Below are 55,462 nucleotides of genomic sequence, written 5' to 3'. Positions count from 1 at the left end.
TTTTCTCCGCTCTGCAAGCCGGAGCCCTCGGCTATATCCTGAAAGACCAGCCTCGAACCCGCTTACTGGCTCAACTGCAAGGTATCGCCCGTGGGGAACCGCCCCTTTCTCCCAGCGTGGCCCGCCGAATTCTCCGCCACTTCCGGCGCACCTCCCTGCCCGAGGAGGTCCCCGATCTGACCCAGAGAGAAACGGATGTACTGCGTTTACTCGCCAGAGGCTTTACTCGCGGAGAAATCTCAGAAGCGTTGGATATCACCGCCAATACCGTGGCCAGCTATACCAAGACTATTTATCGGAAGCTGGGCGTTTCCGGCCGTGCCGAAGCCGCGCTGCAGGCGGTACGACTGGGGGTCATCAACAATGACCTCTGACACGTCACGATGGAGGCTTGCCCCCCTTCAGACGCTTTTAATAGCCAGTTTCCTTCTCCTCGCAACCATAGCACTTGCCGCCTGGCTGACCACACGCGGGCCTTGGCTTGGCGTGAAGCTGATACCCGCTGACACTGAAGGACTACAGGTAACGAAGGTCGATCAACGGGGCCCCTTGGCTGGACGGCTGCATCCCGGCGACCACATACGCGCTCTGATCATTCACGGCCGCCCGTTTTCGCTAAAAGGTTATGATCACCATCTCCAACCCCACGCCGAGCCCACCTTCCAGCACTACAACATCTATCTCGACGTGGAAAACCAGATAGCACAAGCCCTCCGCGCACCCACCGTGACATTGATAGTCAACAACGACCAGCCTCTGACGTTCGAGCCCGCGCTTCATCGCCCACTGTCGTCCCTTCCGTGGACGTTCTGGTTGCTACATACCTATGGCTTGATTGCTTTTCTGGTCGGCCTTTCAGTATGGGTTTTTTTACCCGCCAACTGGCCCCCTCGCCTGCTCGCCATTTCCGGCTCAGGCATGTTCCTGGCCACTTGGCAACATAGCTTGTGGGAAGTCCGCGAACTCGCCTTGCCCGCATGGCAATTCGATGCCTTGATGAGACTGAACCATATTGGCGTTCACCTTCTTCTTGTTGCCTTTCTTGTGCTGTTGATCATCTACCCAAAGCCCTTGAAACATGCTTCGAAGCTCATTTTCCTTATCACCACCGCGGTCGTGCTCCAGCAAATCAACGAAAATACCCAGATGCTGGATCTTCCTCTACACAGCTTCTATTTGCCTCTGGTGCTCTACTATCCCCTTGGCATAACTCTCGTTGTATCCCAGTGGCGACGCGCCAGGAACAATCCGCTGGACCGTGCCGCGCTGCGCTGGGTTTTCCTTTCGATCCTTATCGCCATGGGGGCAGGGTTGGTGGTGTATTTCCTGCCCGTGGCCTTCAAGGTAAGCCCCATCGCCAACCCCGCCACTATGGTAGGACTGGTGGTCACCTTATACCTGGGTTTCGCACTGGGCATTCTCCGTTACCGGTTATTCCAGTTGGAGCGATGGTGGTTTACCGCCTGGGCCTGGTTTCTCGGTGGTCTCACCGTGGTTCTGGTGGATGTCCTGGTGATTTCCGCCTTCGGCCTGAATCATGCCCATGCACTTGCCTTCTCCGTCATCGCGGTGGGCTGGGTTTATTTCCCCGTTCGGCAGTGGCTGTGGCGGCGGCTGGCCGCTTCCTCGGAAGTAAACATGGAGCGTCATCTTCCGGACTTCGTCGAAGCCCTATACAGCAATCCCGATGATCGCGCCTTCCCGCTTTGGCAGGAGCTACTCCGGAAAGTATTCCAGCCCCTTTCTCTCGACCGGATCGACGAAACCATTGAAAAGGCACGCCTTGCCAGAAATGGTTCCCGGCTTCTCCTTCCCTCGCCAGGTACGCCTTCAGGTGGGCTCTGTCTGCTCTATGGGCAAGGAGGCCGCCGACTCTTCGGCAAGCGGGATACCGAGATCGCTCAAGCGCTGGTTTCAACCGCGAAGCGGATCAACAATGTAAGGCAAGCACGCGAAGCCGGCGCCATCCAGGAGCGCCAAAGGATCATGAGGGATTTACATGATGATGTTGGTGGCCGTCTTCTTACCCTGATACACACCGCCCCCAACGAACATAACGAAGAGTTGGCGCGCAACGCCCTAACCGCCTTGAGAGAGGCGATTCACGCTCTGGATCACAGGCACTGCTATGATCTTCAGGCGCTACTCGAGGACTGGTACGGAGACCTTCGGGAGCGACTGGGGCCGCGCTTCGACCTCAACTGGTCAATATCAGGCGATATGGATAAAACCTCCCTGCCCCCGCGTCACTACATAAACCTGCGGCGTATCCTGGACGAATCGGTCACCAACGCGCTCAAACATGGCGTGCCAAACACGCTGACCTTTAATGCTCAGTTGGACCAGCAGGGAGAGCTCTGTTTACTGCTGCGCAATGAAGTGAACCGCTTTCCTTGCTCTGAATGGAGCGACGGCCTACCCGGCCGTGGACTCAGCAACATGCGCACACGTATTGAAGAGATCAGTGGAGAACTGTCACTTTATTGTGTACCTGGGAGTCCACGGCAGTTTTGCATGGAAGCACGCATTCCCCTACCAAAGGCCGACGCGGGGTACTTCATTACCGCCAAGTGAACCAGCCTTTCTATCCCTTGCCGGCTTTTCGAGGCGCCTGAATCCCCAGCGTCCCCCTATTTCGGGCGCCGATCAAACACATGCTTGGCCTTGCCTTCGGAACGCGCCAGCGAGCCGGTATCGGCCACCTCCACCTTGGTGCTGATACCGATGTGGGTTTTCACCCGCTGCTGCAGCGCCCTGGCCACATCCGCCGATGCGGCGGAGGACTCTGGCTTGCGCTCGACCCGCACCGTCACGCAGTCCAGATTGCCATCCTTCTCCACATGGATTTCATAGTGCGGAGCCAGATCCTCGATCTTGAGAATCTGTTCCTCCACCTGGGTGGGGAAAACATTCACGCCACGGATAATCAGCATGTCGTCGCTGCGGCCGGTGATCTTGTCGATGCGACGCATGGGACGAGCCTGACCGGGCAGAAGCCGGGTCAGGTCGCGGGTCCGGTAACGAACGATCGGCAGCGCTTCCTTGGTCAAGGAGGTGAAAACCAACTCGCCGTACTCGCCATCGGGCACCACTTCACCGGTTTCCGGGTTGATGATTTCCGGATAGAAGTGGTCTTCCCAGATGGTCGGGCCGTCCTTGGTTTCGATGCACTCCATACCCACGCCCGGCCCCATCACTTCGGACAGGCCGTAGATATCCAGTGCACTGATACCGAGACGGCTTTCCAGCTCCTCGCGCATGGTCTGGGTCCACGGCTCGGCGCCGAAGATACCCAGTCGCAGGCTGGACTCGCGCGGGTCCATGCCCTGCCGCTCCATTTCGTCGGCGATGTTGAGCATGTAGGACGGTGTCACCATGATGATGTCCGGCTCGAAGTCGCGGATCAGCTGAACCTGCTTCTCGGTCTGGCCACCGGACATGGGAATCACCGTGCAACCGAGTCGCTCGGCGCCGTAATGGGCGCCCAACCCACCGGTGAAGAGACCGTAACCGTAGGCCACGTGGACCTTGTCGCCGGCATGGCCACCGGCGGCACGGATGGAGCGCGCCATGACGTCGGCCCAGTTATTGATGTCGTTCCGGGTGTAGGCCACCACCGTGGGTTTCCCGGTGGTGCCACTGGAAGCGTGCACCCGCACCACTTCCCGCATGGGCGTGGCGAGCATGCCGAACGGATAGTTGTCGCGCAGATCCGCTTTGGTGGTGAAGGGAAAATGGCGCAGATCGTCCAGCGATTTCAGATCATAAGGATGAACACCGGCGTCATCGAACGCTTTGCGGTAGAACGCCACATTGTTGTAGGCGTGCGTGAGACTCCAACGAAGACGCTCCACTTGCAACTGCTTGAGCTCATCCACGCTGACCCGCTCCACCGGATCGAAACGATTCTCCAGGTTGAATGGCATGTTCATGCTCCGCCTCTCGTTATTCTGTCTTTAGGTCTGTCTGCGTTGCTTTTTGTTCGCTTAAAGCCGCTCGATCACCACGGCAATGCCTTGTCCCACGCCGATACACATGGTGCACAGCGCATAGCGGCCCTGACGCCGCTCCAGCTCGCACAAAGCGGTGGTGATAAGACGGGCACCGCTCATGCCCAGCGGGTGTCCCAGCGCGATGGCGCCGCCGTTAGGGTTCAGGTGTTCGGCGTCATCCGGCAAACCCAGCTCCCGCAGCACCGCCAGGGACTGGGATGCAAAGGCTTCGTTCAGTTCGATGACGTCCATATCCACCAGATTCAGACCGGTCCGCGCCAACACCTTGCGAGTGGCCGGTGCCGGACCGATACCCATGATGCGCGGCTCAACACCGGCGGTGGCCATTCCCACCACCCGGGCGCGGGGCTTCAGATTCCAGCGACTCGCCGCCGCTTCGCTGCCCAGCAGCACCGCGCAAGCGCCGTCATTGACGCCGGAGGCATTACCGGCGGTGACCGTGCCGCCCTCCTTGCGGAAGGGTGTGCCCAGTTTCGCCAGCGCTTCCGCCGTGGTATCCGGTCGCGGGTGCTCATCTTCGCCGACGATCAGAGGATCGGCTTTTCGGCGCGGCACACTCACCGGCACGATCTCAACGTCGAACACACCAGCGGTCATGGCACGGCCTGCTCTCTGCTGACTGCGCAATGCAAAAGCGTCCTGGTCCTCACGGCCGATTTTGAATTGCTCCGCCACGTTCTCCGCGGTTTCCGGCATCGAATCGATACCGTATTGCTGTTTCATCAGTGAATTGACAAAGCGCCAGCCGATGGTGGTGTCGAATATTTCCGCCTTGCGGGAGAACGGCTGCTCGGCCTTGCCCATCACGAACGGCGCCCGGGACATGGATTCCACTCCGCCCGCCAGCATCAGACTGCCCTCGCCACAACGCAGAGCACGAGCGGCAGTGCCCACCGCGTCCATGCCGGAACCGCAAAGACGGTTCAGCGTCACACCGGGCACACTCACCGGCAAGCCGGCCAACAGCGCGCTCATCCTCGCCACGTTACGGTTGTCCTCGCCGGCCTGGTTGGCGCAGCCATAGAACACATCATCCAGCTGTGACCAATCCAGATGCGGATGGCGCGCCATCAACGCCTTCATGGGCACCGCGCCAAGGTCATCGGCGCGCACCGTCGCCAAAGCGCCGCCGAAGCGTCCCACCGGGGTGCGCACGGCATCAAAAATCAGCGCTTCATTCATGCCTGGCTCTCCTCATCGTGAATCACCGGCCCGCGAACGCGATAGGATTTGCCGCGAAACAGGGCCACCAACTGGCCATCACCGCCGGTGACACGTACATCGTAAACACCGGTTCGCCCTTTACGGGTCAGTTCCCGCGCTTCCGCGGTGAGCACATCACCGGGTAATCCCGGCGACACATACTCGATGGAACAGCCGGCAGCGACGGTGGCTTCGTTATAGGTGTTACAAGCAAAGGCGAAAGCGGAATCCGCCAGCGCAAAAATAAAACCGCCGTGACAGGAGCCGTGCCCCTGAATCATGTCGTCACGTATTGGCATGCACAGGATCGCGCATCCCGGCGCAACGGTTTCCAGCGTCATGCCCAGTTCGCGGGTCGCGGTGTCCCTCGCGTACATGGATTCAGCACAACGTCTGGCCAAAGCAACACCGTCCAGCGCCGTCGTGGCGGTATTCGGGTCAGCCATGCAAATCTCCAAATCGGATGGGCAGCCTTAACGACCCTGGAACTCGGGTGCGCGCTTTTCCATGAACGCGGCGACGCCTTCCCGATAGTCTCCGGTGCGGCCCGCATCACGCTGCAAGTCCCGCTCCACGTCGAGCTGTGTATCGAGATCGTTGTCAAAGCTTTGATTCAAAGCCTGCTTGATCAGGGCAAGACCACGGGTCGGCTGAGTGGCCAGATGGCGAGCGAGGTCGGTGGCGGTGGCGCGCAACGCATCATCGTCCACGCATCGCCAGATCAGACCCCAGGCGGCCGCTTGCTCGGCGGTCAATTTGTCACCCAGCATGGACAGCCCCTTGGCGCGGGCCATCCCCACAAGGCGCGGCAGTTGCCAAGTGCCACCGGAGTCCGGCACCAGACCGATTTTGCAGAACGCTTGAGTGAAACTGGCGGAGCGGGCGGCGATGACCAGATCGCAGGCCAGGGCGATATTGGCGCCGGCACCGGCGGCGACACCGTTGACCGCCGCGATCACCGGCATCGGCAAACGCTGCAGGGTACGAATCAGCGGGTTGTACCAGGTTTCGATGGAAGAGCCCAGATCGGGCGCTTCGGCGCCGGGCGCCACGCTCCGGTCGGAAAGATCCTGGCCGGCGCAAAAACCACGGCCGTTCCCGGTGATCAGCAGGGCCCGCACGGTTTGATCCTGCTCCACCATGGACAGGGCTTCCCGTACTTCCCGGTGCATCTGCTCATTGAAACTGTTCAGACGTTCCGGACGATTCAGCGCCAGGGTAGCGACGCTGTCCTCCAGACGAAACTCAATGGTGGCGAACTCCATAATCCGGTCCTGCCCTTTTCTTGGTATCGATGATCAGACCTGCCAGGCAGTGGCCCGCCGCGCAGTTCCGACGCCAAACTATGGTCGGAAAGCATAGCCCAGACATGACACAAGTCAACACAGAGATTCTATATTTATGTATCGAATTAGAAGAATAGAACAAGAAGAAAATCCGGAATAAGGAACTTTTTTCCTTTAATTTCATCAGGATAAGCCTGATAAACAGGCCATTCCCTTTATGTTACCAAAGCTCCCAAAAGGCAATTAAATAAGGAATCACCGGGCAAACTACGAAGCCGCTGCAGGAAGAGACCCGAGCGGTGCTCCGCTTGGCCGCGATGCCCCTGGGCCGTTGGCTATTCGCTTGCCAGCAAGCTTCCCACAGCGGCTTCGTAGCATGATCCGTGGGAGCCAGCCTGCTGGCGAATGGCGCGCCAGAGCTTGCAAGGCACCATAGAAGCTCCCACAGCAGCTTTGTCAATCCAGTCCGCCAAAGCGCAGATAGAAACCATCCCCCGGCTCCGGCAAGGGGCCTTCCGCGGTTTCCGTGCGCTCGCTCATCCAGGCTTCCGCGCCACGATAGGTCAGTCGATACAGGTTGCGGCAAAGCTGGCGCGCGGCGCGGCCTTCCCAGTCCGACGGCAACAGTTCCTCCGGCAACAACGGATCGCGCAACAGCAGTTTGCGATATTCGTGAATCAACAACGTACGCGCCAGAAAACACTCCATCGGCGGCGGCGTCTCCAGCTTGCTCATTTCCTGCCAGAGCGGACGGAACTGGTCGAGAAACTCCCGATACCCCTCCGAGAGCTGCTCCAGATTCCAGGCGTCCCTCACCTGCAAACGCAACGGCCGTGATGCAAAGCTGTCCTGGGCCCGGGTCTCGAATATGATCGTGTCTTCCAGCGCGTTCTGCTCCTGCAGCGTCGCGTTCAACTCGGCCCGGTCCACCATCGGATGAGCCACCATACCCGGCGTCAGCCCGCCGAACCCCATCCATTCCAGTTCCTGGCGCACATCACGGCGGGCCTCCGGATCCAGTTGATTGAGAATGACCAGGGTCCAGGCACCGTCCCAGGTGGGCCGCACGCCGGAATAGACGCGCTTGAAAGCCTTCTCGAAACGGCGACGGCCAGCGGCGGTGAGTCCGTAGTAGCTGCGGCGCCCTACTTTCTCCGCGATAAGCCAGCCTTCCCGGGTCAGCCGGAACACCGAGGTGCGCACCAGACGCTGATTGATGCCCATGGGTTCCAGCAGATCGATCAGGCTGCCCAACCACACCGCGCCGCCTCTGGGCACGATGGCGTCACCGAACAGGGTGATGATCAGGGAACCGGTACGCAGCGGCCGGCGCTGCTGAAAACGTTCGATCAAGCGTTCCAATTGCTCGCATTGCAAATCCACTGGGTGATCTTCCTATCTCCGGGCCCTTTCCGGGGGCATTCAAATCAGCGTGATACCGGCCTTTTCGGCGGCGCGACATGCTACCAAAGCCTCCTGTCCGGAGACATAAAAGGCCAATGAATAGCACCATAAAACAGCGGCTTGGACCAATATAGCAACTTTTATGACACATTAAATTTGATCTTGACTTAAAATTCGTATCGCTTTATACCTGAAAAAACATGGACGCTAATGGGACGTCCCGCGCCACCGGAGCCCGGTCAGGCGCATAAAAACAAAGCCCCTCCGGGGCATACGCAGATAGGTGTGATAATGAAAACAAAGCTGAAAACCCTGGCGGTGGGCGCCGTGGCGGCGCTGGGTCTGACCTCCCTGTCCCCGGTCGTGAAGGCGGAAGACCCGATTCGCATCGGTTCATTCCTCTCCGTTACCGGCCCGGCCGCGTTTCTCGGCGACCCGGAACTGAAAACCCTGGAACTGTATGTAGACCAACTGAACGAAAACGGCGGCCTGCTGGGCCGCGAGGTTCAATTGGTTCACTACGACGATTCCGGAGACGCGTCCAAAGCCCGGACCTTCGTTACCCGCCTGCTGCGGCAGGACAAGGTCGATCTCATCATCGGCGGCAGTACCACCGGTGCCACCATGGCGGCGGTGCCAGTGATTGAACAGGCCCGTGTGCCTTTCATTTCCCTGGCCGGCGCGGAAACCATCTCCACCCCGGTGAAGAAATGGGTGTTCAAGATGCCGCAATCCGATCGCCAGGCCGCCCGGCGCGTACTCACCGACATGAAGGAACGAGGTCTCACCCATATCGGCCTGATTTCCGGTACCGGCGGCTTCGGCGCTTCCGGCCGTAACGTGACCCTGGAAGAAGCCAAGGCCATGGGGATCGAAGTGGTCGCCGACGAGACCTATAACCCAAAAGACACCGACGTCACCGCCCAGCTCACCCGTATCCGCAATACCGAGGGCGTCCAGGCGGTGCTCAACTTCGACTTCGGCCAGGGCCCGGCCATCGTCACCAAGAACTACAAGCAACTGGGCATCGAACTGCCGTTTTACCAATCCCATGGCGTCGCTTCCGACAGCTTCCTGAAACTGGCCGGCGACGCCGCCAATGGCCTGCGCCTGCCCGCCACCGCCTTGTTGGTGGCCGACACCATCCCTGATAACGATCCCCAACACGGCGTTGTCACCGGCTACAAACAGGCTTACGAGGACCGCTACAACAGTTCGGTGTCAACCTTTGGCGGCTACGCTTACGACGGCTTCCAGTTGGCGGTGCAAGCCATCAAACAGGCAGGCTCCACTGATCCGGCGAAAGTGCGTGACGCTCTGGAAAACATTCAGGGTTACGCAGGCGTCACCGGCACCTACCACCTGAGTCCCGAGGATCACATGGGGCTTTCCTACGATTCCTTCCGCATTCTCGAGGTGAAGGACGGCCACTGGGCTCTGGTGGAATGATCCGCCATCCGGGCGCCCCGGACGGCGCCCGGGCACTTGCTCACCGCTATCTTTCCGGGCAGGACCGAACATGTTCAGCGAGTTTTTCCAATTCACGTTCTCGGGGATCACCCTGGGCGCCATCTATGCCTTGGTGGCACTGGGTTTCACCCTGATCTACAACGCCAGCCATGTAATCAATTTCGCCCAGGGCGAGTTTCTAATGATCGGAGGCATGGGCACGGTGGTGCTGGTGGGAGCCGACCTGCCTTTGCCGGCGGCCATGGTCGGCGCCCTGGTACTGGCTACCGTGGCCGGTATTCTACTGCATCGTCTGGCCATCGCGCCGGCGCGGGACGCCGACGTGGTGACGCTCATCATCATCACCATCGGCGCGTCCATCTTTCTGCGGGGCCTGGCCCAGTTTTTCTGGGGCAAGGAGTATCATGCGCTGCCCCGCTTCAGTGCCACCGAATCGCTTTCCATCGGCGGCGCCACCCTGTTGACGCAAAGCCTGTGGATCCTGGGTATCGCCGTGGTCCTGGTGGTGGCGCTGGCCCTGTTCTTCGGCCGCAGCCGGCTCGGCAAGGCGATTCTCGCCACTTCCATGAACAAGGACGCCGCCCGGCTCGCCGGCATCAAGACCCAGGTTATCCTCGGCGTTGCCTTTGGTATTTCCGCGTTGCTCGGCGCCGCCGCCGGCCTGATCGTTACACCGATCACCTTCACCGCCTATGACGTCGGCATCATGCTGGGCCTGAAAGGCTTCGTCGCCGCCGCCATCGGCGGCCTGGGCAGCAGCACCGGAGCCGTGGTCGGTGGTTTGTTATTGGGTTTGAGCGAAGCCTACACCGCCGGCTATATCTCCTCCGATTACAAGGACGCGGTGCCGTTCGTGATCATCCTCGCCATTTTGTTTTTCCTGCCCAACGGTTTGTTCGGCAGCCGGGCCGCGGAGCGGGTGTGATGAAGGAAGCGCGCGCGATGAAGAAGAATATTCTGATCTCCCCTTATGGGGGCTTGCTGCTGTTGGCGCTGATGCTGGCACTGATGCCATTGGCGGTGAGTAACGATTTTCACTATGACCTGCTGACCAAGATCTGCCTCACCGCCACCGTGGCGGTGGGATTGAATCTGCTGGTGGGCTACGCCGGCCAGGTCAGCCTCGGCCACGCCGCCTTCTATGGTGCCGGCGCCTACGCCAGCGCCATTCTCACCAGCCAATACAATCTGAGCCCTATGGTGGCCCTGCTCAGCGCCGCCGCCGGCGTTGGCGTAATGGCCTGGCTGGTGGGGCGGCCGATTCTGCACCTGAAAGGTCACTATCTTTCCATGGCCACCCTGGGCCTGGGCGTGATCGCCGCCATCGTACTCAACAACGAAGAGCAACTTACCGGTGGCCCGGACGGCGTCGGTCTGCCGCCGCTGTCCCTGTTCGGTCACGAGCTGAGCGTATTCGGCGAGTATCAGTTCGCCGGCCTGACATTCACCGGCGTGGAACTGTGGTATCTGCTTGCCGCCGCGGTCCTGGTGATCGCGGTCCTGCTGGCGCTGAACATCATCGACTCCCCGTTGGGCCGGGCCTTGCGTGCCCTGCACGGTTCCGAGATCGCCGCCCAGGTGGCAGGCGTGGACACCGCCAAATACAAGCTGCGTGTGTTTGTCATATCCGCTGTCTACGCCAGCGTCGCCGGCAGCCTTTACGGCCACTACAGCGGCTTCATCACCCCCACCGTGGCGTCCTTCGAACATTCCATCGAACTGATTACCATCGTCGTACTTGGCGGAATGGCATCCACTTTCGGTGTCATCATCGGCGCCGCGATCCTGGTGCTCATTCCCCAGTTCCTTACCGATTTTCAGGAGCTGGAGATGGTGGTGTTCGGCGCTATTCTGATGGCGGTGATGATCTTTCTGCCGCGGGGCCTGCTGCCCAGCGTGCTCCAGCGACTGCAGCGAGGTGCCCAATGAGCGCTCTGCTTTCCGTCACCAATCTGAGCAAGGAGTTCGGCGGCGTGCATGCCATCGAGGATCTGTCTTTCGAGGTACAACGTGGCCATGTGCACTCGATCATCGGCCCCAACGGCGCCGGTAAAACCACATTGTTTAATCTGGTGACCGGTCTGTACCAGCCCAGCGACGGCACGGTTACCCTGGGGGGCCGCGACATCACCGGCCGGGCACCCCACAAGCTCTGCGAAATGGGCATGGCGCGGACGTTTCAAAATCTGCAGATCTGCATGAACATGAGCGCGCTGGAAAACGTCATGCTGGGCCGTCACCGCCATCTCGGCAGCGGCGCGCTCGCCGCCATGCTCAAACTGCCGGGCTTGAGAAAAGCGGATCGAGCCTGCCGCGAACAATGCCGGGAGTTGATGCACTTCGTCGGCTGCGGCGATTATCAGGATCACGCCGCCTCCGCCATGCCCTACGGCGCACTCAAACGACTGGAGATCGCCCGGGCCCTGGCGGCGGAACCGGACATTCTGCTGCTGGACGAACCCGCCGCCGGTCTCAACGCCACCGAAACCGACGCCTTGAGATCGGTGATTCAGAAGATCGCCGGTAAAGGCATCACCGTGGTGCTGGTGGAGCACGACATGAAACTGGTGATGAACGTATCCGATCATCTTTTGGTGATCAGCTACGGCCGCAAACTGGCGGAAGGCACTCCGGAGCAGATTCGCGAGCACCCCGAAGTCATCGCCGCCTATCTCGGCGGCGGCGCTCGCGAACGTCAGGCACGGGAGGTCCCGGCATGACCAGCGCCGCCCCCTTCACTCCTCGCCCCGAACCGACGCCGTTGTTGTCACTCAACAACATCACCAGCGCCTACGGTCGCATCGAGGTGCTTCACGAGCTGGCATTGACCATCGCCCCGGGAGAAACCGTGGCCTTGGTGGGCGCCAACGGCGCCGGCAAGAGCACCCTGCTGCGGGTGATCTCCGGCCTGCAACCCGCCAGTGGGGAGATCCGCTTCAACGGCGGCGATTTGTCGCGCGGTGACGCCGCCGATCGCGTTCGTCGCGGCATCGTTCAAGTACCGGAGGGGCGCCAGGTGTTCTCCGGGCTGTCGGTGGAAGACAACTTAATGCTCGGTGCCTATACCCGGAACGACAAAGCCGCTATCGCCGAGGACCTGGAAAAACAATATCAACGCTTCCCCATCCTCAAGGACAAGCGGCGCCAAACCGCCGGCACGCTGTCCGGAGGCCAACAGCAAATGTTGGCCATGGGTCGCGCCCTGATGGGACGGCCACGGCTGCTATTGCTGGACGAACCGAGCATGGGACTGGCGCCGCTGATCATCGAGCAGATCTTCGACATCGTGCGCGAATTGAAAGCAGAGGGCATTACCCAGTTCGTGGTCGAACAGAACGCCGCCGAAGCACTGGCGGTGGCCGATCGCGGTTATGTACTGGAAACCGGGCGCATCGTCGCCAGCGGAGAAGGCACCGCGCTGCTGGATAACGACAGCGTCAAGGCCGCCTATTTAGGCGGGTAAGTGATTTGAGTGAATGGCTTTTCGAGCAGGCGCCGTGCTGGCAGGCGCGGCGCTTTTTTTTAGGTTCATCGCGGTTTCGCGGGCCACTGCGCTTCAATCACGGGCACGGGCCTGGCTACCAACCGCTGTATTCGCCAGCAAGCTGGTCTCCCACGGATCATGCCACGAAGCCGCTGTGGGAAGCTTGCTGGCAAGCGAATCGCCAACAGTCCAGGGCCTTCGCGGCCAAACGGAGCGCCGCCGGGCCGCTTCCCACAGCGGCTTCGTGGCATGACAGGCCGTCGCGGAGCAACGCTAAAAATTGCTCCCGGCATTTTTTTATGGCTCATCGCGAAATAGCGGAGGTGCGTTATGCCTTTGCTGGCCTTGGAGACCTGAACTCGGAGGTCACCACAGCGCCACTGTGGGGGCTTGTCCGGGCGGCGGGCCGCTGCAAGCAAATGTTAAGGCCCGCAAGCCCATTCGCCAGCAGGCTGGCTCCCACAGCGACTTCGAAGTCCGTCCATGCCAGCGATTGGAAAAGCACAGGCGTTAGCCCCTCACCTCGAAGCGGAGCCGTGTTACGCCTTTGCGGGAACCTGCTTCACCACGTTCCCGCAAAAGCGTAACACGGCTCCGCTGTCCCTGATGGAGGATAATTCTAAATCCCTCCAAACCGCGATGAACCTTTTCTTTGCTCGCCCTTGATCACCAGCTCAACACGATTTTGCCAACCATGTTCGCGGCGGGGATCATGCCGAGGTAACGGCTGTCATAACTGTTGTCGCGATTATCGCCCATAACAAAGAAGTGCCCATCCGGAACAACGTGATCGAATCGACGTCCCGGCCCGTCCGTCATCGAATACTGCACCGAATAGCTCTGGCCGCCGAGTGTTTCGGCGGCGAATCCCCCTACGTCCCGAAATACCGTGAGTACCGGCCCACCATTTATGACCAACTGTTTGTTCGCGTACTGAACATGGTCCCCCGGCAAACCGACCACCCGCATGACGAACAGCTGCCCGGCCATTTCCGGCGGACGGAACACGAACAACTCTCCCCGGCGTGGCGGTGTGCGTTCAGCCACTTCGGTTTCGTGCAGAGTCAGACCAAAAGCGCCATGGACGCCGTACCCCCAGCGCTGCATCACCGCGTAACCGCCCGGTTGCAGCGTCGGCGCCATGGAGGAGGACGGAATCCGGAACAGGTCAAACAGGAACGCTCTCGCGGTGAAGATAACCACAACGAAGGCCAGTGGCAGGCTGAGCGCGCCCCACCAGGTGTTGAACCAGCGTCGCCGGCCATCGAAACGAACGCGCCCGGCAAGCACAAAGGCGTGCACCGCGGCGGCGATGGACACCAGCAGCCCGATACCGGATGGAACCCCCTGGCCGGCCAAGGCCAGATCCGCCCCACCGGCCGCCAGCATTGCCAGCAAATACACCAGCACCCACCACCAGCGTGACAGATAAACAAAGGCCAGCGGCGGCACCAACACGCCCATCACGGCGGCAAACCAGCGGTTCGGCATGTGTACTCCTTGATCAAAAAAAGAGAACGCGCGATTACAGGGATGGCAAGCGCCAGTGCAACACCGACGACCCGGTGAGAGCATAAAGGCCACCGCCATCCGGGGCGAAGGACAATGCCGTCACGGAGACCGAAGTGGGCACGTTCAACGTGATCGGTGTACGCCCCGTACGCGCCTCCCACAACTGCACGTGATTACCCGCCGCCATTGCCAGCCACCGCCCTTCCGCCGACGCCGCCACCGCCGATACCCGGCTCTGGCCATCAAGCACCGCGGAATACAGGTACTCGGCTCTGGCGGTGTCGAAGACATGCAGTCCCACTAACGGGGCTTCGTTTTCTCCTTGCCCCCGATGCAATCGGAAACCTCCGGTAACCCACTACCCCGACGGTGACCCGACCGCCGGCCAGGGCGGGATGACGTCCCCGGATACGCTGCCCTCCGGCGTTCCTTCGTCGAAAACACGGCCAGAACGTTGTGGCGCCCGGATCACGCGCGCCACCCGCCCCGACGCCGGATCCAGCTCCGCCATGCCATACTGATCCTGCACCCATACAGCGTCTCCCTGCCAGAGCGCAGGCCGCGGGGGTTGACTGAAAAACGCCGCGCGGGGCACCTCCGCCACGGCATAGTGTCCCTTTCCACCCTTCTGTTCCCGGTAACGATAAATCCGGTCCACACGATCAGAGCAGAGTCGGGGGTACCCGTGGGAATCCAGTTGCCAGGACATCCGCGCATCGGGGTCGGCGGCGGGCAACGACAGTGACACCGGCCGCGCCCCCTGCTGATCGGATCGAAAACGAAACCAGTGTTTATCGCCACGGAACCACAAGGCCCCGGTGGCCGGGTCCAGGAACAGCGAGTCCACCCCCTGCCATCCCTGCCATAACACTTCCAGACGTTGCTCCCTGGGCATCAAATGCCAAAGCTCGGCGATCCAGCCTTGTTCACCATCGAGCAACGCCGCCCGCTCCACACCAATAGCCAGGCTACCGTTGGCCAGAGCCTGCAGAGTTTTCGGTGTAAAGGGATCCGCGCTGGTGAGAGTATGGATCTCCGGCGTGATCGCCAGATCCGCTTGAGTGGCATACCGCAAACTCGGCTCTACTGGCCCCGGCGGTGGCGCCACGGGCCCATGCCAACGGGATGGGGTGTCGCTTAAACGGCGGGCCGCGTCAGGCAGTTCCACATCCAGTGCGCGCATGACCTCACCGAACAGATCCGCGGGAACCAACGTTTGGGAAAAAAGGGTCGGCACCCCATCCGCCGCCCATAGCCTCGGGTAGTCCGGATTGGGAAACCGCTGATCACGGTAAATATCGATCACCGTCGCCGTGGTGCCAAACACCGCCCCGGCATCAAACACGGTGACCGTCAATGTCACTTGCTGTTTGCCACGCCGCCCCTGAGTCCACTCACGGACAGATTCGGCCCGTGCATATTCCGCCTGGGCCACCGGCAAGCGGGACAGCCTCTCTCGGGACACCTCGGTCCGCGCCCGGGCCTGATGGCGACGCCAGGTCCGTTCCTCGGCCGTTAGCGCGCCATCGGCTACCGCCGCATCCAGATCTCGCCCCTCCGGTGTCGACGACAGCAGTGCCCGCCATTCGCCGTTTCTGGATAACAGCACCTCGAGCCAGGGCTCCTCAAGACTGTACAGCGGCGGCGTGCCTTGCTCGAACACCACCCCGTGATCCGCCAGCGCCTCCGCCACTACCGGCCAGACTCGACCATAGGGCGCCTGAACCAGAATATAGGCACGCTCCGAACCAATCAGGCGCCCCGGGTCCAGGGTCACCACGGGGATGCGCAAGGCATCCGGTGTGCGGCTACGCACACCGTCGTCCAGCACCCGCCAGGAGACGGCGGTCTCATCAGGAAAGGCCGGCATGGTCTCCTCCCCATGGCTCAAGGACACCACCAGAACCGCCAGCCCCATCCCTGCCTGTTTTGTCCGCCGACCCAACATGGCGCGCTCCAATCAGTTCAAGCGGACAGGCAGTGGCACCTTGCCCGGACGCCGCCATGTCCCGGCCAGACCACCCTGGTCGGTCCATTTCAAGGTAAAGGCTTCGGTGCTATCCCCATCATCACGGCGCGTCAGCACCCGTTCTCCCTCCTTACTCGCTTCCCGATGCAAACGTATCGGCACCTTGTACTTATCGTAGGCATACCAGGCCGGGCCGGACCAGGCGCCCAGAACCAGCGTCACGGGGAAACGATCGTCGATTTCCCCAAAGAACACCCCCTCCGGGCCGCGCTCCGGCAACGGACAATCGGTTCGTTTCTCCAGCAACAGGCAGCGGCCATATTCGTTCAGCCAGGGCGCCAGCGTCTCATAGTCAAACCGGCTTTCCTTATCGCCGAGGTCATCCAGCGCCCGCGCCACATGGGGAAAACCGCACCCTCGCATCATCACCAGGGCATCGGCACGCAGCTGCCACTCGCGCTCATCGTACAATCCCTTGCGGATGTTCTCGCCGCACTCCCGATACAGATCCGCCTGGGTCTCCGCTTCCTCCTGATCCAGACCACTCGAAGGAGCCGCTTTCAGGAAGGCATCGATATCATCAAGCTGCAGCTCATCCACCCGGTACCGCAGTTTTTGCACGCCATCATCAGTAAACAAAGTAGTCAGAAACAGGGGTTGTCCGGTCCGCGTTTCAAACCGGTAACTCTGGGAAAAAGCCGACGGGTAGGCACCGGTGTATTCACCGTTGAAAACGATGGAGAGAAATCCCTCGCTGTTGGTCACTACCTGATAATCCAGATAGGTCACCCCGGTCCAGCTGCCTTCCTTTGGCCAAACGGCATCGAACGGCGTCTCGCCGGGGCCGCCGGGGAAGCGCTCCAGCAAGCTCACCTGCAACCAGGTGTTGATCCGTCGCGCGGCTTTCGTCTTATCTTGCACCAGAGGAAAATGAAACTCGGCATAATCGCCCAAAGTCGCGTGCTTGGCGGACATTCCCTCGATCGTGACTTGAGACCAGGCGGTTGACGCCATGCCCAGAAAAACGGCCGATGTGACATACAACAGGCCCCTGTTCACTGTTCCAAATCCGCGTAGGTGAACGGAGGATCGCCCACCGCTCCCTCAGCCCACCGTTCCCGCAATTGGGAGCAACGAAGCCGCGGAGGGAACGGCTCACGAGTCTCGATGGGCGTGTTGGCGTGCCAGCGTGTTGCGTGCAAGCGGGCTATGTCAAAATTTCGGGACAGCCCTGTATCCAATTTCATGACCACATCCTGTGCTTGCGTTAATGGAGATCCAGCCCCAACCTTAGCATGTCCTTATGCTGGACCCCCATTTCCATCACCGGCTCATCATAATGATCAAGGAAGAAATCCCGGACCACGCCCTCCACACGAAACCCCTGGCGCTGATAGAACGCCAGCTGATAGCCAAAGGTACCGGTACCCAGCTCGATACGGCGCACGCCCTCGGACCGGCACTGGTCAATCACTTGGCGCAGCAGGGCCGAGCCTGCACCCTGGCCTTGCACATCAGGGGATACGGCGATATTGAATAGCTCCAGGACGCCGTCGCCGATGGTGTTGAGTACGCAGACGCCGACTATGTCGTTGCTCTTTTTCACTGAGAAGCACCGAGCACCCGTCAAATACTTACGCACATTCCGTTCGGAAGGATCGGCTTCCAGCAACAAAGCCCAAGGCAATGATTCGGCATCAACCTCAGAAACCGAGAACCCCAACATTTCTTCCACCCTTACGTCCTATAAACCCACAGAAACGCCCCAGGCGACACATGATGGCAACCCACCCCATCCCGCCTCCTCTTACGTTGAATACCCTTTCAATTCAGAGTCATGGCGAATGGTCTGTTTATAAGTGAGCTGACGTCGCAGTGCCAATAGGGCCAGCCCAAAAAACGACACAGGTCCGGTAGAACCGCCCCCACCACCACTACCCTGTCCGACATCCGAACGCTTCGGAGGGGAACCAATACGAGCCTTCAAAACAGGGCCACTGTTACCATCAGCCTGCTCATACCAAGCGGCCACCGCCAGGTCGGCGTTCAACGCCACTCTGGTGTTGGCGGATGCATCGAACAAACCCGGGGCGCCCTTGGACACAATGACTGCCGGGGTATCTATTACCCCTTCCTCGTCGAAAGCCGTGACTTTTCGGTAACGAGGCTCTCCATTCTCCAAAACGGTCCAGCCGATGAGAAATGTTCCGTTTCGGTCCCCGGCCATATCCGGTTTACCTGACAAGACATCGAGTGAATCCTCTCCAATAGTGGCCGATGCACCCGCACTACCATCGGCGTTTATATATTGAATTCGCTGACTAAATACCTTTTGCGTGTTAACTGTGGCACTTTGAAACCAAGCGCTGGCATATCCACCATCCGAGCCAGCCGCCAAGACCGGGAAAGTTTGATATAACCTTTCGCCCTCGCCTATCCCAGCATCCAGCGCCCAGGGCTCTCTAGGCGGTTCCGAACCAAAATAGCTGTGACGCATCACCATCAGAACCGTGTCACCATCTTTAATTACCGGCCAGATAATCTGGCCACTACCCTCTTGTATGGCTACTGCTACAGGTATGTCCAGATTAGTGTCCGAGCCAAGGAGAAAATGCCCCCCTCCCCCGCCCTCGGGAACGGACAATTGATAGACATAACCGTGCCCAATATCGTAGGACATAGCTACCAGGGACCACCCATCTTGATTTACCGATAAATCCGGATTACAGCTATACCCGTATCCAGGCGAGGCCAGCCATGGACTTGATACGCTATCGTCAATCCCCACTCGACCTAACATCACGTTTGTTCGGCAATCCGAGGAGTCCATTTTCGAGCCACCACCCCAAACCACCACCAGGCCACCACTACCACTGGCATCGACCATGGGTTCTGACAAGCCGAAATCCGGGTAAGCGCTATTTTCAGATACTGTCAGAATGTCTCCCACGATGTGACCGTTCTGGTCGAAGCGTGCCAGCCTGACCCGATCCAAGTCGGTTTCAATATTATGTTCCACCCAAGTCGCCGCAAACCGGTCATCCGGTAGCGACGTGATATCGAACCCCTGAAACCGCACCTGAGCTCCAGCCTGGTAAAGATCCACCACCTCATCGGCATCGAAGATAGAGGCCGCTCCGAGGGCGCCAGATATAAGGGTACCGATCACTACCGCTAGTGCTTGCTTATAAAAAGCGTTCTTTTTCATGGCATATCCCTGCTCGTATTATTTCAAAAATATAGCCACCCCAAGGCAGCCCCCAATGGCGCAATTTAGCATAACTAACCGGCAAGGGGTGCGGGCCTGTCTCCCTGACATTGAGCTGCGCCCTGCTGTTTCGCGGATAAGTCACTGCCACACATAGCCATATTCCGTCCACAAAACGGCCACCAGACTGTCATCAACAGCTTCTAGGATGCGCATCGACTTGCCTTCCATTTATTCGAATCGGAGTTGAATCGTGGCTATTTACAGAACTCTTCCGGCCCTGGCCTTGGCTGGCTTCACACTATTTCTGGCCGGCTGCGGGGGCGACAGTGACAATGACAATCCGGCTCCGGAGGCGAAACCGCTGCGGTTGCAGGTGCTCCACACCAACGACCACCACTCCTATTTCGAGGGACAAAGCCAGGACCTGAGCCTGGACTACGATCCGGCCCTGGTCGGCGCTGAAACCGTGCGTGTCGACCTTGGCGGATTCCCGCGTATCGCAACGGCCATCGACGAATATCGCGACGACCACACTCTGGTCCTCAATAGCGGCGAATTGAACGGCACCCTCTACTTCAGCCTTTTCAAGGGAGAGGTGGATTTCAAGGTGTTCAACGCTATCGGTCTGGACGCCTATGAGCTGGGCAACCACGAATTCGACGAGGGTGAAGCGCATCTCGCCGAACTGCTGAAAACGGTCAATTTCCCGGTGATCGCCGGCAACGTTCACCCGACCACGGACAGCCCGCTGTTTGGTTCTGATATCGCCCCCTATGTGGTCAAGGAAATCGACGGAGAGAAAGTAGCCATCATCGGCGTTCTCAAGGTGGAGAAGACTCAGGAATCTTCCCTGGTCACCGACGCCGTGGAATTTGATGACGAGATCACCTCGGTACGTGAACACATCTACACCCTGAAGAATGAAGGCATCAACAAGTTCATCGTCCTCAGCCACCTGGGCTACGACTTCGACCAGGAGCTGGCCGCCAACGTCCGCGACATCGATCTGATCGTTGGCGGTGATACCCACGATCTTCTCGACACCACCGGCGAGTTCGAGACCCTGGGGCTGGACGTGGATGGTGACTACCCGACAGTGGTGAACAACCCGGACGGGCAGCCGGTTTATATCGTTCAGGCCTGGGAGTACGCCAAGGGGCTGGGCAAACTGGAAGTCAATTTCGACGCCGAGGGCGTCATCACCGACATTGACGGCAATGTTGAACTCCTGGTTGGCGATAACTATCAGGTGCAGGACGCCAGTGGCGCCTGGGTGGCGGCCAGCAGCGAACAAGCGGCGCGGATCAACGGTGTGATTGACGGCCTCGCCACGGTGCGGATCGCCAAGGAGTCCGAGGCCATTCTCGATATTCTCACGCCATACAAAGCGGAAATGGAGAGCTTCAAGCAGGAAACGCTGGGGGACGTGGTGCAGTACATGCCGTTCGAACGTATTCCCACACCGTTCCAGGCTGGGGAAACCCCCACGGGCAGCTACGCCGCCCAGGTCGTGGCCGACGCCTTCCTCACCTATCTACCAAAAGCCGATGTGGCGATCCAGAACGCCGGCGGCGTGCGTGCGCCGCTCGAGGATGGGGCCTTCACCGTGGCGGACGCCTACAACATCCTGCCGTTCTCCAACACCGTGGTGACCATTGATATGACCGGCGCGGAGATCGTCAAAGTGCTCAACGAAGCGCTCGATTATGCCCAGGGTATCTCGGCGTCCACTGGCGCCTTCCCCTATTCCGCCAACCTGCGTTACGACGTGGTGCTCGGCGCGCCGGCGGGAACGGGTATTCAAAACGTCGAGGTACGGGATGAAAACGGGAATTGGAGCGCCATTGGCGGCAACGCCACCTACTCCGTGGCCACCAACTCTTTCACCGGCCTCGGCAAGGATGGCTACGATACGTTCGGTGAAGTGCGCGAGGCCCGCCCAGAGGCCTTCGAGAATTCCGATGTCGCCTATGTGGTGCCACTGCTGGAGTACTTCCGGGAGGAGCTGCCGGACAATACGCTGCCAGCCCTGGACCCGAACCTCTACTGCCTCAAATCCGTGACCCAGCAATAGGCGTCCCCCCCGGAGCCGGGTGCCAATCCCCGGCTCCGCTATTCAGGACAGGTACCCATAGGCTTCCGCCTGAGCGGAGAGCCAGAACAACAGACCCAATCCGGCAGCCAGCCCCAGCGACACGAACACCAGGAAGCCCACTCGCTCCCCCGGCGTCATGTGCTTCACGCCTTCCAGCGTACCGGGACGGACCAGTACGTAGAACAGCCCCATCGCCGCCACGAAAGGACCAATCAGGGTCTTCCACCAGGAATAGGACACCAACGGCGCGCCCGCGGCAAGCGCCTGCAGCGTATCGCGAACGTAATAGACACTCCATCCAAGCCCGAACGCCAAAAACACCAGGCCGACGAGCAAAGCCCCTTTTTTCGGATCCGGGGGTGCCTTGGCCTGAACCGGTGCTTCCGGCACGTGACGGGCCGGGTCCTGGGCGATTTCCATGGCCCGTTCATGGGCTTTCTGGCGGCCGCGATGGCGTATCAGCGAAACAATCCCGGAGAGCAACATCAGGCCGCCCATGGCCAACATACCGTACACCACGCCCTGATCACCGAAACGCTGGTACAACCAGCCGGTGCGTTCCTCCGCCGTGGCCGGTTCGCCCCAATGCGCCAGGGCAAACGCCATGCAGACCACACCAAAGACGGACAAAATCAGGGATCGGGCTACCGCCAACATGAGCAAACACCGGGAACATCGAAAAGGGGGCTAAACCTAACCAGCACGACGGGCCGGGTCAACGGCGAACGCCACAAATCAGGCGGAAGTCGGATGCCGGCTGGTGCTCGACCCGCCGGCTCCCAGTCTAAAAGCGCGGCTCCGTCACCACCTCGGTGAGCACCGAGTTGGCAATGAAACACTCTTGATGGGCCAGATGATGCAGTTTTTCGATCTGCTCCGGCGAAGGCCGGCGCTCGCCGGAGAACACCACCCGGGGACGTAAGGTCACCCGGGTTACCGCCAGCTTGCCGGCGCTATTCTCGGCCATAACGCCAACCGCCTCATCCATGTAGCGATCCACCACATAGCGCCGCTTGGCGGCGATGCCCAGGAACACCAGCATGTGGCAACTGGACAACGACGCCACGAACGCCTCCTCCGGATCCACGTTCTCCGCCACCGAATACGGCAACGGCACGATGTGCGGCGACGCCGATGCCGGCACCGTCACCCCGCCGTCGAACACCCATTCATGAGCGCGGCTATAATGGTTATCGCTGAAGACTTCCTGTTCCTGGCGGCGCCATTGAATGGTGGCGGTATATTCGGCCATCTCCTCTCCTGATCTTCTCCTGCCGGAATGATGGGTACTCGCTCCGAGCCGGCACGGTATTATTCGACACACTCGAATGACGATGCCGACATCGGGTCACCGCCCTCCACATAGCGGGGCCACGCCGGGTAGTCACACAACGGCCGGGTGCGGCCCGGTGCGCCGATCAGGTCCATGGTCACCTGATCTTCCGGCGCCACATCCCGCTCCACCCAGTTTTCCAGGGCGGTCAGGGAATCCCAGGTAGCGTGGAAGTGCGAGCTCGCACCGTGACCAAACCCCGGGATCTCGTAATAGCGCACAAAGGAATCCACCTTGTCCTGGCCCATCTGCTCCAACAACCGCTGGTAGTAAATTTCCGTGGCCCGGGAGCTGACCAGCACATCCGCCAGCCCATGCGCCAGCAGTAATTTGCCACCGCGATCCGCGAACTCGGAGATATCCGTGCCGGAATTGAGCATACCACTCAGTTCGCTGATCCGTTCCGCGTATTGCTGCTCGGGGTTGATCGGGTCCAGCTCAAAGGAATTGAAATCCGCATCACCGGCCACCGAATACTTCACCCACTGATCCACCAACACACTCAGGTACGGCGCGTTGCGGGGCATGTCCGGCTGCACCGGCTGCGCGGTGCCCAGTGCCAGGAACACCACCGTGGGTTGTACCGGGGTATCGATGGTGGTGATGCCAAGATCCGCGCCCCAGACGTTGCTGCCGGGATAGCCGGTCTTGCCACTGGCCAGGGTAAAGTTGAACTCGACGCCGGCATCCATCGCCTTCAGAGCGTCGATCTGAGCATCGGACAGGCAATGGTCGCCGTCGTCGGCGCCATTCGGACAACGCAGATCGCCGCCGTCCACCATGGCGGTTGCCGGATCAAAGGTCTCGTTGCATTGACGCTGGTCGCTGATCAGGCCGTCCTCGACCCCATCCAGCCCATCACAGGCTTCCAGAGCAGCATCGAGTAACTTCTGGCGCTCGCCGGAATCCGGATAAGCACCGGGTTCCGCCAGGGCACGGCTGATGTATTGTCCGGCAAGCAGCGCGGCCACGTTGTTCCAGGCCGGATACCAGGCGATGGCGCCATCCCAATCGTCCGGCCACCGCTGAATGTTGGTCAGCGCCTCACGGCCACCGGTGGAGCCCCCTGCGAAATAGCGCTGGGCCGGCTCGCTGGCGTAGCGCTTTTGAATCACAAAGGTGGCGGCGTCCCGGGTTTTCTTCAGCGCCTCGCCGGAAAAGTTACGCACCGCCTCATCACTGAGACCCCAGCGACCATCCTGGGAACCATACTCATTGGCCTGGTGCCCGGAATCGCTGGCGAAGGTTGCATAGCCCCGCCCGAGTGGCGTCGGCTGATTCGGCGCCCCCTGGGACACATTGCCGGTGATCGCGGGAATGGAACCATTGAAACCACCACCGCCGAACATCAGCACTTTCGAATTCCACTCGGTGGGCAACGCCACCTTGAATTGAATGTCCGGCGCCCGCGGATCCACCGGCGCAATGCGCCCGGATACCAGGCAATGCTCAGGCACTGCCGCCGCGCCGGAGCCGCTGGCCTCGACCACCTCCGCCGCCGTGACCTCACCGCCGGAGGTTGATAATTCCATGGCGTCGACGGGAATCGTCAGACTGACCAACTGATCGCAGGACATCGGCCGCTGCGCGTGCGAATCGCTACTGTCCCCCCCCGCAGCTCACAAGAGCGACGGAGGAAATCCCGAATAGCGCCATACCCAGCCTTGTCAGGCCATTTCTTGTTTTCATGCTGCTCTCCCGGTTTTGTCATTATTGGATGGGTGCTGCTTTTGTTGCTTATACCGCCCCGGATGGCTTATCCGATGATGCTGCCGGACAGCAAGCCGCGAACAAGGTGTCTGGGGATCATAGGTCTTTTTCGTCGAGTGTTCACTCGGGAGTGGAGGCATCAAGAGGCGGTAGCGTTACCGCGGCCTCGTATGGAGGTGATGGAGAAGCCTTTGAAGGACAGGTTTGCGGGGGCGGCTTCCTGGTGCCTTGAAACCAGTTAAGAGCAAGAGCAGGCTATTCCAAGAAAGATTGCCCGTAACAACCGCCAACCGGGACGACAACGATGGAAAAGCCATCCGCCAGTTCCGATCGAGAAATGGAAGGAATCGCTTTACACATGGATACCCATACAAAGGCGCTGATACAGCGAGCCGCCGACGTCAGTCGCCTGCATTTAGCCGAGTTTGTTCGAACCAGCGCCGTGGCCCGAGCTCGGCGGCTGCTCAGCCAGATCACCGCCATCCGCGTCAGCCATGACGACTTTTGCCGGGTGCTGGACGCGATTGACAATCCACCCACCCCCATGGACGATCTGGTCGACGCGCTTCGGTAGACAACGGCAAGGTATTTGCCAGGACAAGCAAAGAACGAGCTTTAACTCGTTATCAGCACATTATCCGTGCTGGGCGGATTGTTCCTCAGATAGTCCTTGATCTCGGACGTTATTTGAGAAGAACTTTCCGAGCGGGGCTCGCATTTCTCGGCCCATGCTCTACCGGGATGGAGCACGTCCCATCTCGGCCGCATTCCCTTGTGGCGCCCCTTGCCGGGATCGTGATTGCCAAAGCCATCGATCAGCTTATTCCAGATCGGATTGAACTTGGCGATGAGCAGTGATTCGCCGAGAGGGATCCAGATGTCATCGACAATCAGGTAGCGGCAGTGAAAGTCGTTGGAATTCAGATTCTCGGCTTCGCGAACGCTCTTGAGGTGCTGCCTGATTCTGTTGAACAGCACCTTGCCGGGCTTGGCTTCCAGATCCCCGCCTTTCCGCGCGCCCGACGGCACGGCCTTGCCCACGTAAATCGGCGCTCGAAAAGCATCATTGCGATTCGCTTCGGCGATGACCTCGTAGCCCTCGAAGTCGCCCGTGTAGTAAATGGCGTAGATCCCGGCGCCTTGAAAGGCTTCAAGCTCTTCCAGCGGGAACACGGGCTGTCGGAGCATGGCCTGGCCCACGCTTTCGCCGAGATGCCGTTTGTCGAGAGGGTTGAAAGGTACGATGGAACTCTTTTTATCGCTCATGCAACGCCTTGTTTTCGGGAGCGTGCCTCCAACTGTATCCGTCGTTCCATGAGCTGCTCTCCAACGGAAGCCGCGATGGTGCGGGCCAACGCGACGGGCACGGCGTTCCCCAATTGCCGCATGGTCTCGGTCCATGAGCCATGAAAAACGAAGCCGTCCGGGAAAGTCTGAATCCGGGCGGATTCGCGAACACTAAAGTATCTCGGCTCGCCATTGTCAAGAATCATCATGTTCTCACCGCCGGGCACGCCATGGTCGCCGGCCTTAAGCGTCTTGGCCGGCAAATCCAGAGGGCTGCCGGTATGGCCAGGGTAAACCTTGGCGCCGGGCTGGTGGCGATGATTGAAGAAATCATGCGGCTTTCGCTTGCGCGGGTCGGGAATGTCCTGGAGCGCGTCACGGACCGTGCGCCACGGTTTCAGTGGCGCCAGAGGAAGCGATGAACTCAGTTTCTTGACCCGATTTTCCAGATTCGCGGGGACCTGGGGACGCTTTCGCGAGGAAATACCGTGCCGATCCCAATACTCGCCGGAAACCCACTGGGAATGCAGCAGTGAATCGTGGCTGTGGGTCAGGTCCGGAATGTTCCAGCGGATGTCCAGATCGGAGCGAAAGCCCACGATGAACACACGTTCCCGTTTTTGCGGAATACCATAGTCGGCGGCATTCACCAGATTGGTGACGATGTTATAAGCCAACCCCGTGCGATGAAGCACGCCGGACGTTTTCTCCCGCTGCAGCCGCTTGAAATGAGCAACCCAGTCCTCGCCAGACTTTCGGCTCGCCTCGGGAAATTCCAACTGGAGCTTGATGTACTCAAAGTAATTGCTGAAGGCGGGCCGCAAAAGGCCCCGCACGTTCTCCACGATGAACGCCTTGGGCTTGAGGCGGCGCACCGCCTCGGCGGTAGCGGGGAACATGTCGCGTTTGTCACCGAAGGCCTTGTGTTTGCCGCCCATGGAGAAGGGTTGGCAGGGCGGCCCGCCGGCCAGAAGGTCGATATCTTCCGGAATGGATGACCAATCAAAAGCGCGCACATCGCCTTGCCAGACCGGCCAATCCTTGACCACCGGGTAGCCACGCTTTTGGTTCTCACGAATGGTGTCGCAGGCCCAGCGGTCCCACTCCACCACCGCCAGTGGCTCGAACCCCGCCAGTGAGGCGCCCAGGGCGAGACCGCCAGCGCCCGCGAAAAGCTCCACTGATTTCACTGGTTCCCTCTCACGCTTCTTCCTGGGTTAGAAAAGCCTCGACCTTACTGGCCACGGCGTCCAAATCTCGCAATTCGCATTCCCAGACCACCAGCACCCGCCACCCCATCTCAGCCAGCGCCCGCTGATGCCGCAAATCCCGCTCGCGGTTGGCCTCCAGCTTGGTCCGCCAAAACTCCACCCGGGATTTCGGCATCCGGGTAAGGCCGCAGCCGGGATGGCGATGCCAAAAGCAGCCGTGCATGAAGATCACGGCCCTACGGCCGGGAAACACCAGGTCCGGCGTCCCCGGCAGATCGCGCCGGTGAAGCCGGTACCGGAACCCGAGGCCATGCACCAGGCGCCGCAGCGTCATCTCGGGCTTCGTATCCTTGGCCTTCACGCGCGACATGCGCTCGCTGCGGGCCTTGGGCGAAAGGGTATCCGACACGGGCTCTCTCTGGGATGGCGGCTCAATGCTGGCCGCCATGATAGTAGAGATGGGCCCGCCGGGCACCCTCGGCGCGAACACCCAAAAACTGTACATAAGGACAGTCAATCAAACAAGCAGCATGGCTCCAGCCGATCAAATTTCAATCGTTTTCTTCTGGCGGACCATCTGGCGCCTGCAAGGCATGGCCATTGCCGCCTATAGGGAAACACTTCTGTCCGAGTATTTTCCCGCCGATCAAATCCGTCGGATAATGTTGAGTGGAGCTCCGGCTCCATAGCGGCAGCCGCCGCCCGGCAAGGCGGCGGCACGGGCGATATCAAGTGCCGGCGGGCTCCGGGACGGCGGAGATCACCAGGCGGCCCTCGCTGACTTCCACGTGCACAGGGGTGCCGACGGTAAAGCCGGCTTCCTCCAGCCAATAGCCCTTGATATGGACCCAGGGCACAAGCCTGACCCGGCAGCTGTTGGATAGCGTTTGATGGTAGTACTGGCCCGGATGGACCTTGAGGTGGCGAATATAGGGAAATTCGCGGTTGGGTTTAGGGGTTTCGCTTTTACCTACGCGGGCGCGTGGCTTATGATTGCGAGCAGCCATGATGGACTCCTATCCAGTCTGTTGTGGTTAGCTGCCTTCGGGTGTTGCCGCACCCGGAGGCAGTGCCTCTTCCAAGAGGTTCTTTAAATCTAGCAACGGGCCATCCAAATCTCAAGCATCCGTAGAGCAAATTTATTCGTCAGCCATCATTTCTCTATACTGCGAGTATCGGGCAGCATGACTAAAAATTGCCGAGAACCTCGCCTTGTACTTTTTGTTATTTAGAAAGCGCTCATCATCGTAGTCATCGACCGGGTCACGGACATCTTCCTTCCATGTTGAGAATTCGGCAATAATCATCGCGGAAGTCGGGTAGATTCCACCGCTTTCATCATGATAAAAGTACTCACTTCGCATCACTTCGGGAAAGTCTAACGCCTTATAGAATTCATGCCGCCAAACCTCCTCCGTATTGTCTACCAACACCCGATACGGCTTCGTTTTTATTCTTTTCTTGGCGTCATAATATCTCATTATGTATCTGGCCGAGGTGAGCCACTGGACGCGGTCAGATACAGGAAAACCATTTCCCTGCCTACCTTTCACCAACAGCTCATAGGACCGACAGAGCAAATCATCACACGAATTCAGCATAGCCTTATCAAAATCTATTCTCCGACTCTCCCTAAAAGAAAAAACCGAGAAACCAAAAGCCAAAACGGCCACAATGACAGAGCAAATAGATACCCACATAAGTTACCTCCCAAAAAAATCACACCACCCCAGATTGCTTCTGCTTTTTCCTCACATCGCCATTTATCACCCACGGACAAATATCGCCCAAGCTCCAATCATGCTTAGAAAAATTCGCTATTTTGCAATTGAAGTCCATATTACCCTTTAGCACCAGCGGACCTTCCGGGCCGTTCTTGGCAATCTGATCAGCGTGGCTATCCGGAATATTACCCCAAAGCCTCTGCTCCATAACTTCCCCCGGAGCAATATTTATCCTCTTATTTATCCCCGTCTTCAATATTGCCCCATTACACCAGAGCTCCGCTTCGAGCTTCTCCATCTCGACCACAAACGGGGAGATATTAATAAACCTGACCCACACATCATAATTCGCACCCCCACCCAAATTAAGAGTGAAATTTCTTCCTCTGGGCCTTATGTCAAAGAGAATTAGCTCGGACATTCTTTCCTTGGTGAATATTCTTCTCAAAACGAACTTAGGTAGCCAAGTGAGGAACTTCCAAGCCCCACCGATGGAAATAAAGCCATCCATAAATAATGAGCCCCTTTTATTTTCGCCGATTCATCGATGATGCCATTCTTCCAACACATAGAAAAAGCACAAAAAAGGCCGCCCCAAAAGGAGCGGCCATCACCAAGGAAGCCTTGAATTAAAGAGTAAGGACCAACTCACCACATGGCGGTTATGCGTCCCCTTTCTTCTTCGCCACCAGCGTCAGAATGTCGTAGCTGGCGACAAGTTCGTCGTCCTGATTGGTGACCTGTACGTCCCAGACCACCACGCCTTGGGGGGTGCCGTCGGGGGCGGCTTTGCCCTGGTCGATTTTGCGTTTGCAGGTGAGGCGGGCCTGGATGGTGTCGCCGGCGCCGACGGGGGTGATGAAGCGCAGGGTGTCGAGGCCGTAGTTGGCGAGGACGGGGCCGGGGGCCGGGGAGACGAAGAGGCCGGCGGCGGCGGAGAGGAGGAAGTAGCCGTGGGCGATGCGTTTGCCGAATTGGGAATCCTTGGCGGCGATGTCGTCGAAGTGCATGTAGAAGTGGTCGCCGGAGAGGCAGCCGAAGTTGACGATGTCGGCTTCGGTGACGGTGCGGCGGTGGGTGAGCAGGGATTCGCCGATGGCGAGGTCGTCGAAGTGGCGGCGGAAGGGGTGCACTTCGGTTTCGAGGACGTCGGCGCCGCGCGCGTATTCGCCGGTGACGGCGGCGAGCATGGTGGGGGAGCCTTGGATGGCGGTGCGCTGGAGGTAGTGGCGCACGGCGCGGATGCCGCCGAGTTCTTCACCGCCGCCGGCGCGGCCGGGGCCGCCGTGTTTGAGCATGGGGAGCGGCGCGCCGTGGCCGGTGGATTCCTGGGCGGATTCGGCGTTGAGCACTTGCAGGCGGCCGTGGCGGGCGGCGAGCACGGGGATGGCGCGGGCGGCGTTTTTCGGGTCCTTGGTGGCGAAGGTGGTGACCAGGCTGCCTTTGCCTTTGTCGGCGAGGGCGATGGCTTCATCCAGGTCACCGTAGCCCATGAGGGTGCTGACCGGGCCGAAGGCTTCGATGTCGTGGGCGCCGCCTTCCGCATGAGGATCGGTGCTGCGCAGCAGGCGCGGGCCGAAGAAGGCGCCTTTGTCGGTGCCCTGGCCAATGGGCTGCGGGTCGCCGTTGCCGCCGAAGATACATTCACTGGTGTTGAGCAGGTCGTTGACGGCGGCGGCCACGTCTTCTTTCTGGTCCAGGGAGGCGAGCGCGCCCATGCGCACGCCTTCTTCGTTCGGGTCGCCGAGGGTGATTTTTTCCAGGCGTTGGATCAGGCGTTCGCCGAAGGCGTCCAGGTGCTGTTGGGGCACCAGGATGCGGCGGATGGCGGTGCATTTCTGGCCGGCTTTGACGGTCATTTCGCGGACCACTTCCTTGGCCAGCAGGTCGAATTCGCTGTCTTCGGGGGTGACGTCCGGGGCGAGGATGGCGCTGTTGAGGGAGTCCGCTTCGGCGTTGAAGGGGATGGAGCGGTTGATGAGGTTGGGGTGCGCGCGCAGTTTGCGGGCGGTGCTGGCCGAGCCGGTGAAGGTGACCATGTCCTGTTCGTCGAGCTGGTCGAGCAGGTCACCGGTGCCGCCGATGATCAGCTGAAGGGCGCCTTCCGGCAGCGCGCCGGAGTCTTGCATGAGGCGCACGCAGGCAGCGGTGAGGTAGCTGGTGGCGGTGGCCGGTTTCACCAGGCACGGCATGCCGGCGAGGAAGTTGCCGGCGAATTTCTCCAGCATGCCCCAGACCGGGAAGTTGAAGGCGTTGATGTGCACGGCGACGCCCCGGCGCGGTACCAGGATGTGGGTGGCGGCGAAGTGGTTTTCCTTGCCGAGGGGGACCACCGGGCCTTCGTGGAGGACGTTACCGGAGGGCAGCTCCTTGCGGCCCATGCTGGCGTAGGCGAACAGGGTGCCGAAGCCGCCGTCGATGTCGAAGGCGTTGTCGCCTTTGGTGGCGCCGGTGTGGCGCGAAAGAGTGTAGAGTGCTTTTTTGTGCTCTTGCAGGTAGAGCGCCATGGCCTTGAGGCGGGCGGCCCGTTCCTGGAAGTCGAGTTTGAGCAGTTCGCGGGTGCCGGTGGTGCGGGCGTAGTCCACGGCGGCGGCGAAGTCGGGAGCGTCGTCGTGGGTGTGGGCGACGATTTCGCCGTTGATGGCGCTGGCCAGGGGTTTGGCGGCTTGGCTGCCGAACCATTGGCCGGCGAGGTAGCTTTGGAGAACGGTCATGGCGTGGCTCCTGTTTTAATCGGTTGGATGTTCGCGGCCTCAGCCGCTCATTCGCTGGCAAGGCCTGCTCCCACAAAAACAGGGTTCCTTGGCTCTCTTGTGGGAGCGGGCTCTGTCAGCGATGCCTTAGGGCTGGTCGAAGTCGAGGACGACCTTGTCGGTGATCGGGTAGCTCTGGCAGGAGAGCACGTAACCGGCGGCGACTTCGTAGTCTTCCAGGGCGAAGTTGTTGTCCATTTCCACTTCGCCTTCCACCACCTTGCAGCGGCAGGTGGAGCAGACGCCGGCCTTGCAGGAGAACGGCAGGTCGGCGCCGTGTTCGTTGGCGGCGTCGAGGATGTTCTTGCTGTCCCGGGGCAGTTCGACAAGCACTTCGCGGCCGTCGGCGATGATGGTGACCTGGGTTTTGGCTTCGTCCTCGGCAACTTCTTCCGGGGCGCGATGCTTACGTTGCGCCTGCCCTTCCACGCCGAACAGTTCGAAGTGCACGCGGCTTTTATCCAGGCCGTTGCCGACGAGACGATCGCGGACGGTTTCAGTCATGGATTGCGGGCCGCAGAGGAAGGCGGCATACAGGTTCGGGGTGTCGAGCCAGCGGGAGAAGATGGCGTCGCATTTGTCGGCGTCGAGGCGGCCGTTGTAGAGGTCCACGTCCTGCTGTTCGCGGCTGAACAGATAGATGATATTCAGGCGGCCGAGATACGCGTTCTTCAGGTCACTGAGCGCTTCCCGGAACAGGGTGGAATTACTGGAGCGGTTGCCATAAAGCAGCGTGAAGCGGCTTTTCGGTTCGGTTTCCAGCGTGGTTTTTATGATCGACAGAATTGGCGTGATACCGCTGCCGGCGGCCACGGCCAGGTACTCGACTTCACGTTCCGCGTCCAGATCGACGTAGAAGTGACCACTGGGCGGCATGACCTCCAGAGTGTCGCCTTCCTTCAGTTCACCATTGGCGAAGCCGGAGAAACGGCCGCCGGGCACTTTCTTCACCGCCACGCGCAGGTCACCGTCATGGACGCCGGTGCAGATGGAGTAGGAGCGGCGCACTTCCTCGCCGTCCATCCGGGTGCGCACGATCAGGTGCTGGCCCTGGGTGAAACGGAAAGCGTCGGTCAGTTCCGGCGGGATGTCGAAGGCGATGGACACCGCCTCTCGGGTTTCCGGTCGCACTTCGCGAATTTTTAATGGATGAAATTGGTTCATGTCAGGCGCTCTTGTCTTAAAGGCACTTGAAATAGTCGAACGGCTCCAGGCAGTCACGGCAGCGGTAAAGCGCCTTGCACGCGGTGGAGCCGAATTCGCTGAGTTGTTCGGTGTGAGTGCTGCCGCAGTGCGGGCAGTCCGCCGGTCCCGGATCACGCAAAGTATCTCGACCGCGCCCCTTGGGCGGCGGCGCGATGCCGTAGCTCTTGAGCGCTTCGCGGCCCGTGTCGGTGATCCAGTCGGTGGTCCAGGCCGGCGCCAGCACCCGCTCGATACACGGGTCGCGAAAGCCGAAGCGTTCCAGCGCGTCTCTGACATCGCGCTCGATCACCTCGGTGGCCGGACAGCCGGAATAGGTGGGCGAGACTTTTACGTGCAGACGGTCCTGGTCCCACGCCACCGCGCGGATCATGCCGAGATCCACGACGCTGACCACCGGCACTTCCGGATCCATCACTTCGACCAGACAGTCCCAGGCACGCTCGAGATCCGCTTCGCCCAGAGGGGTGCCGGTAAAAGCGGTCCGCTCGCGATAGATCAGCTCACCAGGTTGCATCGGGGTACGCTCGTTGCAGGTACTGCATCTCGGCCAGCAAAAAGCCCAGATGCTCGGTGTGCTTGCCGTTCTTGCCATCCATGTAGAAGTGACGCGCCAGTTCCGGCAATTCCAGATCGGCTTCGCGGAACACGCGGGCCACTTCATCACGCCAGGCCTCCCCGACATTACCCGCGCCAATGTTGGCGTCGGCGAGTTGGTCTTCAATGGCGTCGGTGTCGGTCAGTTCGTAAGTGAAGCGCCACAGGTTTTGCACCGCGTCGGCAAGACGGCGGTGGCTTTCCTCAGTGCCCTGCCCCAGCCGCAGCATCCATTCGGTGGAACGGCGGCGGTGGTAGGAGGCTTCCTTAAGGGCCTTCGCGGCGACCGCGGCGATGCGTTCATCGCTGGATCCGGTGAGCCGGGCAAGCACCTGGTGATGCCAGACGTCAAACAGGAACTGCTTGGCGGTGGTCACGGCGTAGTCGCCGCGCGGCTGCTCCGCGATCAGCAGATTGCGGTATTCGCGCTCGTTGCGGCGGAAGGCCAGGTGATCGGCGTCACGGCCGTCGTCGAGCAGTTCGGCGGCGTAGTCGTACCAGTTGCGCGCCTGCCCCAGCAGATCAAGGCCCACGTTCATCATCGCCACTTCTTCTTCCAGTGCCGGGGCGTTCCCGCACCATTCGCACAGCCGTTGAGCCAAGACCATATCGGTATCGGCCAGGCGAAGAAGGTATTCGGTGAGTGCTTCACGGGTTTCCATGGTCGGCATCCTCACATCTGGTCCACTTCCGGGGGCAGCTTGTAGAAGCTGGCGTGGCGGTAGACCTTGTCGTCGGCCGGGTCGAAGAAGGGTTCTTTCTCATCGCCGGCGCTGGCGGTGATTTGCCCGGCGGGCACCACCCAAAGGCTCACGCCTTCGCTTCGGCGGGTGTACAGTTCACGGGCGTTTTCCAGCGCCATCTGGGCATCAGCGGCATGCACGCTGCCCACGTGTTTGTGGTTGAGGCCGTGCTTGCTGCGCACGAAGACTTCGTAGAGGGTCCAGTCAGCCATGTTCGTCTCGATCAGTTAATTCGGTTCAGGCGGCGCTTTTTGCTTTCCGCTCTTGATTGCGGGCATACGCCACGGCGGCGTCACGCACCCACTGGCCTTCGTCGATGGCGCTCTTGCGCTGTTGAATACGCTCGACGCCGCAGGGGCTGTGGCCCTTGAGCACATCGAAGAACTCCTGCCAGTTGATCTCACCGAAGTCGTAGTGGCCGGTTTCCTCATTCCATTTCAGGTCCGGGTCCGGCGCGGTACAGCCAAGGAATTCCAGTTGCGGCACGGTCTGATCGAGGAAACGCTGGCGCAGTTCGTCATTGCCGTGGCGTTTGATTTTCCAGGCCATGGATTGGGCGGAGTTCGGTGAGTTGGCGTCGGAGGGGCCGAACATCATCAGTGATGGCCACCAGAAACGATTGATCGCATCCTGCACCATGGCTTTCTGCTCGTCGGTGCCTTCACGCATCATGGTGAGCAGGATTTCGTAACCCTGGCGCTGGTGGAAACTCTCTTCCTTGCACACGCGGATCATGGCGCGGGCATAGGGTCCGTAGGAGCAACGCTGCAGCGGCACCTGGTTGACGATGGCGGCACCGTCCACCAACCAGCCGATGGCGCCCATGTCGGCCCAGGTCAATGTCGGGTAGGTGAAGATGGAGGAGAATTTCACCTCGCCGCGATGCAGCTTTTCGATTTCCTCGTCGCGGTCGGCGCCGAGGGTCTCCATGGCGCTGTACAGGTACAGGCCGTGACCGGCTTCGTCCTGGATCTTCGCCATCAGCTGCAACTTACGCTTCAAGGTCGGCGCCCGGGTCAGCCAGTTGCCTTCCGGCAGCATGCCGACGATCTCGGAATGGGCGTGCTGCGAGATCTGCCGGATCAGCGTCTTGCGGTAGCCTTCGGGCATCCAGTTCTTCGGCTCGATGCGCACTTCCGCATCCACCTTCTCCTGGAAGTGCCTCTCTTCCGGACTCATCTCCTCCAGGCTTTTCAGGCGCTTGGCGCCGGTATCCACCTGCTGTGCGTACATGAGGTTCTCCCTGCTCCGTCGTGGCGGTGGTGCCACCCATAGGGACAGTATTATATGACACATAAATTTATGTCAATAACAAGTTTATGTGTCATGTTTTGACGTCCCTTATCATTATTTCACTGTTTTTTATATATATTCTTATTAATCAATAAGTTATCCAAAAATAGAAACACAGCCCCATTCCTTTAAAAGACATCTTGATAGCCCAAAGGATCATCAATCCGATACGGTAGTACCCAGAATGAGGATCCAAATCGCGGACTCTTTAGGGGATTTTTCCGCGCATAGCAAAACGCCGGTCGGGTATCCGGACCGGCGCGGCGATATGAATCAGGGAAGACCGACGCTCTTAGGGCCTGTTCACGCTATTTGCATCGCGCCTGCTGGATGCAAATAGCGTGAACAGGCCCTAACCGGCAGGCAGTGGTTCCACCCACTCCTCGGTACCGTGACGGGGGGTGACGAACAGCACCTGGATGGAAGGGGTATGCAGGGTGGCCGTGTGCGGCAGGCCACGGGGAATCAGCAGCGCGTGGCCGGAGGCCAGTTCATGGGCCAGCAAGGTCCCATCCGGCTGCCGCACCCGCATGGTCAGACGACCGTCCAGGATCACCAGCAGCTCATCGCCACGTGGGTGACGCTCCCAACTGCCATCGGAACGAGTGTTGTGAATGGTGATCACCCCGACCATGGACTCCTCGTCGCAGCGATGGTGGCCGAGCAGGGAGAAAGGCTGATCGTCGGGAATGGCGTCCACGGCTTGCCGCAGATTGACGGCGACGGAGGACATAGCGGGCTCCTTGTTAGCAGTGATGGACAACAGGGGATCGAAGGATGGCAACGTTGTTGCGCTTCAGAAATTATGCGAGTGTTTCCTCACATTTCCCATTCGCATTCCGGAGCCCGCCATGCCACCCTCCTCGACGTCCACGGAGCCCCGTAAACAGCCGCGTCAGGCCCGCTCCCACGCCACGGTGGAAGCCCTGCTGGAAGCCACGGCTCAGGTTTTGGTGGCCCACGATTACAAGGGCGCCACCACCGCCCGCATCGCCGAACGGGCCGGCGTCAGCATCGGTTCGCTGTATCAGTACTTTCCCAATCTGGAGTCGCTGGTGGCGGCGCTGGTGGATCGGCATGCCCAGGGCCTGCTGGAGGTGATGGACCGGGCTCTGGAAGGCGACGACGCGGCCGGGTTGGAAGGCGGTCTGCGGACGCTGATTCACGCCGGCCTGGACATGCAACGCCTGGACCCGGCGCTGCACCGGGTGTTGATGGAGCAATTGCCCAATGTGGACCGCTTACGCCGGGCGCGGGACACCAGCCACCGTCTCACCGGCCTGATCGAAGCCTTTCTATGCCGTCATGCCGATCAGCTGGCTCCCGGACGCCAGCCGGCTCTGGCCGCCGTGGTGGTGGAAACCAGCCTGGAAGCCGTGGCGCACCGGGCGGTGAACGATTACCCGTCAGCGGCGGAACAGCAACGGCTTCAGGACGAATTGTATGATCTGTTATTGAACTATCTCACCAGTTAACCGGCGTCAGCACACTTTCAGGCATACCTGCATTTACCTTTTGGCGCAGGCCACTGCCGTCTATTAACGGATCACACCTTGTACGTTGGAGCGAAACGTTCGCCAAGAAACCACTTCAGCTGACTCAGGTAACACAGGTCATCGGTGCCGGTCTTCCGCTTGGCCAATCCCGTGCCCATAGACCAGTTTTCCCCCGTACCAGCCGCCAACCACCAGACTGGCAAAGCCCCCGACATCCAGCGCCAGCGCCATCTTATTCGGAGCCACGGGTTGCATCTGATCCAGTCCCACCAATAAGCGCAGGCCAAACAGGGCAAACGCCAACATCATCAAGCCCATATGCCGGTAGCAGTCGGCCAATGGCCGGCCTTCCGGAACCTTGGAAAGTTCCAGCAGGCCAGTCGGCATGGCAAGCACAGCCGAGCAGCAGCCCACTGTCAGCAGGCCCGCCGACCAACGCCAGGCGAGCTCACCCGAATGAAGACTGGCGAAATCCGCCGCCACGGCCAGTGACCAACAGGCAACAGGAAAATGTACCAGTACTGGATGCAAGGGATGCCGCACGGTTCAGATCACCAAGGCCAGCAAAGTAAAAAATCCCGCAACAGCGATCCCCGCATGTACCGCCACCACCGCTTTGGGCGGAAATTTCTGGCGCAAATGAAACGATGCCAAAAAAAACCCGGCCAGCGCGGCAATCAACAGCAGTACGAAACCAATCTGCGCCTGCCGCGGCGCCGGGCCCTGCATGAGGATGCCAATCAGAAGAACAAGGCCGACCGCACCGAGTAAGGCATGCAGTATGGAAAGAAGCCAGGGAGCGAATTTATCACGCAGCACACTGACAGCGAGCACCAGCCCGCCAATGGCAGCAATGCCAAATACAACCAACGCGTAATTCAACATAGGAAGTTCCTCATAAACCAGGATCACGGCGCAGCACATGTAGCGGAAGGCCACTGCTGTTATTCTGGTCTGAATCTAGTGCAAGCCGGCTAATTTAACCTGCTTCATGCCCAATACTTGTGCCACGTCATACATCGCCTGATTCAGTATCTTGTGGGTGATCAAATCCGCCTCATAACCCACACTGCTGTTGATGTCCACCATGACCTGATGGTGAATTCCATTGGATACAGCCTTATCGAAGAGATAGCCGCTCCAAAATGTGCCATCGGGAGCTGTACCTGCACTCACCAGAGTTTCGGCCAGTTCAATGCCGTTTAACTCGGCGGGAGCAGGCAAGGTGATTCCGGCCTGCGTGGCGTGCTTAAGGCTGAGATTAACGGCCAAATCCATACCGCCAATAAAGATGTCAACTTCTTCTTGACCATATTGCTGTATTAATTTGGCAACTTCGGCGTTGACGATTTCCTCACCCAGCATTGTCACCAACGCCTTGGCAAAGCTGAATTCCTCGGCACCGCCACCAGCCCTGACCAGAGTTGCGGTGACCACCAAGGCGGGCTCACCTTGATATGAAGGCCCGCCAAACATGTTGGACGGACCGGAAACGTCTGAACTTCCCACTAACGCCTGACGGCCGCTGGCATCGTCATTACTGGCACAACCACTCATGGTCCCCAGTGAGGATATCGCCAGAGTTACAGTAACCGTGCTTATCAGAGAGCCAAAACGAGTTTTAACTAGCATCAAATGATCTCCTTGGAATTTGAATAAGCCGTACGATTTAACCGTGTCGTAAGATTGGCACTTATAAGATGATGCCAGCGCCCCTCACGTTCCCGGAAAGGAGACAATCCTGGTTACGGCCGGCCATTCAAGTTCGCAGCCACAACGGACAATCTCATCGGATGTGTGGAAGCAACCCGGCAAATGGCGCACGAAAGCGTATGAAGACTCCTGGTGGTCAAGTGTTCCGGTCATTCTGGCCTGCAAACATCTCGTCCCGAGATCCTGACCACCAGGTATTAACGAGCATATAAAAGACTGATCGGGCCATATTCTTCCTGACAGCGACGTGGCCCATGACGTTTTGGGAGTGATCAACCCGTTCACACACATCACGACCGTCGTCGGATGCCGAGGCCAGATTGATCAATTTCAGACATGGCGCTATTTGTTGTTTAGGCTGGCAAAGTACGCCGCCAGGTTTTCGATATCCCTATCGCTGAGCGTTTTAGCCATTCCGTTCATGATTGGATTACTGCGTGAACCTTCGCGAAATTTACGCAATTGAATTTTCAGGTACTCTGTATTCTGCCCAGCCAGATTAGGAATGGTTGGAGTATTGCTTAATCCGTCGATCCCATGACAACCAGCGCAAGCAGCCGCTTTCTGTTCGCCTGCATTCAGGTCGGCAGCCTGAGTGATCGGAGCAAAGATAAACAGTACAACCAAAATCATAAAGCAGGCCATGAGAAGCTCCCCCGGTTTGTGTTTCCATGGTCCGCTTGGGGGCTGTATCCCATTAGCTGGATACGGCAAGTTCCCCAACGTTCCTAGACTTTCAACCTCACGAGCCCGCCGGCGGAACACGGTTCATCTTCACCGCCAATTGAGCCAGTACATCAGCCACAATACGGTCACACCGTGCACCGTCAAAACCAAAGACATCCTCATAACTGAGGTCTACTTCGCGCGCAATGGCTTCGCGCATCAAGCCACGAGCACGAAAATGGCGAGATCGCACCGTGGCTTCTGGCAGACCAAGGCAGTCAGCGGTTTCTTCAACTGTCATTTCTCCCAGTGCCCGCAGGACAAACACACAACGAAAGGGCTCGGGGAGTTTGTCGATACTACACTCGATCAAGTGGCGGATTTCGGCACGCAAGGCGTCCTGTTCCGGGCCGTCCGAAGAGGCCAAACATGGTCTGATGTGAGGCACGTAGACATCCTCGGCGGTGAGTGACTCCGCGCTAGCATCGGAATCTATTCGCATGATGGTTGTACGACGCTGGTGCTTACGCCGTCGGGCCAGCGCTTCGTTGATTGCGATGCGGGTCAGCCAAGTAGATAGCTTGGCGGAACCATCAAATTGGCCGATATTGCGATAAGCTTTCAAGTAGGCGTCCTGCACGGATTCTTCCGCATCTTGTTCGTCCTTCAAAATGCTGCGTGCAGCGCGATAGAGGGATTGGTTATAACGACGCATCAAACATTCCAGAGCATTGGTATCGCCGGCAACCATTCGTTGGGCCAACTCTGCGTCGCTACTTCTGTCATTGACGATTTCAGCAGGGTTCAACATCAATGGAGCACTCACAGTTGCAATCTCAAGTACTTTGACGCCACCGGAATACGCTACGTTCCCGGTTAAAGCTGGTCGAGCCACCCCAGGGTTCACGGCAGATATATATCCCAGCGGCCCCATCAAGCACCGGCAGTTAACCAGGATTCCTCGTCACAGCGATGGTGCCCGAGCAGGGCAAAAGGCGGATCGACGGACAGGCTATCCGCGGCCTGCCGCAGATCGACGGCGCTGGAGGACATAGCGGGCTCCTGGGTGAGCGCTAAGGGACAAGACAGGGCCATGCGTGGCCACATTGTTGTGCCTGGAACATCATGCGAGTTTTCCCTCATATTTCACATTTGGTGGCCCACGATTACAAGGGCGCCACCACCGCCCGCATCGCCGAACGGGCCGGCGTCAGCATCGGTTCGCTGTATCAGTACTTTCCCAATCTGGAGTCGCTGGTGGCGGCGCTGGTGGATCGGCATGCCCAGGGCCTGCTGGAGGTGATGGACCGGGCTCTGGAAGGCGACGACGCGGCCGGGTTGGAAGGCGGTCTGCGGACGCTGATTCACGCCGGCCTGGACATGCAACGCCTGGACCCGGCGCTGCACCGGGTGTTGATGGAGCAATTGCCCAATGTGGACCGCTTACGCCGGGCGCGGGACACCAGCCACCGTCTCACCGGCCTGATCGAAGCCTTTCTATGCCGTCATGCCGATCAGCTGGCTCCCGGACGCCAGCCGGCTCTGGCCGCCGTGGTGGTGGAAACCAGCCTGGAAGCCGTGGCGCACCGGGCGGTGAGCGATTACCCGTCAGCGGCGGAACAGCAACAACTCCAGGATGAGCTGTATGACCTGCTGCGGAACTATCTCACCCGTTAGCGGGCTGGTTAGTCCCGATCCGGCGCGCCCAACGGGAACAGAGGCCGGTACGACCAGGTCTCATGGTCGGACGGAAAGGCCGGGATTCGACAACCGCCATGGCTTCCGGAACGGTCCCCCCGACTCGCCGTGGACTCAGGATGACTTATCCCCGGCCTCGTCCTCCAGCCACTGCAATCCGGAATAGGGTTTCTCCCTCAACGCTCTTAAACGGGAGGCCAGATCGCCGCGGTGAAACTCCAGCTTATGGCCGTCGGGATCAAGGAAATAAAGGGAGTCGCCTTCGCTGCGATTGTCTTTCCAGAGAGAGACGCCATGGCGGCGCAGCAGGTCAGCCTTTTCCCGGAACGCCGATTCCGTGAGGGAAAAGGCAACGTGCGAGTATTCCGGCAAAGGGCCTTGCCGAGTCCGATTGTCCAAGGATAAGCAAACCCAATCGCCACCGGACCGAAGATAAGCACCGCCATCCCAACGCACAGCGGCTGTCATGCCAACGATATCGGTATAGAACCTCAGGGAGCGGTCCAGGTCGGAGACCGACAGTGTTATGTGGTTAATACCTTGTCCGCCGCCTCGATGCATAGACCAATCCGCTCTTTGGCTCTGATTCTTCCCTCTTCCCTTTTAGAGGATAGCGTCGAACACCGGGACAAACTATTCGCTGCCCAGGCAGCTTCCCACAGCGGTTCAATGTCCTGGTACCAGCGTCAGCCGCAGGTCGTTGCCCAGTTGCCGCACATCAGCCCAGCGCAGGGATACTTTTTCCGCCATGCGTACCAGCGGCAAGGTGAGCAGGCCACGGGCATCGGTGCCGAGCAGCGCCGGTGCCATGTAGACAATCAATTCGTCGAACAGCGCTTCGCGGACGAAGGCCCCGGCCAGGGTGGCGCCGCATTCCACCAGGATTTCGTTACATTCCCGCCGGCTCAGGTCCGCCAGCAGCGCTTTCAGATCCACGCCGGAGCCGGAGCTGGGCAGGTGCATGACCTCGGCGCCGGTCGCTTCCAGGGCACGCTGCCGTTCGGGATGGGCTTCGCCGCCGACGATCAGGCAGGGACCCGCGGCGGTGACCACGGGGACGTCCACCGGCGTGCGCAAGCGCCGGTCGAGGATCACCCGCAAAGGTTGGCGGACCTGATCGGAGCCGTATTCGCCCAGCCGCCACTGGTCCGCGCGCACGGTGCAGGAAGGCCGGTCCGCCAGCACCGTGCCGATGCCGGTGATCACCGCCGAGCTGCGCGCGCGCAGCCGTTGCACGTCCTCGCGGGCCTCTGGGCCCGTAATCCACTGGGATTCGCCGCTGGCCATGGCGGTCCGGCCGTCCACGCTGGCGGCCACTTTGATACGCACCCAGGGCCGCTCACCGCGCATGCGGCGGCTGAACCCGGGATTCAGGGCCCGGGCTTCCGCCTCTTGCAGCCCCACTTCCACCTGAATACCGGCGGCGCGCAACTTGCCAAAACCGTTACCGGCCACTTGCGGGTTCGGGTCCTCCATGGCCGCCACCACGCGGGCGACGCCGGCCTCGACCAGGGCGTCGGCGCAGGGGCCGGTGCGGCCGGTGTGGGAACAAGGCTCGAGGGTGACATAGGCGGTGGCGCCGCGCGCCTCGGCGCCAGCGATGGCGAGCGCATGACGTTCGGCATGGGGCTCGCCGGCGCGGGCATGAAAGCCCTCGGCGATGATCCGCCCGTCCCGGGCGATGACGCAGCCCACACGGGGGTTGGGATCGGTGGTATACAGTCCTCTCCGGGCCAGTTGCAGGGCCCGGATCATGCAATGCTGATCAAAGGCCGGATCGCTCATGCGCCGTCCTTGCCGTCCTTTTTATCACCAGTCCGGCTTCGCAATCGATCCACTTCGGCGGCGAATTCGGAAATGTCCTGGAAGCTGCGGTAGACCGAGGCGAAGCGCACGTAGGCCACGTCGTCCAACTGTTGCAACGCCTCCATGACGAATTCCCCCAGCTCCCGCGCCGGCAATTCCCGCTCACCGGTGGCCCGCAGTTGATGACAAATGCGACTGATGGCGGCTTCCAGGTCCTCCACGCTCACCGGACGCTTCTCCAGTGCCCGCTGCATACCGGCACGAAGCTTGCTCTCATCGAACGGCTGACGGGTACCGTCGGACTTGATCACCCGCGGCATCACCAGCTCGGCGGTTTCAAAGGTGGTGAACCGCTCGTTGCAGCTCAGACACTCACGCCGGCGCCGCACCTGGCCGCCATCGGCCACCAGCCGCGAATCGATCACCTTGGTATCTTGCGCGCCGCAGAAGGGACAGTACATGGGAAGACCAGTTGACAGTTGATAGTTGACAGTTGATAGCTAAAAAACCAGCAACCCGCGTTATCCTCGAGCCTTGGTGGTTCTGATAATGGCTGTCAGAATTCTTAATAACTCTTTGGTATCCGCCATCATAGACCGTCCGTGCCGCAAATCTAAATAGCCAGACTCAGTCAATAAATCCAACCAATACTCGGTTTCGTTGGCTTCCTTCAGTGCAATCGCCAGTTTATGAACGAAATCCGCCCGACTCTCAGCCTGCTCCGCTTCACGAATCAGTGCCCCAATCGCGGTACCGCTACGGAGCAATTGCTTGCTCAATACGTATTCCCGCATCTCTTCCTGGAGCAATCGGCAACACTTCACCACCCGCAATGCAAAAGCGCGGGATTTCTCCCGCGCCACGAATCTTGTCGTCATCCTTGACGCCTCGTTTTGTTTTCGCTGTCAACTGTCCACTGTCAACTATCAATTCACCCTTTACCGCTCATAGACCGGCAACCGCGCGCAGATCTCACCGACCTTCCCACGCACTTCGTCGATCACCGCTTCGTCGCCCATGTTGTCGAGGATGTCGCAGATCCAGCCGGCGAGGTCGGCGGCGTCCTGCTCGTTGAAGCCGCGGCGGGTGATGGCGGGGGAGCCGATGCGCAGGCCGGAGGTGACGAACGGGGAACGCGGATCGTTGGGGACGGCATTCTTGTTGACGGTGATGTGGGCGCGGCCGAGGGCGGCGTCGGCGTCCTTACCGGTGATGTCCTGCTTGATCAGGCTGAGCAGGAACAGGTGGTTTTCGGTACCGTTGGAGACCACATCGAAACCGCGCTCGATGAACACCCGGGCCATGGCCTGGGCGTTCTTGACCACGTTCTGCTGATAGCTCTTGAAGGACTCGTCCATGGCTTCCTTGAAGCAGATCGCCTTGGCGGCGATGACATGCTCCAGAGGGCCGCCCTGGCCGCCGGGGAAGACGGCGGAATTGATCTTCTTCTGCAGGTCTTCGTTGGCCTTGCCCATGATCAGGCCGCCACGGGGGCCACCCAGGGTTTTGTGGGTGGTGGTGGTGGTGATGTCGGCGATGCCCACCGGGCTCGGGTAGACGCCAGCGGCGATCAGACCGGCCACGTGGGCCATGTCCACCATCAACACCGCGCCCACCTCGTCGGCGATGGCGCGGAAACGCTGCCAGTCCACCACCTGGGAATACGCGGAGAAGCCGGCGACGATCATTTTCGGCTTGTGCTCGCGGGCCAGTTCCGCCACCTGATCATAGTCGATCAGGCCGGTTTCGTTGTCCAGACCATACTGAATGGCGTTGTACATCTTGCCGGAGAAGTTGGGCTTGGCGCCGTGGGTCAGGTGGCCACCGGCGTCCAGGCTCATGCCCAGCACGGTGTCACCGGGTTGCAGCACCGCCATGTAGACGGCGGCGTTGGCCTGGGAGCCGGAGTGCGGCTGCACGTTGGCCCAGTCCGCGCCGAACAGCTGGCAGGCACGGTCGATGGCCAGTTGCTCCACCACGTCCACGTTCTCGCAGCCACCGTAGTAGCGCTTGCCCGGGTAGCCCTCGGCGTACTTGTTGGTGAGCACGGAGCCCTGGGCTTCCATCACCCGCGGAGAAGCGTAGTTCTCGGAGGCGATCAACTCGATGTGCTGCTCCTGGCGCAGACGCTCGGCGTCGATGGCGGCCTGGATTTCCGGGTCGAACTCGGCGATGGACATGGATTTGGGGAACATGGGCTACCCTCTAAGGTACGGTCTGGTTGGGGATTCAGGGGCGCGTATTCTAACCAAAACCCCGCCCTTTGGCACTTGAATGGCGCTCATGACGACTTGAACCGGGCAAATCCCGCCGGCGCGGGGCCATTTGGCCTCAGGAGGGCGTCTGCTCCCGGCCGGAGGCGCGCTCACTGAGCCGAAAAGCACCGATCACCGCGCTCAGGGACTCGGCCTGGTCGCGCATCTCGCCAGCGGCGGCGTTGGTTTCCTCGACCATGGAGGCGTTGTGCTGGGTCATGGTGTCCAGTTCCGTCACCGCCGTGTTGACCTGGCCAATACCGAGACTCTGCTCCTGGGCGCCGGTGCTGATCTCGGCGATCACCGCGTTGACCTTCTCGATGGCGGCGAGGATCTCCTCCATGGTGCGGCCAGTGTCCTCCACCTGGGTGGCGCCGGAGCGAGTCCAGTTCACCGAGGTACCGATCAGCTCGCGGATCTCCTTGGCCGCTTCCCCGGAACGGCTGGCCAGGGTACGCACTTCCTGGGCCACCACCGCGAAGCCTTTGCCGTGCTCACCAGCCCGGGCCGCCTCCACCGACGCGTTCAACGCCAGGATGTTGGTCTGGAAGGCAATGCCATCGATCAGGGTGACGATATCGGCAATGCGGGTGGAAGAGTCGTTGATGCGCGCCATGGTCTGCTCCACTTCCTGCATGGCCGCTTGCCCCCGCCGCGCCACATCCACGGTGCCACGAACCAGTTGGGTCGCCTTGCCGCTGGCGTCCGAGGTGTTGTGCACGGTGTGGGTGATTTGCTCCATGGAGGCGGAGGTTTCCTGCAGGTTGGCCGCCGTTTGCTCGGTACGGGCGGACAGTTCCTGGCTGCCGCGGGCGATCTCCTCGGCGGCGGTCTTCACGCTCAAGGCGCTGTCGCGCACTTTTGACAAGGTACCGTCGATACGCCCGATGAAGGCGTTGAACTGATCCGCCAGTTCACCGATCTCATCGCTGCGGCGGCTGTGGATGCGGGCGGTCAGATCGCCATCCCCTTCGCTGATCTCACGGATACGCCGGGTGATCTGGCGGATCGCCCGGGACATCAGGTGCGGGCCGATCAGGGCGATGGCGATCGCCAGCACGCCGATGATCACGGCGAAGACACTGATGGCCAGTTGCTGGAGCCGAACCGTCTCCAAGGTCTCTTCCTGCAACGCCCGGATGCGCGCGGCGACATTGTCACCGGCCTGATCATAGAAGGCGCGCAGGGCGTCGAAGCTGGCCTGGGACGGCCCATCCAACTGCTCCATGGCCTCCCCCACCAACTCGTCATTATAAAGCTGGAACACCTTGGCCGATTCGCGCCGCCAGGTTTCATAGAGCTGCCGGTACTCATCGGCCTTGCCGCCGGTATCCATGTAGCCGTCCATCAGCTCCGCCATGCGCGCGATGCGCTCCTGGGCCTGGACCGCGTTCTCCTCATAGAAAGCCTGATTGGCCCGCGCTTCCGGCGTACCGGGAATGCCGCGCAGAAAGGCCATTTCCGCCAGCCGGGCCTGATACAGGTCGCGGTCGGCGTTGACCACTTCGGTGATGGCCGGCGTGAACCGGTCGCCGAACTCCAGCATCCGCTGTTTCACCGAGTTCACCAGCAGTACGTTCACTCCCACCACGATCCACAACGCCAATGCCACCCCGATGAAGGCGACCCCATACTTCACATTGATCCGGTTGAGTTTTGCCAGCACGGCCTGCTCCTGAAAGGTCCAACACACCCGCTTCGGAAAGTGGAATCGGGTTTCGTGGCCGTGTTATCGGCGGAACCAGCCGCTTCTTGAGGATCCCGGCCCGCACCGGGCTTTCATCCTCCCGCGCCTTCGGTTAGTTTAGGCGCCACACCCCGGCCCCCGCCTAGCGGGGCCTTAACGCACTGTCAGGCAAGCCATTTTCTATGTCTCAATACATCTTCACCCTGGACCGGGTGGGCAAGGTGGTCCCCCCGAAGAAGCAGATCCTGAAGGACATCTCCCTGTCATTCTTCCCCGGTGCCAAGATCGGCGTGCTCGGTCTCAACGGCTCGGGGAAATCCACCCTGCTGAAAATCATGGCCGGGGTGGACAAGGACTACATCGGCGAAGCCCGCCCGATGGCCGGCATCAATATCGGCTATCTGCCCCAGGAACCGGAGCTGGATCCGGAAAAGAACGTGCGCGAGATCGTTGAGGAAGCGCTGTCCGAAATCCGCAATGCCCAGACCCGGCTGGAAGAGGTCTACGCCGCCTACGCCGACGAAAATGCCGACTTCGACAAGCTGGCCGAGGAGCAGGCGCGGCTGGAAGCGATCATCGAAACCGCCGACGCCCACAATCTGGAGCGCAAACTGGATATCGCCGCCGACGCCTTGCGCTTGCCGCCCTGGGAAGCCTCGGTGAAGAACCTGTCCGGGGGCGAGAAGCGCCGGGTGGCCCTGTGCCGCCTGCTGATGAGCGCTCCGGACATGCTGTTGCTGGACGAGCCCACCAACCACCTGGACGCCGAGTCCGTGGCCTGGCTGGAACGCTTCCTGCACGAGTTCCCCGGCACCGTGGTGGCGGTGACCCACGACCGCTACTTCCTGGACAACTCCTGCGAATGGATCCTGGAGCTGGACCGTGGCGAAGGCATCCCCTGGAAAGGCAACTATTCCTCCTGGCTGGAGCAGAAGGAACAGCGCCTGGAGCAGGAAGCCAAGAGCGAATCCGCGCACCGCAAGACGGTGGAGAAAGAACTGGAATGGGTACGGCAGAATCCGAAGGGCCGTCGTGCCAAGAACAAGGCCCGGGTGTCCGCCTTCGAGGAACTGGCCAGCCAGGAATTCCAGAAGCGCAACGAAACCCAGGAGCTGTATATCCCGCCGGGCGAACGCCTTGGCGAGAAAGTGTTCGAAGTGAAGGGCGTCAGCAAGCACTTCGATGACAAGATGCTCTACGAGAATCTGAATTTCTCGGTGCCCCGCGGCGCCATCGTCGGCATCATCGGCCCCAACGGCGCCGGTAAAACCACCCTGTTCCGTATGTTCGCCGGACAGGAGACACCGGACAGCGGCGAGATCGAGATCGGCGACACCGTGGACCTGGCCTATGTGGATCAGAGCCGCGAGGACCTGGACGGCAACAAGAGCGTGTGGGAGGAAGTCTCCGACGGTTTGGATATCCTCAAGATAGGCAACTACGAAGTCCCGAGCCGCGCCTATCTCGGCCGCTTCAACTTCAAGGGCGCCGACCAGCAGAAACGGGTCAAGGACCTGTCCGGCGGGGAACGCAACCGGCTGCATCTGGCCAAGTTGCTCAAGCAGGGCGCCAACGTGCTGCTGTTGGACGAACCCACCAACGACCTGGACGTGGAAACCCTGAGAGCCCTTGAAGAAGCACTGCTGGCGTTCCCCGGCTGCGCCATCGTGATCTCCCACGATCGCTGGTTCCTGGACCGGGTGGCGACCCACATCCTCTCGTTCGAAGGCGACGCCAACGTGGAGTGGTTCGAGGGATCCTACACCGAATACGAGGAGTTCAAGCGCAAGCAGCTGGGCGATGATGCCCTGCAGCCCAAACGCATGAAGTACAAGCGTATCGAGGTGTAACTCTCTCCCACCAGGCGGAAACCGCGGCCGATGAGCGAATCGCAACTGGAAAGTCCGGATTTTGTCGAGCGCTTGCGCCGCGGTGACCGCGCTGCTTTTGCCCTGTTGGTAAAGCACTACCATCCCCGGCTTCTCAGTACCGCCCGCAGCCTGCTGCAACCGGCGGACGCAGAGGAGGCGGTGCAGGACGGCTGGATCGCCGCCCACGGCGCCCTGGCCCGTTTCGAGGGCCGCAGCACCCTGCTGACTTGGCTCACCCGCATCGTCATTAATCAGGCCCGCATGCAACTGCGCCGCCACGGCCGCGAGATCCAGTTTGACCCCACCGAGGACACCGGCGACGCCCTGGCCCACCGCTTTCGCGGCAACGGTCACTGGCGGACGCCGCCACTCACCTGGGAACTGCACGGGCCGGACGCGTTATTGACCCGGAACGAATTGAAGCGCTGCATGGACAAGCATCTTGGAGCCATGCCGGAGAACCAGCGCCTGGTACTGGAGCTGCGCGATATTCAGGGCCTGGATTTCGATGCTATCTGTAACATTCTCGAGATCAGCCCATCCAATGTCCGGGTACTGCTGCATCGCGCCCGCACGCGGCTGTTCCAACTGGTGGATCACTTTCAGGAGACCGGCGAATGTTGAAGTGCAAAGAAGTGGTACAGCGCGCCGACGCCCTGGTCGATGGTACTCCGTTGAGCCTTGGAGAACGCCTGGCCCTGCGCACCCATCTCATGATCTGTCGCCACTGCCGCCGCTACGTGCGGCAGCTGGACGCGCTTACCGAGCATCTACGCCACCAAGCCCCGGATGCCCCTCTTGGTGATGACCAGGTGGACGCCATCCTGGCGCGATTGCCGCGCCGCCCTTCCTGAGCGGCGCTGTTTGTAACATTCGCACCACCACGGCATCTCTATTCCGACTTCCATAAAACAGGATGCCGGCATGTCATTCCCCTCTGTTCTTGGCCTTCGCGTCCAGGCGCTGCTGGAGCGCGCCCGTACTCTGGACTTCCTGGCGCCCCTGGCGCTGAGGTTATACCTGGCACCGGTGTTTTTCAGCGCCGGTCTCAACAAACTGAACGCCTTCGACGCCACCGTCGCCTGGTTCGGTAACCCGGAGTGGGGCCTGGGCCTGCCCTTTCCCTGGCTGCTGGCATTCCTGGCCACCGCCGCCGAGTTGATCGGTGGCGTTATGCTGCTTCTTGGCCTGGCCACCCGCCTGATCAGCCTCCCCTTGATGGCCACCATGCTGGTCGCCATCTTCGCCGTGCATTGGCCCAACGGCTGGTTCGCCATCGCGCCGTCCAACGCGGAAACCAGCATGGCACGCCCGCTGGCGGCGCTGGGCATTCCCGCCGCCGAGGCAAGCCTTGAGAACAGCGCCGGCGTCGGCGAACGATTGACGCAGGCCCGTGCTCTGTTACGGGAACATGGCCATTATGATTGGCTAACGGAGAAAGGCACTTTCGTGGTACTCAATAACGGCATCGAGTTCGCCGCCACTTATCTGATCATGCTGATGATCTTGTTTTTCCATGGCGCGGGCCGATTTCTGAGTCTGGATTACTGGGCATCCCGCCTCATCAGTGGCCTCAGTTCCGCTGTCCCAGCCAGAGAGCCGTTAGAGCGGCCCGGCTCCTGACATTGAACTTACGATAGATACTGCCGACATGTTTATGAGTGGTGTCGGCTTTCTGATCCAGCTTTTCCGCGATCTGTTTTTCCGCCAGGCCGGTCAACAGATGATGCATCACCTTTTTTTCGGTGGGCGTGAGTGGCTGACGGGCGATCAGCAGACCGTGCCCCAGCAGTACTTTTTTGTGGAACCAGCCCAGGCTGCGCAACGCCTCCACGGCGATATCCAGTTCCGCCTTGCCAAATGGCTGTTCGCTGCCGACCCGGTTGAAGCAGAAATAGACTTCGGTGTCGGCATTGACCGGTGCCGCCACGAAGAAGGTATCGGTGATGTTGCGGCGTTGATAATAATGCCGGTAGTGCGGTCCGTTGAAGAAGGCCGCCGAAACGTGGTCCCGCATCAACGTGGCGCGAAAACGCCCGGCCTTGCGCACATGATTGCGCGTACTTTCATCCACCGGGTATTCCCCCGCCTCGAACTTTTCCATGTTGTTCTTCACCACCGACTTGTCGTCGGACATTTCCTTGTAGAAAAACATGGGGCCGGGCCGCCAGCCCAGCATGGGGTCCTTGTTGGCATCCAGATGACCGAGCAGGAAACAGCTGAGCCAATAGCCATGATCGGCATCAATCAGCTCGCTGATGGATTCCAGCAGGTAACGCAGCCCATCCGTCCCCAGCAACGGCTCGGGAAAATCGGCCAGTCGGTCCCAAATACGATGAATGTGCTCGCGAACAGTATTGGACATGAAGCGGATTATTATTGATCCCCAAGGTCGGCTTCGTCTCCATTCTACCCGTTTCCCGCCACGACATAGCAAGCCCGGTCGGCTCATCTCCTGTTTCGCATTCGTTTGCGTTATGGTTTCAATAAACTGAAACAAGAGGTGGATCATGGGCGTTCGCTGGTGGTTAGGCCGCCATCTGGTGCGTTATCTGGGCCGCGACCGGCCGCATCTGTCGCTGGCCCCCGCCACCGGGCTCCAACTTCTCGCGGACACGGTGCAAGTGGGTGACGTCCTGCTGGTGGAAGGTACCAGTCGGTTCAGTTCGGCGGTGAAATATCTGACCCAGTCCACCTGGTCCCACGCCGCGCTGGTGGTCGCCACCGCCCCATCCCCGCGACACTGCCGCCTGATCGAGGCAGACCTAGAACAGGGCGTGCGCGAGGTTCCGCTTGATCACTACCGAGGCTTTCACACCCGGATCTGCCGCAGCATCGGGCTCACCACTGAAGACCTGTCGCGGGCGGTCAACTACGCCCGCGAGCGGGTGGGGTACCGCTACGACCTGCGCAATATCGTCGATCTGGCCCGCTACCTGATTCAGACACCGCCTGCTCCCAGCCGCTGGCGCCGCCGCATGCTGGCACTGGGCAGCGGTGACCCCACCCGCGCAATTTGTTCCACGCTGATCGCCCAGGCGTTTCAGTCGGTCCGCTACCCGATCCTGCCCGACGTCGAATGGGAAAATCAGTGCGATCCGGCCCAACAAAGCTATTGCAGGGAGATCCTGCATATTCGCCACTACAGTCTGTTCGCGCCGAGAGATTTTGATATCTCACCGTATTTTCAGGTGATCAAGCCGTCCCTGCGGGGTTTCGATCCCTATCGGGTCAATTGGTCACCGGAAAGCGCGGCGACGGCATCGGATCACTGAGCCGCTTGCTGACGCCGCCGGGCCCGCTAGAAGTCCAGGCTGTATCCCACCGTCACGACACGGCCACGCCCTTTGAAATACTGGCTGTTGGTGGTGGTCCCGGATTGCGAGAAGTAGGTGAAATAGTCCTCGTTGAACAGGTTTTCCAGTCCCGCGCTCAACTGCCCTTTCGGTAATTGATAGATCAGGCCCAGATCCACCAGGTTGTAGCCCTCGAAGCGTTTCTCCGGCTCATCGAAATGGCGGCTGAAATAATGGGTGCCCTGAATCTGGGAGCGCAGCTTCCCGGTCCAATTGGCCTGCCACCGCAGCGTCAGCCGATCCGGCGCCACATTGCGTCCATCCAGTTTGGTATCCACACGACCGTCCTCGTTGCTGTCATAACGGCCGCGAACTTTGGCGTAGGTGGCGCTGAGGCGGTGATTCTCCAGAACCTGCCAGCCAACACTGGCTTCCATGCCATCGATCTCTGTCTTCTCCCGGCGCACCTTGGTGAAGCCATCGGCACCTTGTTCGAGACGCTGCCCCAGATCAGAATCAGATTGGTAATAGCTGACCTCAAAGTCCACCGGATGCTGGTGAAACCGCAGCCCGATCTCCCTGTTTTCGGTAATGATGGGACGAAGATCGAGGAATTTCTCGATGTCGGTGTTGGGATCGTCGATCTCGCGCAACACCCGGCCCACGTCCGGCAGCCCGAAGCCTTCCGCGTAGCTGGCGAACAGCTGCCAGCCGTCCGTGATCTGATAGGTCAGGCCGGCGTTATAGAGCGTTTCATCATAGCTGGGGGTGCCGCCGGTAATGCGAGCGCCGCCATAGGACGCCAGCGTGGTGAAGTCATCAACATCCAGCTCGGCGTACTCGTAGCGAACACCGGCCTGGGCGGTGAGCCGGTCATTGACTCGCCAGAGTCCCTGCAGGAAAGGCGCGATATTGCGGAATTGTGTCTCCGGCACCCACTCCCGATGAGTCAGCACCATGATCTGGCTGGTCTCGTCCTGAATCACATCGAAACCGGCAGTGAGTTTGACCCGGCCTTCGAAAAGACCATCCCGGTTCAACGTGAACTTGCCACCAATCTTGTCAGCCTCGTTTTGCGATTGATCGTACAGATTGTTACCGGGATCAATAGACGGATCCTGAAATACGGAGAAAACACCTCCGCCGTACCGGGCCCGGAACCGTTGCGTATACACCTGGGCCCGCACGTCATTGCCTAGAAAATTACGGTGATGATAGTTGAGACTGGTGGTCAGCACTTCGTTACGGGGCGGCTTGCCACCGGGATCGCCTTTGACCGAGGTGGTGGGCCTGCCGATGGATCGCTTGCCATCCACGGTCATGTAATCGTGATTGCTTTCGAGAAAAAAACGATTGGCGGTGAATTGCAGATTCTGATTGTCATCGAACCAGTAGCCGATTTTTACCATCACATCATGGCCCTGGGAATCCATGATATCGCCCTGGCTGCGGTCGATGCCCACCGGATCCCCCTTGGCGTCATAGAACAGGCCACGGGAGTGATAGGTGACGCCGGCGAGATAATCCCAGTTACCGGTCATGCCTTCCACCCGATAGCTGCCCATGTAACTGACACTGTCGGAATCGAAGTTGCTGGGGGCGCTGATATTGGTGGCGATGTGTTGGTGGACATCGTCACCTTGCGGGCGCCGGGTGACAAAATTGATGATACCGCCAGTGGCGCCCAAACCGTGCTCGGCACTGGCGCCGTGGATAACTTCGATGCGATCCACCATGGACAGATCGATGGTGTAACTTTCCCGGCTGCTGTCTCTCAGCGGGTTCGATTGAGGCACACCATCAATCAGGAACAGCGGCTTGCGGCCACGAAAGGTTTCACCGTAGTTGGTCAGTTTTTGCCGGCTCGGCGCATAGGACGGAATCAGGCTGCTCAGCACCAGGGACTGGTCGCTGGTCATGGCCATCTGTTCCTCGATCTGTTCCCGGGTGATGACGGTGACCTTCTGCGGTGTTTTCCCTAATTGCGCTTGCGACCGGCTGGCGGTGACGGTCACCGGTTCCAGAACCGCCGGAGCCGCCGCTGCCGTCAGCACCACCGAGCGCTCATCCACCCGCCGCCAGCCAAGGCCGGTTCCGGCCAGCAACTGCGCCAGGGCCCGTTGCCGGGTGTAGGCGCCCCGCACTCCTTGGGAGTGGCGGCCTGCCGTCATTGAGGCATTGGCGGAGACGATCCAGCCGGATTGTGCGGCGAAACGGGCGAGCGCTTCCGCCAGAGGGCCGGCGGCAATGTCATAGTTTTGCTTACTGGTTTCCGGCGTGGCGGTTGGTGCCTCTTGGGCCCATACCGGGCGTTCCACCAGGCAGGGCAGCACAAGGAGGGAAAGTGCCAGCATCAAAGGCTGGCGGCGAAGCCTGAAAAGCATGTCGTTCTCCTGTTTTTCGTTTTGCGCATAGGCCTTTGTGATCTAAGCCCCGCGAAAAGCGAAAACCGGAAAAAAAGTTCGTCGCGATTTAAAAGGAAACAGAATTGCTCTCCATCAGGGACAGCGGAGCCGTGTTACGCCTTTGCGGGAACGTCGTGAAGCAGGTTCCGCAAAGGCGTAACACGGCTCCGCTTCGAGGTAACCGAGAAAGACGGATGTCCTTTCCACTCCATACCGGGATGAAGAGCATCCTTCCCTCTCTCCAGAAAGGTCCGTCGTCGTTGGCGTCCAAAACGCAGCGGTTCACTCAAAGCGGGTCTTTACGGAGGTCCACATTCCCGGTAATCCGCGATGAACCAAAAGAAAGACCGAGTTGCCCTTGAGACATAAATCCGGAGGCCACTACAGTGCTACTGTGGAGGGAATATCAGCGTGATGCGGATTCGACTTTGACCCACCAGGGTGTCAGGCGTGTCACTTTCACCGGCAAGGTCGCTTCCAGCACCCGGAGAATGCGATCCGTGTCGTCCAGCGGAAAGCCGCCGCTGAGTTTCAGATCCGCCACGCTCTGGTCATAGCGGAGCACGCCGTGCCGATAGCGGGCCAGTTCATCAAGGAAATCCCCCAGCCGACGACCATTGGCCACCAGCAGGTTGTCACGCCAGGCGCTCTCTTCCGTCGGCAGCCGCGGGTTCTCCCAACGCCCCTCGCCATCGACGATAACGCCCTGCCCGGCCTCGACCAGTCGCTCGCCGACGTCGCCAACGACGGAGCTCACCGCCACCCGGCCACGATCAACGCGCACCCGCAGTCGTCCATCGGTGAGGCGCACTCCGAAGGCGGTGCCCAGCGGCGCCGCCGAACCCAAAGCGGTGGCGACACGCATGGGGCGGGCATCCCGGGCGGTCTCCAGATACAGTTCGCCAGCCCACAGACGCAGTAGCCGGTGGTCAGCATTGAAGTCGAGAGACACCGCGCTGCGCGTGTTCAACCACAAACGGCTGCCGTCTGGCAGTGTCACTTCGTGAATTTCCCCCACCGCGGTGCGCAGATCCGCCCGCCCCATGCGTGTCGCCACCGCTTTGGGTT

General features: G+C 60.2%; 57 protein-coding genes (1 of these 57 cut by a window edge). 16 read left to right on the top strand and 41 right to left on the bottom strand.

Translation table 11 applies throughout. The features are described 5' to 3' along the window. Positions 1–374 carry the 3' portion of a response regulator transcription factor gene (locus E0L37_RS11215; RefSeq protein ID WP_133491836.1) on the top strand. It extends 268 nt beyond the left edge of the window, so the window shows 374 of its 642 coding nt (coding positions 269–642); the start codon falls outside the window, past its left edge; its stop codon occupies positions 372–374. After that, the gene (locus E0L37_RS11210; RefSeq protein ID WP_133491835.1) at positions 364–2,574 is read left to right on the top strand and encodes a hypothetical protein; all 2,211 of its coding nucleotides are present in this window, start codon (positions 364–366) and stop codon (positions 2,572–2,574) included. The genes E0L37_RS11215 and E0L37_RS11210 overlap by 11 nt, the downstream gene beginning before the upstream one ends. 56 nt (positions 2,575–2,630) lie before the next feature. Here E0L37_RS11210 and paaK read toward each other — a convergent pair whose 3' ends face one another. From paaK to paaX, 5 genes are all read right to left on the bottom strand, one after another. Continuing rightward, positions 2,631–3,926: a phenylacetate--CoA ligase PaaK gene (gene paaK, locus E0L37_RS11205; protein WP_133491834.1), complete on the bottom strand. Its 1,296-nt coding sequence runs from the start codon at positions 3,924–3,926 to the stop codon at positions 2,631–2,633. Positions 3,927–3,986: 60 nt separating this feature from the next. Then, positions 3,987–5,195, bottom strand: a complete 1,209-nt coding sequence (pcaF, locus tag E0L37_RS11200; protein ID WP_133491833.1) for a 3-oxoadipyl-CoA thiolase — start codon at positions 5,193–5,195, stop codon at positions 3,987–3,989. Continuing rightward, entirely contained in the window at positions 5,192–5,662 is a 471-nt protein-coding gene (gene paaI, locus E0L37_RS11195; protein ID WP_201303691.1) for a hydroxyphenylacetyl-CoA thioesterase PaaI, read from the bottom strand. The genes pcaF and paaI overlap by 4 nt, the downstream gene beginning before the upstream one ends. A gap of 27 nt (positions 5,663–5,689) precedes the next feature. After that, entirely contained in the window at positions 5,690–6,481 is a 792-nt protein-coding gene (gene paaG, locus E0L37_RS11190; protein WP_133491832.1) for a 2-(1,2-epoxy-1,2-dihydrophenyl)acetyl-CoA isomerase PaaG, read from the bottom strand. Between the two features lie 477 nt (positions 6,482–6,958). Beyond that, positions 6,959–7,885: a phenylacetic acid degradation operon negative regulatory protein PaaX gene (gene paaX / locus E0L37_RS11185; RefSeq protein ID WP_133491831.1), complete on the bottom strand. Its 927-nt coding sequence runs from the start codon at positions 7,883–7,885 to the stop codon at positions 6,959–6,961. Positions 7,886–8,197: 312 nt separating this feature from the next. On the opposite strand from paaX, the gene E0L37_RS11180 reads away from it, so the two are divergent. The 5 genes from E0L37_RS11180 (at position 8,198) to E0L37_RS11160 (ending at position 12,839) form a co-directional block, all read left to right on the top strand. Then, positions 8,198–9,355 (top strand): ABC transporter substrate-binding protein, encoded by a 1,158-nt coding sequence (locus tag E0L37_RS11180; protein WP_133491830.1) that lies wholly within the window; start codon positions 8,198–8,200, stop codon positions 9,353–9,355. Positions 9,356–9,425: 70 nt separating this feature from the next. Then, entirely contained in the window at positions 9,426–10,301 is an 876-nt protein-coding gene (locus E0L37_RS11175; RefSeq protein WP_133491829.1) for a branched-chain amino acid ABC transporter permease, read from the top strand. Further along, complete coding sequence (locus E0L37_RS11170) at positions 10,301–11,305, top strand: branched-chain amino acid ABC transporter permease (RefSeq protein ID WP_133491828.1); 1,005 nt, start codon at positions 10,301–10,303, stop codon at positions 11,303–11,305. Before E0L37_RS11175 ends, E0L37_RS11170 begins: the two co-directional genes overlap by 1 nt. Continuing rightward, on the top strand, positions 11,302–12,096 hold the full coding sequence (locus E0L37_RS11165; protein WP_133491827.1) for an ABC transporter ATP-binding protein: 795 nt from the start codon (positions 11,302–11,304) through the stop codon (positions 12,094–12,096). Before E0L37_RS11170 ends, E0L37_RS11165 begins: the two co-directional genes overlap by 4 nt. Beyond that, positions 12,093–12,839 (top strand): ABC transporter ATP-binding protein, encoded by a 747-nt coding sequence (locus tag E0L37_RS11160; RefSeq protein ID WP_133491826.1) that lies wholly within the window; start codon positions 12,093–12,095, stop codon positions 12,837–12,839. The genes E0L37_RS11165 and E0L37_RS11160 overlap by 4 nt, the downstream gene beginning before the upstream one ends. Positions 12,840–13,526: 687 nt before the next feature. Here E0L37_RS11160 and lepB read toward each other — a convergent pair. The 6 genes from lepB to E0L37_RS11130 form a co-directional block, all read right to left on the bottom strand. Then, positions 13,527–14,351, bottom strand: coding sequence for a signal peptidase I (gene lepB / locus E0L37_RS11155; RefSeq protein WP_159659903.1), 825 nt, complete (start codon positions 14,349–14,351; stop codon positions 13,527–13,529). Positions 14,352–14,385: 34 nt separating this feature from the next. Continuing rightward, positions 14,386–14,709, bottom strand: a complete 324-nt coding sequence (locus E0L37_RS11150) for a hypothetical protein (protein ID WP_133491824.1) — start codon at positions 14,707–14,709, stop codon at positions 14,386–14,388. A 21-nt stretch (positions 14,710–14,730) separates the two neighbouring features. Beyond that, positions 14,731–16,320 (bottom strand): hypothetical protein, encoded by a 1,590-nt coding sequence (locus E0L37_RS11145; RefSeq protein WP_133491823.1) that lies wholly within the window; start codon positions 16,318–16,320, stop codon positions 14,731–14,733. A 12-nt stretch (positions 16,321–16,332) separates the two neighbouring features. After that, a complete protein-coding gene (locus tag E0L37_RS11140) occupies positions 16,333–17,316 on the bottom strand; it encodes a hypothetical protein (RefSeq protein WP_133491822.1) in 984 nt (327 codons plus the stop codon). A 292-nt stretch (positions 17,317–17,608) separates the two neighbouring features. After that, on the bottom strand, positions 17,609–18,067 hold the full coding sequence (locus tag E0L37_RS11135; protein WP_166643057.1) for an N-acetyltransferase: 459 nt from the start codon (positions 18,065–18,067) through the stop codon (positions 17,609–17,611). 81 nt (positions 18,068–18,148) lie between these two features. After that, positions 18,149–19,549, bottom strand: a complete 1,401-nt coding sequence (locus E0L37_RS11130; protein ID WP_133491820.1) for a hypothetical protein — start codon at positions 19,547–19,549, stop codon at positions 18,149–18,151. Between the two features lie 253 nt (positions 19,550–19,802). On the opposite strand from E0L37_RS11130, the gene E0L37_RS11125 reads away from it, so the two are divergent. Beyond that, positions 19,803–21,626: a 5'-nucleotidase C-terminal domain-containing protein gene (locus E0L37_RS11125; RefSeq protein WP_133491819.1), complete on the top strand. Its 1,824-nt coding sequence runs from the start codon at positions 19,803–19,805 to the stop codon at positions 21,624–21,626. 42 nt (positions 21,627–21,668) lie between these two features. Here E0L37_RS11125 and E0L37_RS11120 read toward each other — a convergent pair whose 3' ends face one another. The 3 genes from E0L37_RS11120 to E0L37_RS11110 all read right to left on the bottom strand — a co-directional run bounded on the left by E0L37_RS11120 (position 21,669) and on the right by E0L37_RS11110 (position 24,557). Further along, positions 21,669–22,304 (bottom strand): hypothetical protein, encoded by a 636-nt coding sequence (locus tag E0L37_RS11120; RefSeq protein ID WP_133491818.1) that lies wholly within the window; start codon positions 22,302–22,304, stop codon positions 21,669–21,671. A 127-nt stretch (positions 22,305–22,431) separates the two neighbouring features. After that, positions 22,432–22,899 carry an OsmC family protein gene (locus E0L37_RS11115; protein ID WP_133491817.1) on the bottom strand — a complete coding sequence of 156 codons (468 nt, stop codon included), beginning with the start codon at positions 22,897–22,899 and terminating at the stop codon, positions 22,432–22,434. Positions 22,900–22,958: 59 nt separating this feature from the next. Then, on the bottom strand, positions 22,959–24,557 hold the full coding sequence (locus E0L37_RS11110) for a tannase/feruloyl esterase family alpha/beta hydrolase (RefSeq protein ID WP_133491816.1): 1,599 nt from the start codon (positions 24,555–24,557) through the stop codon (positions 22,959–22,961). Between the two features lie 491 nt (positions 24,558–25,048). On the opposite strand from E0L37_RS11110, the gene E0L37_RS11105 reads away from it, so the two are divergent. Continuing rightward, a complete protein-coding gene (locus tag E0L37_RS11105; protein WP_166643049.1) occupies positions 25,049–25,264 on the top strand; it encodes a DUF1778 domain-containing protein in 216 nt (71 codons plus the stop codon). Between the two features lie 41 nt (positions 25,265–25,305). Here E0L37_RS11105 and E0L37_RS11100 read toward each other — a convergent pair whose 3' ends face one another. From E0L37_RS11100 to E0L37_RS11040, 13 genes are all read right to left on the bottom strand, one after another. Beyond that, entirely contained in the window at positions 25,306–25,956 is a 651-nt protein-coding gene (locus tag E0L37_RS11100) for an Eco29kI family restriction endonuclease (protein ID WP_133491814.1), read from the bottom strand. Further along, positions 25,953–27,167 carry a DNA cytosine methyltransferase gene (locus E0L37_RS11095; protein WP_133491813.1) on the bottom strand — a complete coding sequence of 405 codons (1,215 nt, stop codon included), beginning with the start codon at positions 27,165–27,167 and terminating at the stop codon, positions 25,953–25,955. Before E0L37_RS11095 ends, E0L37_RS11100 begins: the two co-directional genes overlap by 4 nt. Before the next feature lie 10 nt (positions 27,168–27,177). Further along, entirely contained in the window at positions 27,178–27,597 is a 420-nt protein-coding gene (locus E0L37_RS11090; RefSeq protein WP_236563962.1) for a very short patch repair endonuclease, read from the bottom strand. Between the two features lie 319 nt (positions 27,598–27,916). After that, positions 27,917–28,195, bottom strand: coding sequence for a SymE family type I addiction module toxin (locus tag E0L37_RS11085; protein ID WP_133491812.1), 279 nt, complete (start codon positions 28,193–28,195; stop codon positions 27,917–27,919). A gap of 132 nt (positions 28,196–28,327) precedes the next feature. Then, positions 28,328–28,888 carry a hypothetical protein gene (locus E0L37_RS11080; RefSeq protein ID WP_133491811.1) on the bottom strand — a complete coding sequence of 187 codons (561 nt, stop codon included), beginning with the start codon at positions 28,886–28,888 and terminating at the stop codon, positions 28,328–28,330. Positions 28,889–28,907: 19 nt separating this feature from the next. Then, positions 28,908–29,423 carry a hypothetical protein gene (locus E0L37_RS11075; protein ID WP_133491810.1) on the bottom strand — a complete coding sequence of 172 codons (516 nt, stop codon included), beginning with the start codon at positions 29,421–29,423 and terminating at the stop codon, positions 28,908–28,910. A gap of 151 nt (positions 29,424–29,574) precedes the next feature. Beyond that, positions 29,575–31,626: a phenylacetic acid degradation bifunctional protein PaaZ gene (gene paaZ / locus E0L37_RS11070; RefSeq protein WP_133491809.1), complete on the bottom strand. Its 2,052-nt coding sequence runs from the start codon at positions 31,624–31,626 to the stop codon at positions 29,575–29,577. Between the two features lie 126 nt (positions 31,627–31,752). Then, entirely contained in the window at positions 31,753–32,829 is a 1,077-nt protein-coding gene (gene paaE / locus E0L37_RS11065) for a 1,2-phenylacetyl-CoA epoxidase subunit PaaE (RefSeq protein WP_133491808.1), read from the bottom strand. A gap of 16 nt (positions 32,830–32,845) precedes the next feature. Further along, complete coding sequence (paaD, locus tag E0L37_RS11060; protein ID WP_133491807.1) at positions 32,846–33,385, bottom strand: 1,2-phenylacetyl-CoA epoxidase subunit PaaD; 540 nt, start codon at positions 33,383–33,385, stop codon at positions 32,846–32,848. Next, entirely contained in the window at positions 33,372–34,127 is a 756-nt protein-coding gene (paaC, locus tag E0L37_RS11055; protein ID WP_133491806.1) for a 1,2-phenylacetyl-CoA epoxidase subunit PaaC, read from the bottom strand. The genes paaD and paaC overlap by 14 nt, the downstream gene beginning before the upstream one ends. An 11-nt stretch (positions 34,128–34,138) precedes the next feature. Further along, positions 34,139–34,420: a 1,2-phenylacetyl-CoA epoxidase subunit PaaB gene (paaB, locus tag E0L37_RS11050; protein ID WP_133491805.1), complete on the bottom strand. Its 282-nt coding sequence runs from the start codon at positions 34,418–34,420 to the stop codon at positions 34,139–34,141. Positions 34,421–34,445: 25 nt separating this feature from the next. Next, positions 34,446–35,441: a 1,2-phenylacetyl-CoA epoxidase subunit PaaA gene (gene paaA, locus E0L37_RS11045; RefSeq protein ID WP_133491804.1), complete on the bottom strand. Its 996-nt coding sequence runs from the start codon at positions 35,439–35,441 to the stop codon at positions 34,446–34,448. Between the two features lie 412 nt (positions 35,442–35,853). Further along, positions 35,854–36,234 (bottom strand): cupin domain-containing protein, encoded by a 381-nt coding sequence (locus tag E0L37_RS11040; RefSeq protein WP_133491803.1) that lies wholly within the window; start codon positions 36,232–36,234, stop codon positions 35,854–35,856. Positions 36,235–36,352: 118 nt separating this feature from the next. On the opposite strand from E0L37_RS11040, the gene E0L37_RS11035 reads away from it, so the two are divergent. Continuing rightward, positions 36,353–36,976, top strand: a complete 624-nt coding sequence (locus E0L37_RS11035; RefSeq protein ID WP_166643048.1) for a TetR/AcrR family transcriptional regulator — start codon at positions 36,353–36,355, stop codon at positions 36,974–36,976. 138 nt (positions 36,977–37,114) lie between these two features. Here E0L37_RS11035 and E0L37_RS11030 read toward each other — a convergent pair whose 3' ends face one another. The 5 genes from E0L37_RS11030 to E0L37_RS11010 all read right to left on the bottom strand — a co-directional run bounded on the left by E0L37_RS11030 (position 37,115) and on the right by E0L37_RS11010 (position 40,187). Beyond that, complete coding sequence (locus E0L37_RS11030; protein ID WP_133491801.1) at positions 37,115–37,540, bottom strand: DUF2231 domain-containing protein; 426 nt, start codon at positions 37,538–37,540, stop codon at positions 37,115–37,117. Positions 37,541–37,543: 3 nt separating this feature from the next. After that, a complete protein-coding gene (locus E0L37_RS11025; protein WP_133491800.1) occupies positions 37,544–37,882 on the bottom strand; it encodes a hypothetical protein in 339 nt (112 codons plus the stop codon). 75 nt (positions 37,883–37,957) lie between these two features. Then, positions 37,958–38,629, bottom strand: coding sequence for a hypothetical protein (locus tag E0L37_RS11020; protein ID WP_133491799.1), 672 nt, complete (start codon positions 38,627–38,629; stop codon positions 37,958–37,960). A gap of 423 nt (positions 38,630–39,052) precedes the next feature. Next, positions 39,053–39,355, bottom strand: coding sequence for a cytochrome c (locus E0L37_RS11015; RefSeq protein WP_133491798.1), 303 nt, complete (start codon positions 39,353–39,355; stop codon positions 39,053–39,055). Positions 39,356–39,452: 97 nt separating this feature from the next. Further along, complete coding sequence (locus E0L37_RS11010; RefSeq protein WP_133491797.1) at positions 39,453–40,187, bottom strand: RNA polymerase sigma factor; 735 nt, start codon at positions 40,185–40,187, stop codon at positions 39,453–39,455. A gap of 314 nt (positions 40,188–40,501) precedes the next feature. Here E0L37_RS11010 and E0L37_RS11005 point away from each other — a divergent pair, with 314 nt between their 5' ends. Then, a complete protein-coding gene (locus tag E0L37_RS11005; protein WP_133491796.1) occupies positions 40,502–41,053 on the top strand; it encodes a TetR/AcrR family transcriptional regulator in 552 nt (183 codons plus the stop codon). 135 nt (positions 41,054–41,188) lie between these two features. On the opposite strand, the gene E0L37_RS11000 is transcribed toward E0L37_RS11005, so the two are convergent. The 6 genes from E0L37_RS11000 to E0L37_RS10975 all read right to left on the bottom strand — a co-directional run bounded on the left by E0L37_RS11000 (position 41,189) and on the right by E0L37_RS10975 (position 46,801). Continuing rightward, the gene (locus tag E0L37_RS11000) at positions 41,189–41,635 is read right to left on the bottom strand and encodes a VOC family protein (RefSeq protein WP_133491795.1); all 447 of its coding nucleotides are present in this window, start codon (positions 41,633–41,635) and stop codon (positions 41,189–41,191) included. Positions 41,636–41,740: 105 nt separating this feature from the next. Continuing rightward, complete coding sequence (gene ribD / locus E0L37_RS10995) at positions 41,741–42,859, bottom strand: bifunctional diaminohydroxyphosphoribosylaminopyrimidine deaminase/5-amino-6-(5-phosphoribosylamino)uracil reductase RibD (RefSeq protein WP_133491794.1); 1,119 nt, start codon at positions 42,857–42,859, stop codon at positions 41,741–41,743. Continuing rightward, the gene (gene nrdR, locus E0L37_RS10990; protein ID WP_133491793.1) at positions 42,856–43,341 is read right to left on the bottom strand and encodes a transcriptional regulator NrdR; all 486 of its coding nucleotides are present in this window, start codon (positions 43,339–43,341) and stop codon (positions 42,856–42,858) included. The genes ribD and nrdR overlap by 4 nt, the downstream gene beginning before the upstream one ends. 60 nt (positions 43,342–43,401) lie before the next feature. Further along, entirely contained in the window at positions 43,402–43,758 is a 357-nt protein-coding gene (locus E0L37_RS10985) for a four helix bundle protein (RefSeq protein ID WP_063140349.1), read from the bottom strand. Positions 43,759–43,818: 60 nt separating this feature from the next. Further along, positions 43,819–45,075: a serine hydroxymethyltransferase gene (gene glyA, locus E0L37_RS10980; protein WP_133491792.1), complete on the bottom strand. Its 1,257-nt coding sequence runs from the start codon at positions 45,073–45,075 to the stop codon at positions 43,819–43,821. A 136-nt stretch (positions 45,076–45,211) separates the two neighbouring features. Next, positions 45,212–46,801, bottom strand: a complete 1,590-nt coding sequence (locus tag E0L37_RS10975; RefSeq protein ID WP_133491791.1) for a methyl-accepting chemotaxis protein — start codon at positions 46,799–46,801, stop codon at positions 45,212–45,214. Between the two features lie 203 nt (positions 46,802–47,004). On the opposite strand from E0L37_RS10975, the gene ettA reads away from it, so the two are divergent. The 4 genes from ettA to E0L37_RS10955 all read left to right on the top strand — a co-directional run bounded on the left by ettA (position 47,005) and on the right by E0L37_RS10955 (position 50,316). Further along, positions 47,005–48,672 carry an energy-dependent translational throttle protein EttA gene (gene ettA / locus E0L37_RS10970; RefSeq protein ID WP_133491790.1) on the top strand — a complete coding sequence of 556 codons (1,668 nt, stop codon included), beginning with the start codon at positions 47,005–47,007 and terminating at the stop codon, positions 48,670–48,672. A 30-nt stretch (positions 48,673–48,702) separates the two neighbouring features. Further along, the gene (locus E0L37_RS10965) at positions 48,703–49,317 is read left to right on the top strand and encodes an RNA polymerase sigma factor (RefSeq protein WP_133491789.1); all 615 of its coding nucleotides are present in this window, start codon (positions 48,703–48,705) and stop codon (positions 49,315–49,317) included. After that, positions 49,311–49,547 carry a zf-HC2 domain-containing protein gene (locus E0L37_RS10960; protein WP_133491788.1) on the top strand — a complete coding sequence of 79 codons (237 nt, stop codon included), beginning with the start codon at positions 49,311–49,313 and terminating at the stop codon, positions 49,545–49,547. The genes E0L37_RS10965 and E0L37_RS10960 overlap by 7 nt, the downstream gene beginning before the upstream one ends. Before the next feature lie 70 nt (positions 49,548–49,617). Next, positions 49,618–50,316, top strand: a complete 699-nt coding sequence (locus E0L37_RS10955; RefSeq protein WP_133491787.1) for a DoxX family protein — start codon at positions 49,618–49,620, stop codon at positions 50,314–50,316. Here the strand turns inward: E0L37_RS10955 and E0L37_RS10950 are convergent. Next, positions 50,267–51,058, bottom strand: a complete 792-nt coding sequence (locus tag E0L37_RS10950) for a LuxR C-terminal-related transcriptional regulator (protein ID WP_166643047.1) — start codon at positions 51,056–51,058, stop codon at positions 50,267–50,269. The two genes, E0L37_RS10955 and E0L37_RS10950, sit on opposite strands and share 50 nt — an antisense overlap. A 145-nt stretch (positions 51,059–51,203) precedes the next feature. On the opposite strand from E0L37_RS10950, the gene E0L37_RS10945 reads away from it, so the two are divergent. Further along, complete coding sequence (locus tag E0L37_RS10945) at positions 51,204–51,968, top strand: YiiX/YebB-like N1pC/P60 family cysteine hydrolase (protein WP_133491785.1); 765 nt, start codon at positions 51,204–51,206, stop codon at positions 51,966–51,968. Positions 51,969–51,994: 26 nt separating this feature from the next. On the opposite strand, the gene E0L37_RS10940 is transcribed toward E0L37_RS10945, so the two are convergent. Both E0L37_RS10940 and E0L37_RS10935 read right to left on the bottom strand, forming a co-directional pair. Further along, positions 51,995–54,373 (bottom strand): TonB-dependent receptor, encoded by a 2,379-nt coding sequence (locus E0L37_RS10940; protein WP_133491784.1) that lies wholly within the window; start codon positions 54,371–54,373, stop codon positions 51,995–51,997. 427 nt (positions 54,374–54,800) lie between these two features. Further along, positions 54,801–55,462: FecR family protein (locus tag E0L37_RS10935; protein ID WP_205655606.1), on the bottom strand; the 662-nt coding region annotated here is incomplete at its 5' end.

The organism is Alcanivorax sp. 24 (assembly GCF_004360225.1).
GTDB lineage: Bacteria > Pseudomonadota > Gammaproteobacteria > Pseudomonadales > Alcanivoracaceae > Alloalcanivorax > Alloalcanivorax xiamenensis.
The sequence above is the reverse complement of the archived record's forward strand: the minus strand, read 5'-3'. Positions and strand labels throughout refer to the sequence as shown.

What these genes read in the sequence shown, in the direction of transcription:
- E0L37_RS11210 (WP_133491835.1), top strand. Translation starts at nt 364, where the DNA reads ATGACCTCTGACACGTCACGATGGAGGCTTGCCCCCCTTCAGACGCTT.
- paaK (WP_133491834.1), bottom strand. Translation starts at nt 3,926, where the DNA reads ATGCCATTCAACCTGGAGAATCGTTTCGATCCGGTGGAGCGGGTCAGC.
- pcaF (WP_133491833.1), bottom strand. Translation starts at nt 5,195, where the DNA reads ATGAATGAAGCGCTGATTTTTGATGCCGTGCGCACCCCGGTGGGACGC.
- paaI (WP_201303691.1), bottom strand. Translation starts at nt 5,662, where the DNA reads ATGGCTGACCCGAATACCGCCACGACGGCGCTGGACGGTGTTGCTTTG.
- paaG (WP_133491832.1), bottom strand. Translation starts at nt 6,481, where the DNA reads ATGGAGTTCGCCACCATTGAGTTTCGTCTGGAGGACAGCGTCGCTACC.
- E0L37_RS11180 (WP_133491830.1), top strand. Translation starts at nt 8,198, where the DNA reads ATGAAAACAAAGCTGAAAACCCTGGCGGTGGGCGCCGTGGCGGCGCTG.
- E0L37_RS11175 (WP_133491829.1), top strand. Translation starts at nt 9,426, where the DNA reads ATGTTCAGCGAGTTTTTCCAATTCACGTTCTCGGGGATCACCCTGGGC.
- E0L37_RS11170 (WP_133491828.1), top strand. Translation starts at nt 10,301, where the DNA reads ATGAAGGAAGCGCGCGCGATGAAGAAGAATATTCTGATCTCCCCTTAT.
- E0L37_RS11165 (WP_133491827.1), top strand. Translation starts at nt 11,302, where the DNA reads ATGAGCGCTCTGCTTTCCGTCACCAATCTGAGCAAGGAGTTCGGCGGC.
- E0L37_RS11160 (WP_133491826.1), top strand. Translation starts at nt 12,093, where the DNA reads ATGACCAGCGCCGCCCCCTTCACTCCTCGCCCCGAACCGACGCCGTTG.
- lepB (WP_159659903.1), bottom strand. Translation starts at nt 14,351, where the DNA reads ATGCCGAACCGCTGGTTTGCCGCCGTGATGGGCGTGTTGGTGCCGCCG.
- E0L37_RS11145 (WP_133491823.1), bottom strand. Translation starts at nt 16,320, where the DNA reads ATGTTGGGTCGGCGGACAAAACAGGCAGGGATGGGGCTGGCGGTTCTG.
- E0L37_RS11140 (WP_133491822.1), bottom strand. Translation starts at nt 17,316, where the DNA reads ATGTCCGCCAAGCACGCGACTTTGGGCGATTATGCCGAGTTTCATTTT.
- E0L37_RS11135 (WP_166643057.1), bottom strand. Translation starts at nt 18,067, where the DNA reads ATGTTGGGGTTCTCGGTTTCTGAGGTTGATGCCGAATCATTGCCTTGG.
- E0L37_RS11130 (WP_133491820.1), bottom strand. Translation starts at nt 19,549, where the DNA reads ATGAAAAAGAACGCTTTTTATAAGCAAGCACTAGCGGTAGTGATCGGT.
- E0L37_RS11120 (WP_133491818.1), bottom strand. Translation starts at nt 22,304, where the DNA reads ATGTTGGCGGTAGCCCGATCCCTGATTTTGTCCGTCTTTGGTGTGGTC.
- E0L37_RS11115 (WP_133491817.1), bottom strand. Translation starts at nt 22,899, where the DNA reads ATGGCCGAATATACCGCCACCATTCAATGGCGCCGCCAGGAACAGGAA.
- E0L37_RS11110 (WP_133491816.1), bottom strand. Translation starts at nt 24,557, where the DNA reads ATGTCCTGCGATCAGTTGGTCAGTCTGACGATTCCCGTCGACGCCATG.
- E0L37_RS11105 (WP_166643049.1), top strand. Translation starts at nt 25,049, where the DNA reads ATGGATACCCATACAAAGGCGCTGATACAGCGAGCCGCCGACGTCAGT.
- E0L37_RS11100 (WP_133491814.1), bottom strand. Translation starts at nt 25,956, where the DNA reads ATGAGCGATAAAAAGAGTTCCATCGTACCTTTCAACCCTCTCGACAAA.
- E0L37_RS11085 (WP_133491812.1), bottom strand. Translation starts at nt 28,195, where the DNA reads ATGGCTGCTCGCAATCATAAGCCACGCGCCCGCGTAGGTAAAAGCGAA.
- E0L37_RS11080 (WP_133491811.1), bottom strand. Translation starts at nt 28,888, where the DNA reads ATGTGGGTATCTATTTGCTCTGTCATTGTGGCCGTTTTGGCTTTTGGT.
- E0L37_RS11075 (WP_133491810.1), bottom strand. Translation starts at nt 29,423, where the DNA reads ATGGATGGCTTTATTTCCATCGGTGGGGCTTGGAAGTTCCTCACTTGG.
- paaZ (WP_133491809.1), bottom strand. Translation starts at nt 31,626, where the DNA reads ATGACCGTTCTCCAAAGCTACCTCGCCGGCCAATGGTTCGGCAGCCAA.
- paaE (WP_133491808.1), bottom strand. Translation starts at nt 32,829, where the DNA reads ATGAACCAATTTCATCCATTAAAAATTCGCGAAGTGCGACCGGAAACC.
- paaD (WP_133491807.1), bottom strand. Translation starts at nt 33,385, where the DNA reads ATGCAACCTGGTGAGCTGATCTATCGCGAGCGGACCGCTTTTACCGGC.
- paaC (WP_133491806.1), bottom strand. Translation starts at nt 34,127, where the DNA reads ATGGAAACCCGTGAAGCACTCACCGAATACCTTCTTCGCCTGGCCGAT.
- paaB (WP_133491805.1), bottom strand. Translation starts at nt 34,420, where the DNA reads ATGGCTGACTGGACCCTCTACGAAGTCTTCGTGCGCAGCAAGCACGGC.
- paaA (WP_133491804.1), bottom strand. Translation starts at nt 35,441, where the DNA reads ATGTACGCACAGCAGGTGGATACCGGCGCCAAGCGCCTGAAAAGCCTG.
- E0L37_RS11040 (WP_133491803.1), bottom strand. Translation starts at nt 36,234, where the DNA reads ATGTCCTCCGTCGCCGTCAATCTGCGGCAAGCCGTGGACGCCATTCCC.
- E0L37_RS11035 (WP_166643048.1), top strand. Translation starts at nt 36,353, where the DNA reads ATGCCACCCTCCTCGACGTCCACGGAGCCCCGTAAACAGCCGCGTCAG.
- E0L37_RS11025 (WP_133491800.1), bottom strand. Translation starts at nt 37,882, where the DNA reads ATGTTGAATTACGCGTTGGTTGTATTTGGCATTGCTGCCATTGGCGGG.
- E0L37_RS11020 (WP_133491799.1), bottom strand. Translation starts at nt 38,629, where the DNA reads ATGCTAGTTAAAACTCGTTTTGGCTCTCTGATAAGCACGGTTACTGTA.
- E0L37_RS11015 (WP_133491798.1), bottom strand. Translation starts at nt 39,355, where the DNA reads ATGGCCTGCTTTATGATTTTGGTTGTACTGTTTATCTTTGCTCCGATC.
- E0L37_RS11010 (WP_133491797.1), bottom strand. Translation starts at nt 40,187, where the DNA reads ATGTTGAACCCTGCTGAAATCGTCAATGACAGAAGTAGCGACGCAGAG.
- E0L37_RS11005 (WP_133491796.1), top strand. Translation starts at nt 40,502, where the DNA reads ATGCGAGTTTTCCCTCATATTTCACATTTGGTGGCCCACGATTACAAG.
- E0L37_RS11000 (WP_133491795.1), bottom strand. Translation starts at nt 41,635, where the DNA reads ATGCATCGAGGCGGCGGACAAGGTATTAACCACATAACACTGTCGGTC.
- ribD (WP_133491794.1), bottom strand. Translation starts at nt 42,859, where the DNA reads ATGAGCGATCCGGCCTTTGATCAGCATTGCATGATCCGGGCCCTGCAA.
- nrdR (WP_133491793.1), bottom strand. Translation starts at nt 43,341, where the DNA reads ATGTACTGTCCCTTCTGCGGCGCGCAAGATACCAAGGTGATCGATTCG.
- E0L37_RS10985 (WP_063140349.1), bottom strand. Translation starts at nt 43,758, where the DNA reads ATGACGACAAGATTCGTGGCGCGGGAGAAATCCCGCGCTTTTGCATTG.
- glyA (WP_133491792.1), bottom strand. Translation starts at nt 45,075, where the DNA reads ATGTTCCCCAAATCCATGTCCATCGCCGAGTTCGACCCGGAAATCCAG.
- ettA (WP_133491790.1), top strand. Translation starts at nt 47,005, where the DNA reads ATGTCTCAATACATCTTCACCCTGGACCGGGTGGGCAAGGTGGTCCCC.
- E0L37_RS10965 (WP_133491789.1), top strand. Translation starts at nt 48,703, where the DNA reads ATGAGCGAATCGCAACTGGAAAGTCCGGATTTTGTCGAGCGCTTGCGC.
- E0L37_RS10960 (WP_133491788.1), top strand. Translation starts at nt 49,311, where the DNA reads ATGTTGAAGTGCAAAGAAGTGGTACAGCGCGCCGACGCCCTGGTCGAT.
- E0L37_RS10955 (WP_133491787.1), top strand. Translation starts at nt 49,618, where the DNA reads ATGTCATTCCCCTCTGTTCTTGGCCTTCGCGTCCAGGCGCTGCTGGAG.
- E0L37_RS10950 (WP_166643047.1), bottom strand. Translation starts at nt 51,058, where the DNA reads ATGTCCAATACTGTTCGCGAGCACATTCATCGTATTTGGGACCGACTG.
- E0L37_RS10945 (WP_133491785.1), top strand. Translation starts at nt 51,204, where the DNA reads ATGGGCGTTCGCTGGTGGTTAGGCCGCCATCTGGTGCGTTATCTGGGC.
- E0L37_RS10940 (WP_133491784.1), bottom strand. Translation starts at nt 54,373, where the DNA reads ATGCTTTTCAGGCTTCGCCGCCAGCCTTTGATGCTGGCACTTTCCCTC.